Source organism: Bacillus sp. SIMBA_074, from assembly GCF_046534555.1.
GTDB classification, from domain to species: domain Bacteria; phylum Bacillota; class Bacilli; order Bacillales; family Bacillaceae_G; genus Bacillus_A; species Bacillus_A mycoides.
Genome location: NZ_JAWRYM010000014.1, coordinates 57,672 through 115,342 on the forward strand (window position 1 = coordinate 57,672; position 57,671 = coordinate 115,342).

Here is a 57,671-nt window from a genome sequence, read left to right on the forward strand (position 1 = left end):
ATCTAAAGTGCTTTCTGCAACAGATGTAGTCCAAACTGATTTCATTGTATTTTGAAAATCCTCTAAGTTAAGTAATTCTTTAGCCTTCTTACGGCTCATAATGCGCCCCGCTCCATGCGGTCCAGAAAAGTTCCAATCTGGATTTCCTTTACCAAATGCAATGATTGAACCGTCTCTCATATTAATTGGAATGATTACTCGTTCATCTTTCTGAGCTGAAATAGCCCCTTTTCGTAAAATCATGTTTTCCATATCGATGTAGTTATGAATTGTAGTGAATTGATCTTTTACTTCCCAATCCATTCTAGTGATGATTTCATCCATCATTGCTTTACGATTTAACTCCGCATATTTTTGAGCGATTTTCATATCATTCATGTAATCTTTAAAACCTTGACCTTCTAAATAAGCTAACTCTTTGCGAATCGTCGGTTTCTTAATCCCACGTATAGCTTCATGTATTTCTTGTTGTCTACCTTCTCTTGTTAAACGCTCAATAATCTCCTCTTTAATAGATTTAACGTTTATAAGTTGCTCATAAGCAAGGTTTTGATAATACTCTGCTATTTGTTTACCTAAATTACGAGAACCACTATGAATGACAATGAATACATTCCCTTTATCATCCTCATTCAGTTCGACAAAATGATTTCCACCACCAAGCGTACCAATACTCTTTTGAGCACGTTGTAATGTGAATAGAGCTCTTACACTAGCAAAATCAATCATTTTTGAAAATCGATGTTCCTTATCTCGAATACTAAAACCACTTGGGACAAATTTACGTATCGTTTCATCTAAGTGATCGAAGTTGATTTCTTCTTTCTTCTTATTAATCATAACAACTTCCATGCCACAACCAATATCGTACTTACCTCCCAGTTTCCTGAAAGAGTGGACTATACCTTCTCTACGGTCATCGAAATATGCAGTCTCTACCGTAGGCTCACCGTATTAATTATTCCTCTTCAATCCAAAATGGATGAGGAATAATTCTGTATCTTAGTCTGCTAACCTGATACAAGTCTCTGAACCATTCGATTATGTCACCATAACCACTGGCTGCTGATTGCCCTCGTCTTTTATCGTTAGGGTTCCCAGTCAATTGAGTGAGTAGTTTAAAGTCTGAGCCGATTAGTTAACCCCGACTAAATTAGGAACAATTTTATCTTGAATTGTCATTGTTGTCCCAATAGTACAACCTGCGCCCGCATGTGTATCTGGCATAATACGAATCTTACTATCCTTTACGAACTCTTGATTACAAAGATCAATAATTTGACCTGCTGCAGTTTCTTCTACATTAGTAGTAAACACTTTCGCTTCATTGTATTTCCCTTGTAATTTCAACATCTTCTAATTCCCCTTCCTTTATTTTCTAGAAAACAGTGCTTAATATATAATTGAATTATTGGAGCTTTAAGTGGTGATACAAATGACTAATACATTTAGATGAAATATAGATTTAAACCATGTAGCAATATACACACATCATTATACTTTCCATCACTACATCTGATTCCCTTGTTTTTCATAAAAAAAGAGACACAGAGATTTCTCCCCATGCCCACTAATTCTCTACTTCTTCACCGCATGAACATAATGCACCGTCTCAAAAGCTTCTAAATAATCGTTTCGTCCCTCAAAATATAATTTATGAATGTCCTCTGGTGATAAGTGCTCATAAATGAGTAAACCGGACTTCTCTAACAGTGCTTCCATTTCCGTATAAGAAAAACATGATTTCATCGGTTCTCCGCCTACCGCAGCCATTTTTACCATATTTTCAACTCGATTGGATAATCCTTTTTCAGTAAATAAGTTTTCATCAGGATAATCGAAAACGATAGAACTTCCTGCTGGAACCATTTCGAATACACATTCTATTAAACTGGAAAGTTCCTCTTTCGTTAAATAGTACGTAACACCTAAAAGGCTAAAGAAAGTCTTTTTATTTTCAAATCCTTCATTGCGTAACTGTTCATAGGAAAAGTCTTTCGTAAAATCCATGGAAACAAAATGAAGGTTATTTGGAATTTCAAGTTCTGCTTCTTTTACTCTTATCTTCTTAAACTGTTGCGTAGAAGGATGATCAACTTCAAATATTTCTATTTTATTTTCTAATTTTCGGTTTCTAAAACTAAACGTGTCTAAGCCTGCACCGAGTATGACGTATTGTTTTGCGCCTAGTGTAATTTCATGTAGTAATACTCTTTCACAATATGCCGCACGTGCTAAAGGTGTTGGTGATAACTGAACTTGCGTAATCCATTTTAATATTTCTTTTGGATTATCTTGAAACTGCACTGCAATATCTTTATTAAAAAAATGTATCCCTTGAACCATGTTCATTTCAATATTGTTACGCTCTTTTTGTGAAATTAAATCTTTAGCTACATAATCATCAAAGATTTTAGGACTATCAAACTCACTATGATACGCCCTCCCGAAAGCTGATACTAACGACGTTACACTTGCTTCACCTTGTTTCACGCACATACACTCCTTCATTTTCACAACAAAAATAGGGTTCCCCTGGCCAGGAGAACCCTATTATACAACTTATTTTTTAATTGGTAAATTATAGCACAAATAAGTTTTTTTGTCAAGTTATACGTCTTTCTAATCGCTCAAAATCGAAACTACTCGTTCTTGCAAACGCCATTCTTGCAAACTGGATCGGCTTCGGCTGAAGTAGTATTCAGCACGGCCAGTGACTGTGATTCGGCCCATGTTTTCTCAAGCGCTTCGAGAAATACATTCGCCGGCTGCGCGCCGGAAACAACATATTTGCGATCGATGACGTAAAATGGTACGCCACTTACACCCAAACGAACGCCCTCGAGATGATCCGCCCGCACTTCATCGGTGAACTGATCACTTGCCAGCATCTCCTCTGTAGCTTTCGGATCAATCCCTGCTTCAGCGGCAATCGCAATCAACGTTTCATGACGGCCAACATGCTTACATTCGGTAAAATAAACTTTGAACAACAGCTCGGCTACCTTATTGTTTTTGCCATGCTGCGCCGCAAAGTGAAGCAGGCGGTGAGCATCTAACGTATTTGTCAGCTGAAGCGTATCAAATCTTAGGTCCAATCCATCTACTTCAGCCTGTTTGGCAAGATTCTCGTGTATCTCCTTTGCCGCTTCCCGGCTCATTCCGGATCTGGCGGAAAGCACATCGTAAGCATCATACTCCGTATCTTTCTTCGCGTTTTCATTCAATTGAAAGCTTTTGTAAACAATTTGCACTTGATCTTTATGAGCAAATTTCTCAAGCCCTGCTTCGATGCGACGTTTCCCAATATAACAGAATGGACAAGCAATGTCTGACCACACTTCTACTTTCATTTAAAAACCCCCTTTATACTGCAACCACGTCTCAACTTGGTTGACTATATTATGCATAGTACAATAACCTCTTAAATAAAGTCAATTTAGTTGACTTTATTTAAGAGGTTATTGGGTTCTGGTGCAAATAATTAAAAAAGATATAAAAAGACGTAGATTTTTCGTTTCGCTATATTTTACATTTTTATCACTCGAACATTAGCTCTGCAATTGAATATAGGGCTGCTTTTTCATAAAAAACCTCCACATGTAGTATGTAAGGAGATTATCTCATGGTGTATTTACAAATTGTAGGTGGGGAATATTTGACGCTTACCTTTTAAACGATTTATATCGATACATTCCCTGTCATTTCAACAATTTGTTTGTTTTCTAGAAGGAAGATTTCACTTCACACAGAATATTCCTATTTAAAAATGGTAATGGAGGCTTCCCTCATGAAAAGATTAGTCATTATTACAGTAGGAAAAACGCACAGCGGAAAAACTATATTTGCAAGAACGCTAGAAAAAGAGTTACCTAACTCTTTTATTATGGATCAAGACAACCACGCTGAATTTATTAACACGTATTATGAAAAATTGCAGCCGACAGAAGGACGGAATACACTGAAGCATGGCCTTTCAAAATTCATTGTCGATTACGCTACAGAATACACAAATCTACACCTTATCATTTGCAACTCAAATAGAAGCCGAAATGGACGAATGTATTTGCTGAATGAATTGTTTAAGAAAGAGGAATATGTACGTGTATTAGTCCATTTTAACATTCCAGATCATGTTCTTTATGAAAGAGTGGCTCATAGTAAACGCAGTACAAATATATTTAGAGGTGACTATTCCAATTTTGAGGAAGTACTCGTTCGGCAACAAGCTGAATCACTGCATGAAGATGTAGTAGATCCTGTAGAAAATGAAGCTGATTATTTGTTTGTTATTCACGATAGTAAGGATGTGAACTCTACTATAGAAGCTATTGTTCATCTTGCTGAAGATTTGTCCCCTATCAAAAAATAAGAATTACATAATCATAGATTATTATGCAAATACTTCCTCTAAGCGCCGAACATGGTATATAATAATAAAATAATCTACTTCTATATGCTCAAGACTACACAAAACAGCTCATGCATATGAAAGAAAAGAGGTACAAAAATATGAAAACAAAACAAACAATCGCTGCGTCTACACTAGCTTTAGCAATGATTGCTGGTGCAAATTCGGCCCAAGCAGAAGTAAATGAGGCTACTTCCCAGCAAAGTACAGGAGATCGATTAGCTGAAATTAAGCAACATAAACAAGAGTTAGATGCGAAGTTGCAGCAGCACAAAGAAAATGTGGATCAAAAGTTGAATGAACTTAACCAAGTTAAGCAAACTGTCGATGAGAAAGCAAATGAAATTCAACAGCATAAACAAGTTGCTGATGAAAAAATCGCTGAAATTAAACAACATAAACAAGAGTTAGATGCAAAACTTCAGCAAGACAAACAAATCGCCGAAGAGAAAATCGCTGAAATTAAAGAGCATAAAAAACAAGTAGATGAGAAAGTTGCTGAAATTAAAGAGCATAAGAAAACTGTTGATGAAAAGGTTAATGAGATTAAAGATCATAAACAAACTGTCGATGAAAAAGTGAATGAAATTAAGCAGCATAAAGAAAACATCGATGCAAAGGTTAATGAACTTAAGGAAGTTAAAAAACAAGTAGATGAAAAATTAGCTGAGTTAAAGAAAGCGAAACAAACTGCTGAGGACAAACTTGCTGAAATTAAAGAAAATAAGCCTAATACTGGTAACACGTTAGAGGAACTTAAGAAAATTAAACAAAATTTAGATAGTCTTTCCTCTAACTTAGAACTAGCTAAACAAGATGTGAAAAACAAACTTGCTGAGTTACAAGAAGCTAGACAGGACTTAATAAATAAATTGAACGAAATCAAACAAGCGAAACAAACTGTTTCAGACGATTTAACAAAGAAAAAACAAGACTTAGATATTAAAATAAACGATTTTAAACATACTGAGAAAAAAATTGACGACAAATTAGCTGAGTTGCATACAACGAAGCAAAATGTAGATAACAAAATCAATGAAGTATCACAACCTAAACAAACGACAGTGGATAATAACAATACTACTGTTCCAGCGAAAAACAATGCCAGAGAACTTCCTAACGCTGGTAGTGAGCAGTCAAGTAACGTGCCACTCGGAATGTTATCAATTATAGGTGGACTTTTATTATTATCGCGCAACAAAATTAAAATGCTTTTCTCAAAATAATGCTATTATAACTATCTTAATATATTCTATAAAAAGGACAACCGCACATATATGTACGGTTGTCTTTTTTCTTTATATTAACTTCCCATCTCTAAGCGTCAATATACGATCACATACATCAAGCATTCTTTCATCATGTGTAATCATAATTGCTGCTTTTTGACTTTCTTTCACTTCACGTTTCATCATTTCAACGACTTCACGAGCACGCTTTGAGTCCAAGCTTGCAGTTGGTTCATCAGCTAATATTAAATCTGGGTTGTTCATGAAAGCACGCGTGATTGCCACCCTTTGTTTTTCCCCACCAGATAGTTGATTTGGATAATGATTTTTTCTTTCTCCTAATCCAAATGCTGCTAATAAGTGATCCGCACGCTTTTCAGATTCTTGTTTGTTTTCTTTTTTTAGCTTTGCAATGTAAAGCAATTGTTCTTTTACATTTAAGTATGGAACAAGATTTGCGAATTGGAAAATGAAACCGATTTTTTTCAAACGAATGTCTGTCATTTCCTTTTCTGATAACTTCGTAATATTTTGTTCACGAATGTAAATATCCCCTTTTGACGGTGATAGTAAAGCACCCGCGATTGATAATAACGTACTTTTCCCTGATCCAGAAGGACCAACGATTCCAATAAATTCTCCGGCTTTCACATCAAGCGACATCGGATGAAGGGCTGTTACTTCTGTATTCCCTTCTCCGTACACTTTACTTACTTTGTCTAATTTTAATAATGAAGTCATTACATCCCGCCTCCAATTGCTTCTAATGCATCAACTTTTAATACTTGATATAACGAAATAAGTGTTCCTAAAATACTAATTACGATAAAGATTGCGGCATATTGTGCAATCATCGGTGTAGTTAATAAGAACGGCATACCCGCTGGTAAAATCTGTTCTAATCCTTGTACAAGAACAATACTGATTATCATCGCCACGACTGATAAGAATAACGCCTGCACGACTAAGCTATTTGCTAAATAAGAATTTTTCGTACCGATTGCTTTTAATACACCTAATTGCTGTGTTTTTTGTAATGTAATTACGTAGAAGAATACACCGATTAGTAACGCAGCGATAACAAGTAAGAACGCAATGATCATCGTTAATGTTCCTTGCTCTTCTTTAAATCCTGGAATACTTTGTAATACTTCTTTTTTGTCGATAACATGTGCATTTTTAATTTCTTTATCTGTATTAAGTGCAATTGCACTATAATCTTTTTGGTTTGGTTGTGAAATAGCGCCCCATACGTCTTCATTTACATAAACGACTGGTGTATGGCTAAACATTTGGTCTTTCGTAAATCCAACGATTTTAAATTCTTTCTTTGAAACAGGATCGATAATTGTATCCCCAATATCGACTCCTTTTTCTTTAATTGATTCGTCAGCAACCATTTCATTGTTTGCTGTACCTAATTTCTCACCTTCTACAATTTTCGGTTCTAAAAATGAATCACGTTCACTTGAGAAAATAGCGATATCAACTTTTTTCGAACTATCTTTCTTTTCATAAGTTGAAATTTTCACACGAAACGGAACGGCCTCTTTCTCGCCTGCTTGATTTACTACGTTATCTGCATCTTCTTTCTTAATTTGTGAACGAAGTAATTTATTTTCCGCATCATCGGCTAAAACGAACTTATTTGCCTCCATATTTTGAATCGATGAAGCATTATCATATGATAATCCATTTGCTAATCCTGAAATGACAAGGACTAAAAATGATAATAACACCATAATAAGTCCGATTAATCCGTATCTTAATTTTGATTGTTTTAATTCACGCAGAGCTAAAAACATTTCGCTCGCTCCTTCCTCTTTCTTTCTATGCACTTATCATAAAAAAGAAATATGAACGGAATATGAACAGAAGATTACAGAAGAAAAATTAAATTTTCAGAAAGTATTGAAAATAATTAAAATCCTTGATACAATTCAGTCAAATATTCTTGACCGAGTAATTTCATTTAAGGAGTTGATTATCTTGAAGCCCATGTTAACACTCACTACTTATAGCCAATTAAAAGCAATAAGCGATCCACTACGTGTCGAAATGATGATGCGTCTATGCGAACGTCCTTATACAGGACAACTACTATCTGAGAAATTCGGCATTCCAAGGGCTAAAATTCATTATCATTTAAAAGAATTAGAAAAGAATGGTTTTATAGAAATTGTTTATACAGAAGAAAAGAATGGCATCATTCAAAAGTTTTATCAATCTGTCGCTAAAGGCTTCACCCCTGCCGCAGATCTATTACCTCATTTAGAAATATTAAGCGAATCAGGTCGCCAAATATTTTTACAAATGACGGAAAGAACGAAAAGCCATATTCTCGCTGCACCAGAAGAAGCTTTTACATTACGAAAAGTAAGCGAAAACCCAGCTGAGTGGAATTACGTTTCATCTTGCTGGGAGTTTGATGCTACGCCAGAACAATTTCAAGTGTGGGTGAAAAAGTTTCATGAATTAATGGCTGAATTAAATGATATCGCAAAAGATGCGGATAAAGATCCAAATAGTAAATCTTATTACATTTCTACTACTGCACTACAAATCGACGAGCGAGCAATGCAGCGCTTTGTTAAAGACGAGCGAGCAATGCAGCGCTTTGTTAAAGACGAGCGAGCAATGCAGCGCTTTGTTAAAAAAGAAAAAAAATCGTAATTCGATTTTTTTTACATAAAGTGAAACTTTAATCAGTGGGGGGGTTTTGTTCATCCCCCACTGATTATTAGTTGAACCAATCGGGCTTTTACGGGCAGTTGATCCCCCACCTAACTTCTTTGCTTCCGCTGAATTTTGAGATGGGGGTCTTACTGCCCGTTAATGCGGGATAAACGGGCAAATTTATTTTACCGAATAAATTTATTATAAAGGAGTAGATTAAATGGACATATTAAAAAACCGGAATTTCCTCTTATTATTTTTAGGGAGAATTTTTACAAACATAGGAGATAGTTTGTATTATGTAGCAGCGATGTGGCTCGTATATGAACTTAGTGGTAATCCTTTTTATTCTGGATTGGCTGGTTTCCTTACATTATTACCTTCTGCATTACAATTTCTTACTGGTCCATTCGTGGATAGATGGTCAATCAAAAACACCCTCGTCATTACACAAATTTTGCAATGCATTCTTATTTTAATCATTCCCATTACACACTACTTCGACCTACTAACAGTCCAACTACTACTCATCATCATGCCCATCGTAGCCTTTATCGAACAATTCGCCTATCCCGCACAATCGAAAGCTTTACCACTTCTACTGAATAAAACACAATTATTAAAAGGAAACTCACTCTTCTCAGTTGCGTATCAAGGCATCGATTTAATTTGTACGACTCTTTCTGGCATATTAGTAGCACTACTTGGCGCAATCACTTTATATGTAATCGACTCCTTTACATTCGCGATTACTGCCCTTTTGTTCTTTTCATTGAAAATGCCACAGCAAGCAGAAACCAATACATCACTTTCAACTAAACAATATTTCTCTGATTTAAAAGAAGGTTTTTCCATCGTCTTTCGTTCATTAATGGGCGTATTCTTAATCGGTTCAGTTGTCGCTAATTTTTCTATCGGTATGACGATGGCAATACTCCCTTCTTTCGCTGATTCTTTAGGAGGGGTGAAATTATATGGCTTCTTTTTAGCCGCTATATCAGCCGGTAGTTTAATTGGAGCATTATTCAGTTCATGGGTTGGTAAACGTAATGTTGGCCGTGTCTCCATTATTAGCTTTGCGGCTGGCGCTTTCTTTTGGTTTCTTTCTACGATTGTACCGTTTCAATGGCTATCTATTTTCTTATTCGGCCTAGCTTGGATTCCAATTGGTGCCACCAACATATTATTTGCGACAATTAGTCAAATTGTAATTCCAAATCAATATATTGGACGCATCAATTCAGTCATGCGAAGTATGGGCACAATTGCTATGCCGTTCGGTTCTTTAATTGGTGGATACACCGCAAATGTATTTAGTAGCCAACTCATTTTCGCGCTCGCTAGCATCGGTATTTTATTTATTTCTCTCGTATGGCTACTTCATCCGAAATTACGGGCTTTGCCGAAAGCTGATGAAATTACAGCGGATACTTTTGAAGTTCGGTTTAAAGTAGAGCGCGGGAAAGGTGCGACTTTATAGCAGGAACAAATTTAACCCCGTTCTAAATTTGGGACGGGGTTATAATTATAGTTATTTAATTTTGAATGTAAAATACCTCACTAAAAATATAACAATAGCACCAACTAAAACGTTCAATTATCGATTTGATGGCCATGCCCCCTGCATTTTCCTTAATTGAATAATTTGACCTGTATGATAAGCATCATGAAGCATAATGTCTAGTAATTTACCCTCAAGTGAACTTTGCTCAAGTTCTTTTTCGGAAATTGCACTCAATACCTGTCTTAAATTACGTTGAGCATTTTCAGAACGTTCAACGACCTCCTTCCATTCCTTATCACCATTTGATTGCTCGGTAAGATAAAAGGTTTCATCACCGTCGAGATTATGTATCCATTCACGGTCTTCCAAGTTTGCAGCAAGTCTCTCTTTGTAATAAATGAGATGATTAACGTTCTCCCAAATGGTTTTAGTTGCCTCTCCATATGGTTTCCAGATAGCCTGTTCGGCTGTAAGTCCTTCTATAGCATGTTTAAACGGTGCATACCAACTCTCTTTATCGAATGTTGAATCTAGTACGTTTAATAACAAGTCAATTCGTTTCAAAGTAAATTCCTCCCTACACGGTTCAAGTTTTAATACAATCCTTATAACTCTGTAGAGATTCTACATTTTCAAATAAACTCCCTGCTAATCTTATGCCACAAATTGGTCCCATTATGGCATAGTAGGACTCACATTTTTTAAATAATTTTTTCATTTACGAAACATCGAGGTTTTATTCAGTTCTCTCGAATGAATACTTCACCCGAAATTACGGTCATTATCGAAAGCTGATGAAATTACAGCGGATACTTTTGGAGCTCGGTTTAAAGTAGAGCGCGGGAAAGGTGCGGCTTTATAGCAGAAAGAAAACATTATCTAATCCTTAATGTTTAAAGATAATAAAGTTATTTGATTTTATAAGTTCAAACAAGTATAACCCCGTTCTAAATATAGGACGGGGTTAAAAATATAGTTATTTCATTTTGTATGTAAGATACTTCACTTCACTAAAAAATATAACAATAAAGTTGTTTGAAAATCTAAGTTTTATTCAACAATAGCGCCCAATTGTGGAAAATCAAGATGATGATTTTGACTGTTTCCTTTTCTTTTTGACTAACGTACTAGTTTGAAAACAAAACCATTTAAAGAAGATTGACACTTGAGTAACTCTGTTTTATTTTGAATATAGGTAAAGTCCAAAATCTTGCATAACGGAGGTTTGCCCCATTTGCCGCAACATGGTAGCTATATTGCCACGGTGATAAGAACCATGGGTGACAACGTGAAGTACTGATTCAGAAATAGAAGTTTCAAGCACCCCAGCATATGGGTTATTCACCACTATCACCTTATCAATATCTTCTTGACTGTTTAAAAGGGCTTTGTTTCGTTCGGATAAGTCTTGAAATATTTTTTTCATTTCCTCAATATTTTTCGTTTCCACCTGTTCTCTCAATTGGTTTGTAGACACCATTGCTTCATTCATACTTTTACCTAAGATAATGTCAAACCATGCGTAATCTGTAAGATAAATGTGCGACAACACCTTTGATACCGAAGAAAAACCACTCTGAATTTCCTTATGATAAATGTCCTGTGGTAGTTCTTTTAAACGATCAATTATCACTCCATTTGCCCATACGTGGTATTTGTACATTATTAATGCGGGGTGTGTCATCTTAAAGTCCCTCATTTCTAATAGTTTTTTCGTATTGAAACAATTGATGCCTAGATAAATAATTTATCTATAAATTCTGTTGTTCAATTTATTTATTATTCCATTTTATTTATAATATTCCTTCCTAAACTAATCTGACTTGTTACCATAAGTACATTCCTTCACAACCCCTATTTATTCACATGGATATCCAAATTAATCACAAATTGTTATTCAAGAATATGGCCCAATTGTGGAATAGAATGACTCGCATTTTTTCAAACAACTTTTTGTCACTTTACACATGAGCGAAAATATATCAGCGATCTCCCGAAACAAAATGACAAAAAAGAAGAGGCAGTTTCAAAAACAACCTCTTCCATCTATTTCGGAAGCTCCACCTGAACAGTAGTCCCTTCCCCTTTCGTACTATACACTGAAACGTTTCCTTTATGCAGTTCCACAATCTTTTGCACAATCGATAATCCTAAACCGCTACCTTCTACGTTTCTTGCCCTTGCCGTATCTACTTTGTAGAAACGATCAAATATACGATCCATTTCTTCTTTTTCCATACCAATTCCATTGTCTGATATAGAGATCATAATGCTCGACTCTAATTCTTCTACAACAAATTCAATCGTTCCAGCATCGTTTGAAAACTTAATACTATTCGTAAAAATATTGCTCCATACTTGATGAAGTAAGTTTTCATCACCTTGTATTGTAATGTCCGGCACATCAAATTCAACGGCGATATCTTTTTCACGCCATTTCCATTCGAGCATAAAAATGACGTCTTTAATTTGCTTCTGCAGATTAAATTCTTTTATTTGCAACACTTTCTCTTCTTTATCTAATGAAGCGAGCGTTAGTAACTGTTTACATAAACTAGACATTCGCTTACTTTCGCCCTCAATAATTTTCAAGTAACGTTTTCTTTCCTCTTCGCTCATATTCTCCGATTGTAATGTTTTCGAAAACCCTTGTATCGAAGAAAGTGGCGATTGAAATTCATGAGAAACGTTAGAAACGAACTCTTGTCTCATTTGGTCTAATTCTTTAATGCTCTTTGTCATCTTTTGAAAATTAGTCGCTAGTGTACCGATTTCATCTTTTCGATTTTCATCTAATTCGATATCATATTCACCACTTGCAATTTTTTGAGTCGCTTTCGTAAATGTTCGAATAGGACGAACGATATAACCTGCTGCAATCGCTATAAAAATAATACTTAATACAACGATGAAACCAAGTAACACCGCTAGAAAAATCCTCATCTCACCAAATTGTTGCTGAATGTCAGGACGAATAAATAAAGCGTATTGTGTATCACCATGTTTTAACGGGACACCTACACTATTAATTAATTCATTATCGAAAAATCCTGTAATAAACAGGCGGGTTGGATATGTGGAAACACCATTATACGTTTCACCTTGCAGTACTTTATGAACTGTAGCATCACTAATTGTTATCTTACGAAACGCATTCCCGATACGCTTTCCATTCTTTTGGTCATCTACAATATAAATTTCATATCCTAATTTTGCAATAGACTGTAAGTATGCCTCTTTATTCTCTTCACTTTGCTTTTCATATAATGATTTTACTTCCTCAGCATACATCAAAATCTTTTCACTATTGTACGGTTTTAACTTCACCTGGTAGTACACATTCGTTAATAAAAAACCGATAATACTACTCAGTAGCATAATACCAATCGTCATAAAAACAAATCTAGAATACAATGATTTCATCTTACTTCAACTCCAACTTATAACCGAGTCCGCGCACTGTTGTAATTTGAAAATCATCTGTTCGTTTTGAGAAACGATCTCTAAGTCGCTTCACATGAACGTCAACTGTTCGTTCATCCCCTTCAAAGTCCATTCCCCACACTAACTCAATTAATTCTTCTCTTGAAAATGTTCTTCCAGGATAACTAGCAAGTTGTGATAATAATTCAAATTCCTTTAATGGAAGCAAAATCGTCTGACCGTTACACTTTACTTCAACGCCTTTACGATCAATTGTTGTTCCGTGTAGCGTAATTATGTCAGCGCTAAGCATTTGATAACGGCGCAATAAAGCTTTCATACGGAATATCACTTCAGCTGGCTCAAACGGTTTTACAATATAATCGTCCGTACCAGAAATAAATCCTTTTTCTTTATCCACTAACTGATCTTTTGCAGTTAATAAAATAACAGGTATATCATGATACTTCCGAATTTCTTCACATAACGTATAGCCATCAACAAACGGCATCATAATATCCACTATCGCAAGGTGAATATTTTCTTTCTCTAATATGCCTTGAGCTACTTTTCCATCTTCAGCCTCAAAAACTTTAAACCCCTCTTTTTGTAAATGGTAATGTAATAACTCTCTAATATGCTTATCATCATCAGCTAATAAAATATGTATCATCTTCATTAAACCCTCTCTTGTTCATCCTTCTACATCCTTACATTAAGAAACAATTGGATTTTTTGCAAGAAAAAGAAAAAGAATCTATTTTGAAAAAAGACTATTCAAAATAGATTCTTACGTTTTAGTATTTAGATTATTTTAATGAAAAACAATTTTTAAGCCTTAGAAATATCAACAAATCCTTCTCCGAACACATCACGAACATCGTGTATAGCGATGAACGCAGCCGGATCTGTAGTTTGAACAATCCTCTTTAGCTTCACTACTTCTTGCTTATTAATAACAACATAAAGAATTTCCTTCGGCGTTTTCGTGTAATAACCATGACCTGAGTACACCGTAACCCCTCTGCCCATTAAGGTAGTCACCTTCCCAGCAATTTCATTCGGGTTATCAGAAATAATCGTAATAGCCTTCTTCGGATTTAAACCTTCAATTACAAATTCCATCACTTTCGTTGCTACATATAGCATAATAATTGTTATCATCAGTTTTTCTGCACCAATGATGAAATAAGATGAAAACGCAACGATTAAATCGAAGAACAGTAGACCATAGCTAATGCTCCAGCCTAAATATTTATGCGTCATCCTTGCTAAGATGGTAGTACCTGCTGTTGTTCCGCCAACGCGAATAATAAGACCAATCCCGCATCCAATAAATATTCCTCCGAAAATGGCATTTACGAGCATTTCATCCGAAGCGATCGTCCAGCCTTCTGTCAAATGAAGAAATAGTGAGTTTGTAACTACAGCAATGATTGTATAAATTGTTGTAATCTTATTTAAAAATTTATAACCGGCTATTAACAAAATCGCATTTAAAATTAAGTTAACTAAGCCCGGTGACCACTCAAATAAATAGTACGTAATAATCGTGATACCCGTTACCCCACCCTCACCAAACTCGTTCGGGATAACAAACAAATTGACACCTAACGCAAAAAGAAATGCACCAATAATAATAAAAATAATGTCTGTCGTTCTTTTTTTCATACAGTACCTCACTTCTTATGTAAATATTTATTCTGCCATAAACTCTCACCATTATATCGTGGAATATTCAAATCGAACAGTGGTTTATTTTTATTTTAATATAGGGTAATAAATCAACTTCATCCTATATCCACATGTAATTTAAAAAGGGTAACAACTTTATTTATCCTTTTCGGCAAGAAGACTCCATCTGAATTGTGTTAGGGGTGAAACCCAACAATTCAGGTGGGGATGAATTGCCGTCAGAAGGTAGACTGAACTCTTTTGTTTCGTTCATAACAATTTTTGGTTACGAACATTTGTTTTTTGTTTTACGATATAATCTGCCCTTAGATAAGGAGGGAATATATCGTAAGACAACGAAATTGGATAATAATCATTCGGTCACTTGAGCCAAAAGGAATTACTGTAGAAGAATGGAATTACGATGAAGAACATGTTCATATTTTGTTCCGTTTCGTTCCAAATATTGATTTGTCAAAAATAATTTTAATGAACTCTCTAAGAAAGGTGGTGAAAACGATGGTTAAAAAGAAAGCAGTGAAAGTATTACGTAAACAAAAGAAAAGAGAAAACATGCAACGATTCACGCAGAAACAGAATATCGGACGAGCTTGCCTTACGGCTAAAGAATTCCGCTTACTGCAACGCATGTCACATAGTTCAAAAGCGTTGCGAAATGTTGGATTGTACACGATTAAACAAAGTTATTTGAACCATAATAAAATGGCTACTGTAAAAGAAGTGGACACTGCCATGCAAACCGATAGGAACTACTGGGGCATTCAATCCAACTCTGTTCAAGCGATTCGTAGAGCCTTATTTACAGAAGTGAAGAGCTTTTTTAAAGCATTGGAACAGTGGAAGAAAAAACCTGACACCTTCACAGGTCGTCCAAAGTTTCCGAATTATTCTCGTTCAACTGACAAACGAATTATTGAAATCTATCAAGTTCCAAAAGTGGATGATAACGGGTATTGGATCATTCCGATGAACGTTGCATTCAGAAAAAAATTCGGTTCCATAAAAATACGTATGCCTAAAAATTTAATAAATAAACAAATCTCCTACATTGAAATTGTACCGAAGCAAAAAGGTCGGTTCTTTGAGGTGCATTACACATATGAAATGCACCTTTCTCAAATGAAGAAACAATCCACGACTACTAGTAACGCTTTGAGTTGCGATTTAGGGGTAGACAGATTATTAAGTTGCGTAACAAATACAGGTGATGCATTTTTAATTGATGGAAAAAAACTAAAATCCATTAACCAGTACTTCAACAAAATGATAGGTAATCTGAAGCAAAAAAATGTGGAAAACGGACTTTCAAAACGTGTTGTAACGAACAAAATGGCCGCACTTTGGCATAAACGAGAACGACAAATAAATGGTTGCCAGTACCAACCAAAAACATACTTGGGGTGTTACCATAAGGTGGCATGAGTGCTAGAGCGTCAAACTATCTAGCGATAGATGAAAAGACCTAGTGTTCTAACTCAAGCCCCCACTGAAACGCTTCATCTCAGTGGGGGTAGTTGACTATGTACTACAAATAAAGTTTTGATTTCACATGCAATTGACGCTTAAAAATGAATATGAATACTCCCTCGCACAAACTTCGAATACAAAGCAAATAGGCGAAGCTATAGAATAAACTTCGCATCAAGCATGTGATCACAGAGATTTATATGTCATTTTATCCCCGCTTATACCTCGGCATTGATTACTATTTCAATTTGTAGATTTCTATTACTATCATCACTAATTCCAACTGATATCCTCCTAAGTGGATTCTACCTTCCGTCTCCCCACACTTATTAATGTAGCTTCGAAAGAAAGTTTCATCAAAATGGATTCTTCTCCAGCAAATTTAAGTTTAGTTTTTATAAACATGCTATGTTCTAAAAGATACTTGCTATTGTATTTTATATTCATACATTGCAGAAAAAGATTTACTTATCTTTCTCCATATATTCTTTAATCTTTCGTTCTTCCCACTCTTTTCCGAATATCCCAAATGGAAAAGTTGTCAAACCGTGTATAACGATACCGATTCCCCAACCTCCAAGTGGATATAAAAACCATAATTTACTTGAATCAGAGCTTACATTTATAAAAAAAAGCATCAAATTAACTAGTATATAGACCGTTAAATGAATGTAAAACGCTTTTAAATTCTCCATCCTTTTTTTAGCTCGTAAATAAACCTCATCTCGCTCCACCCTTAAACACCTCTTTCATTATTGTATTTTTTAAACTCGCTCCGATTTAAACATCATATTCTAATCGAAAATCCCTTATTCTCAAAAATTTACAAAATAAAAAATACCCATCAAATTTTCATACACATGATAATTTGATGGGTACTGCGTGATACATTTAGTTTTTACATTTATTGTTTTGAGTAAATTGCAAATAACGACTTATACTCGCCTAATTAAGACCAGATCCATACATCATCATTATTTTGAGTATTGCTCTTTACTTCATGAACTTTTTCGATATGATCCGTTGTGTTGTAGTTAATAGAAATTCCGCCCCAGCCTACATACTTCATATCAATTTTTACTTTCTCACCTGTATTAAATACTTGTCCCTTCGTTAAGAAAACATCAATAATATCTTTTTTCCCGTTTAGCGATGGATACTCAACTACGACATATTTAGTAGAACTATCTCCCTCATCTTCCATCGTTCCTATTTTTGATACTTCCCCAATTACATAATCAGGAGAACCGTCTTCTTTCATGTGCATACCTAATTTATTTGACGTATTTTCAACTGTATTTGCAATCATATATTCCGTAAAATTACGCATCATAGATCCAGTAGCTGTTACTTCATCCCCTACTTTCACATTTGAAAATGAATCAATATACACACTAACAGGTTCCTCATATTGCTTAGATTTTACAACAATTACACCGTTATCCACTTCTACTACTCGCCCTTCTAACGTCGAGAAATTTGATTCAATAGAAGCGGCACTCGCTTTTGATAGTTCTAATCCTGGTAAATTCGTTCCTGATAATACTGCGATCCCTAAAGCACCTGCTAAAATTAATTTTTTCATACCCATATGTAACCTCTCCATTCATGATGATTATATTTTTTGATTGGATACGACCGACCTGTAACCATTATAGTTACAGGTTATAAAAAATAGCAACCATCTTTCTCATGCAATGTTGCATACTGTAATTTTCAAATATAAATCGATTATTCCTATATTCAACACGAGTGCTAAATTCTTGAATACCAGCAGGTAAACGGATTGATAACGAAGAAATTAATGTGATGCATCATATTTTTTCAATGCTACAGTTTGTATAATCGTAGTCCATTACATTATGTAGGAGCGGAGTTAAAATGTTAATAAAACCAAAGAGATTACAGGCAGGAGATATTGTGGCAACAGTAAGTCCTTCATGGGGAGGCGCAGGTGATTCTGACATAAGATGGCGATATGAGCAAGGAGTAAAGAGATTAGAAGAAGTTTTCGGTCTTACGGTTATCCCAATGCCAAATAGTTTAAAAGGTAGCGAATTCATTTATAACAACCCACAGGCTCGTGCGGAAGATTTAATGACAGCTTTTAAAGATACGCGCGTGAAAGCAATTATTGCAAATATTGGCGGTGAAGATAGCATTCGCTTACTTCCCTATATAGATTTTAATGTGATACGTGAAAACCCGAAAATTTTTATGGGATACTCTGACGTTACTATTTCACATTTATTTTGCCATAAAGCAGGGCTTTCCTCTTTATACGGTCCAGCAATTTTGACCGACTTTGCCGAAAATGTAGAGATGGATCGATATACAGTTGAAATGGTAAATCGAACTCTCTTTTCCAATGAAACGATTGGCGAGATTCAACCAGCTCATGAATGGACGAGTGAGCGTTTAGAATGGATAGAGGTAAATAAAGATACAAGGCGTACGATGCAACAAAACAATGGCTATGAACTACTTCAAGGCTCTACTACCGTACAAGGACGCTTAATTGGTGGTTGTATAGAAGTATTGGAATTTGCAAAAGGAACGGAGCTTTGGCCTGAGAAAAAATATTGGGAGAATCGTATCCTTTTCTTTGAAACTTCTGAAGACCATCCAGAACCAAGCTATATAAAGTATTGGTTACGAAATTATGCAGCACAAGGCATTCTGCAAAAAGCAAGGGGCATCATTTTTGGTAAACCAAAAGACGAAATGTATTATGAAGAATATAAACACGAAATACTGCAAGTAATGAAAGAACATAATTTAGAAGATTTACCGATTCTTTATAATTTAAATTTTGGCCATACCGAGCCTAAGTTTATTTTACCTTACGGTGCGATGGCAGAAATTGATTGTGAAAATGGGTCTTTCTCTATTTTAGAGAGTGGCGTGGAATAAAGGAAAACTTTAAATAAGTATAGCCATTTTCCTGATCCTACAGAAAAAATAGCGTGTTTTTTCATTTTAGAGAGTATTTTATTTTGGTTAGCTTGATAGCGACATGAAAGGACCCCAATAAATAAAATCACTCTTATGAGATATGACTGTGAATTGATACTTTTTAAATGATATGGAGATTACTTATCTAATGATAAAGGGGGATTACGTTTATGGAAGTAACATTAACAGTAAGTAAATGGGATGAAAAACTAATCGATGATACTAGAAAAGATTTCCCTATTAATATTGCCCATGTTGAATATGATATTGATGGTGAATTAAAAGGAAAAGCTTTTGTTGAATACTTATTATATTATTTAGACTCAAATATAAATGATGGTCACTTGGCTACTGCTAAAATTTCTAGATTTTTACACTTTGAAGGAATTTATAAGGGGCAACAAGGGACATTTACAGCTATAGAGCAAGGAATATTTGATAAAGGAAATTTAGATTCCCCAGGAACAATTATTAAAGCTACCGGTAACTTAGAAAATCTGAGAGGGTCCTATAATTATCAGTTTACAGGTCAAACTAGTAAACTGATTTTAGAGTTTGAATTTTAGCAAAGTATCCTATAAATTAGTGGAAAGGACATTTCTTGTAATACTGGGAATGTCCTTTTTGTTGACGAGCTTATTCAACTATTCTTTTATTAGTTAAGAAAAGAACAGAGTATGTTACATAACGTCTTATTATCAGTATTCAGCAATGCATAAAATTTTCGTTATGGTGGAATTAAAAATCTAAGCCCGAGAGGCATGTGCCCCCCACCTATTCATTACTTTTCCTACTAACTAAAGAATAATCCCCGAAAAACTCCCCTTCATAACTTCTTTTTCAAGTTGATTTCTACATATAAACATCGCAATAATTTTTGTGCGATGTTTTTCATCGGGTTCAAATTGTTCAATAGTTACATCACAACGAATGGTATCACCGCTAAAGACAGGACGTACAAATTCAAAATCCATTTTGCGAGCTAGTACGTTATAGTCACCGCCAATTTTTGTAGGCAGCGTTGATGTTAACAGCCCTTGTACAACAAATCTCCCCTGCTCATCTGGTGTAACATGATGAACACCTTCATCTTTAGATACTTCTGTAAATAAAACAACATCTTCTTTTGTAAACGTTCGTTCAAAGGTGATTTTTTCGCCTACTTGCAATTTCATCGATACCCCTCCTCAAAAACACTTTTAACATAAGAAAAACCGAAACTATAATCATTTCGGTTTTTCAATCTAAAGAAGTCTATATTTATTTTAACGAATGAACAAACAACCCACTGCGCAGTTTTGGTTCAAACCACGTTGATTTTGGTGGCATAATTTCTCCAGCGTCTGCGATTGATAATAAAGCTTCCATTGATGTCGGATATAATGAAAACGCTGCTTTATATTCACCGCTATTTACAAGGCGTTCTAGTTCTTCTAATCCGCGGATTCCTCCGACAAAATCAATGCATGAATCAGATCGTGGATCATGTATTTCAAGTACTTGGCTTAATAAATGATCTTGCAGAATAGATACATCTAAACCTTTAACGAGATCATTCGCATCAAACGTTTCCTCTTTCACAGTGAGCTTATACCACTTCTCGTTTACATACATGCCAAATGATTTTGGTTCATTTGGTTTATACGGAGAACCATTTGCTTCTTCTACATAAAAGTACTGCGTAATTTGCTTTAAAAACTGCTCGACTGATAAACCATTTAAATCTTTCACAACCCGGTTATAGTCCCAAATTGATAATTCATCATGAGGGAATAAAACAGATAGGAAGAAATTGAATTCCTCTTCTCCTGTGTAATTCGGATATTGCTCTCTTCGCATTAGTCCTACTTTTGCAGCTGATGCAGAGCGGTGATGTCCATCTGCAATGTAAAGACTAGGAATATCTTCAAATGCGTTTACTAAATTTGCAATTACTTCTTCATCTGCAATCTTCCACGCAACATGCTCCACACCATCTTCTGCTGTAAATGTATAGATTGGCGTATGTTCTTCTTTCCAGCTTGCAATTAAACGTTTCACTTCTTCTTTTGTACGATACGTTAAAAAGATAGGACCCGTATTTGCATCGCACACATCAACGTGGCGAATGCGATCAAGTTCTTTTTCATGACGCGTTCTTTCATGTTTTTTAATTATATCATCCTCATACTCGTCAATCGATGTACAAACGACAAGCCCAGACTGCGTTCTACCTTGCATCGTCAGCTGATAAATGTAAAGCGCTGGCTCTTCATCTTGAACGAACACTTCTTCTTGTATAAATTGCTTTAAATTTTCACCCGCTTTTTCATATACGCGATCATCGTACGGTGAAAGTGCCGGGTCTAAATCAATTTCTGCTTTATCAACGTGTAAGAAAGAATATGGATTCCCTTTTACAACTTCTCTTGCCTCTTCACTATTTAATACGTCATACGGTAAAGCTGCTACTTGTGCTGCTTTTCCCTCTACTGGACGAATGGCACGAAACGGTCGGATTTTTGCCAAGTTTCTCTCTCCTTTACACAATCATTCGAACGGCTACAACACCTGTGATTTTGCTTATATTTTCCACAATATTCTCTTTCATTATATCATCAATTCCGTTATCAATATCAATCATTGTGTACGCCCAAGAATGTTTACTACGATTAATCATATCCGCAATATTAATATGATGTTCTGCTAAGCATCCTGTAATTTGTCCTACCATGTTTGGTACATTTTGATGCATAATTGTAATTCGTTTTTTTCCAATGTACGGAAGCTCTACGTTTGGATAGTTTACTGAATTACGAATATTACCTGTCTCTAAATATTCACGTAATTGACGTGCAGCCATTACTGCACAATTTTCTTCAGATTCAGACGTAGATGCACCGAGATGAGGAGTTGCTGTTACATTTTTCATCTTTATCACATTTTCATTCGGGAAATCAGTTACGTAATGTGTAATAATATCTTCTTCTAACGCTTTTTGAAGAGCTCTTTCATCTACAAGTTCTCCTCTAGAGAAATTGAATAGACGCATTCCTTTTTTCATCGTCTCTATAGCGTGTTCACCAATAATCCCCTTCGTTTGGTTCGTAAGAGGAATATGAAGTGTAATATAATCACACGTTGCAAAGATTTCATCTAGGCTAAACGCTCTTTGTACTTGCGTAGAAAGACGCCATGCTGTTTCAACTGATATATACGGATCATATCCAACAACGTCCATCCCTAAAGATAACGCATCGTTCGCAACTAAAGCACCAATTGCACCAAGACCGATAACACCTAAACGTTTCCCTGCAATCTCTGATCCAACGAATTGCTTCTTCCCAGCTTCAACAAGCTGTGGTACTTCTTCTCCATCCAACTCTTTCGTCCAGCTCACTCCGTTTATAATATTACGGGAAGACATAATAAGGCTTGCGATAATAAGTTCCTTCACTGCATTCGCATTAGCCCCTGGCGTATTAAATACTACAATACCCTTTTCCGTACAACGCTCAACAGGAATATTATTTACACCGGCACCAGCTCTTGCAATTGCCTTTAAATCTTCTGAAAACCCTTCTTGATGTAAAGAATAGCTGCGAAGTAAAATACCATCTGGATGACCTACTTTGTCTCCAATTTCATAGCGATTCCCATCAAAAATTTGCAAACCCTTTTCGGCAATTTGATTTAACGTCTGAACACGAAACATATCCCCATCTCCCTATCTATTTTCAAGCTCAAATTCCTTCATATAGTCTACTAATTCTTGTACACCTTGGGTTGGCATCGCATTGTAAACACTAGCGCGCATACCGCCGACTGAACGATGTCCCTTTAGCGTAACGAAACCGCGCTCTTTCGATTTTTGTAAAAACTGATTGTTAAGCTCTTCTGACGGTGTTGTAAACGGAATATTCATAAGTGACCGATACGTGGGATCAACTGGTGAAGTAAACAATTTAGATTCATCTAAAAAATTGTAAAGAAGTGAAGATTTCATTCTATTTTGTTCTTCAATCGCAGATACCCCGCCTTGTTCTTTCAACCACTCTAGTACAAGTTTTGCTACATAAATACTAAAGGATGGCGGTGTATTATATAGGGAGTTATTTTTACTGTAAGTTTCATAGTTTAACATCGTAGGACAAGCACTATTTGCACTGCCAATTAAATCTCTTTTTATAATTACAATCGTTAAACCCGCTGGCCCTAAATTCTTTTGCGCACCCGCATATATGAGACCAAACTTCGTAACATCATATTGTTCTGATAAAATATTTGAGGACATATCCGCAACGAGCGGCACTCTTTCTAAATGTGGAATATCCACATATTTTGTCCCCTCAATTGTATTGTTCGTTGTAATATGTACATAATCTAGTTCTTCATCATTTGGTAAATCATCCATTTTAGGAATCGTAGTAAACTTCTCTTTTTCAGAAGAAGCAATCACTTGTACTTCTCCTACTTTTCCGGCTTCTTGCAGCGCCTTTTTAGACCATGAACCTGTCAGTACGTACCCGGCTTTTTTATACGTATCCATTAAATTTAACGGTATCATAGAAAATTGTAATGACGCACCGCCCTGTAAAAATAAAACTTCATACTCATCAGGAATGTTCATTAATTCACGAAGTAAGCTACTTGCTTCATCAATAATATTTTGGAAATAAGAAGATCTATGGCTCATTTCCATAACAGACATGCCTGTCCCGTTATAATTTACAAGCTCCTTTTGCACTTTCTCTAAAACTGGCAAAGGGAGTATAGATGGTCCTGCTGAAAAATTATACACTCTCTCCATCACCCAGATAACCTCCCTATTTCTCATTTTTATTATTTTTTAAACTTTCTGAATTATAACCTATATACAATACACGGTCAATTTGTTTTCCATTATTACGGTGCAAGACGCAATGGAATCGCTTGCATGTGCACCCTGCTTTTTATAAACATACAAAAAAGTGTTAAGTACATAATCGTACTTAACACTCTAGTAATTAAGTATAATAGCTACTTACTCGTAAAGAACCGATCGAAAATTTGATAAATAGCTGAAAGACCAAAGAGCCAATAAATAGTATCCACAAGCGCCGGCATAGAACCAAACCATTTCTCAACTACATTATAATCTAACGCCACAAACAACCAATTCAAACCGCCAAGAATCACCAAAATTACTGTAAGGTATGACAAAAATTTCATTATGATTGCCCCCTAGGTGATAAGATGGTGAAAGGCCTTTCACTAAAATATATGTAATGGATTCTAAAACTTACCTATTTTATAAAATTTATTTTCGATACCAGCCATTAATAACTGTCTCTGCTTCTTTACTATGTATTTGATATGAATGATTACTATCATTAGATCCGATAAACCAAATTGAAAAACCTTTAAAATATGGCTTCGCTTCTAATACATCTCGGTAAGCACGCCACCCGTTAAGTTGTACATCTTTTGAAAACACATTCGTAACATCTGGGTTCCACGGGCTTTGTAGTCCAAGCTCACGTGCTGGCACATTAAATCCACCAAAATAAACTGGCTTTCCAGTTGTTTTATGTAATGTCTCAAGTTGCTGAACGACATTTTGGCCACGATTGTATACTGTCGTCGCAAATAAGCTTTGTTTTACTTCTTCGTATGATGGATTTCTTTTTCCTGAAACTTCAAACCAACTATCAATACTTACAATGTCCACCTTTTTTAAATACGGGCGATTTATTTTCTCTTTAAATTTCGCCTCAAAAGAAGGATCCCAACTTGCAGTTAACCACCAATTCATTTGATACAAAACATTTCCTTTATACTGCTGGCGAACAAAATTAATCGTATCATTCCAATATCCTTCTGCATATTCCATATTCACGAAATTAGAAGCGATTTTCAGCCCATAAATATTGTACTTACTTGTAATGGAATTAAAAATATCTTGTAAAACAACCGTTTTCCAATTCCAGAAGAAATCGTTAATATTACTCGGGTTCCATTCCGTCTCTCCAATATTTCCTTGCTGAATAAACGGGAACGGTTCCACTATAACTTGAATATTACGCTTTAATAATTCTTGAATTAAAATAATAGCTTGTTGCTTTTGCGCCTGATTAATTACCATATTAGTCGAATTCACATTCGGAATATCCACTTGAATCGGTACATTCACCGTATTTAAATTCAAGCGCTCTACATCTGCTAACACTTTCGCTACATTGCCTACTTCCCATACCGTTACGTTTCCTGATTTTATTTTTCCAGATTGAACAGTATTTACATCCGCCTGTATATTTCCCTGGAAACAAAAAGAAAACAACATGATACACACTCCTAAAATACTTACTAAACTCTTACTTTTCTTCACAAGTTTCCCCCTATATTTTTTGGCATTCTTGCTTATTCTATACAATGTTTCACATATATTCCACAAGAAAAATAATTCAAAAAAAGAGCGGTTCTCCCGCTCCTTTACAAACCATTCCATCTCAAAATATCTACACATTATTTAGGGACTAAATTTAACACTTTCCCTTCTATCCCATCTGTATTAAGTGTAGTCGTATGATAATCACCGTTCACCCAATCATCTATTTGATCATGATACCAATCGCTTCTAAAGTTTCCTGATTGTCCTGGCCCTACGATATGATAACCGTTTGACATATCTTTCGTATCAATAACAAATCTCCAAGATGCCCCATGATTTACAATACCGTTATCTCGGTAACTCGCTGCTTGAACGGTAACTTGACTTCCGCCTATTGGAACTGGTTTCTCACGATTAAATGCGAGTAATGCTAATATACTAGATGATCTCGAAATTGGATGTGTAAAAGCAAGTTGATGGTAATCGCCCCACTTCCACTCCGCAACATCTGGTCCATATTCCTTCTGTAATTTCTTCATTACTTTCTCGTACGATGTATGCACAACTTTCGTGAAGCCTCCGTACTTCGTAAACCAAGCGCTATTTTCTCCTTCTACTTCTTTTCGAATCAATTCATCAACTACTTGTGACTTCCCTTCAAATAACTCCATCACATCTTTCGGTATTTCTTTTGAAAATAGCGTATTCGAAATCTCTTTCATTAACAAATGGAATATTAATGGTGCCGCTTCATCTTTACTATCGTAAAAATTCCACTTTGTTAATTGTTTTACGCCTTCTTTCTCTACTTCATTTAAAGATGCTTTATTTAACTCTTTTAACAATATAGGAGTAAACTCTTTCCCATATAAATTTTTTTGATCCATCTGTAAATCTTCTAAATCTTTCACCGTATACTTTTCCTTCTCTTGTAAAAACTCTTGAATACGCATTTGCCTATATGGCTGCGCCCACGTATTACTAATATGGTACGGGTAATTATCATCAACGATTTTATTATTTGCAGTTGAAATAAACCCTTGTTTTGGATTTATTACTTTTGGAAGTTGATCAAACGGAATATACCCTTCCCATTCATATTCATCTGTCCATCCTGGCACAGGCAAACTACCATCACCTTTTTTACGCACTGGTATATTTCCATTCGCTTTATAAGCAATTGTGCCATCGTTTGATGCAAACACAAAGTTTTGAGTTGGTGTATGAAAATCTTGAAGAGCCGTTTCAAACTCATTCCAATCTTTCGCCTTATTCATATTTAATACAGCCTTTAATTCAGCGGAAGGCTCCAAAGCAGTCCATTTCAAAGCGAATACTGTTTTCGTTTTCTCTTTCCCCTTATCCGCAAACTCTGAAATGACTGGACCATGCCTCGTAACCGTAACGTTATACGGAATTGTTTTCCCGCCTTTTACTTTAATAGATTCATCAACAACCGTAGCCTTTTCCCATTTATCGTTATACAAAAATTCATTTTCATTATTAGGATTTCGCTTCTCAATATATAAATCTTGCACATCAGGACCTGTATTCGTAACGCCCCATGCTATTTTGTCATTGTGTCCTAATATAACGCCTGGTACTCCTGCGAAAATAACGCCACTCACATGTAAATCTTTCATTTCAAGTTGCGATTGATACCAAATAGAAGGTGTCGCAAGAGATAAATGAGGATCATCCGCTAAAATCGGCTTACCAGATACACTCTTTTCACCACTCACAACCCAGTTATTACTACCGTTAAACTCTGGTGGAATAACTGTCTTTGAAAAACTTTGTGCTACATCCACATTTGTATTTTTCAATTCAGCTAGCAATCTAGGCGCATCTTTCGGATATGTAGGAAATAGCTCATTTGCTTGCTCTTTCGGTAAATTTTTCAGCGCCCAATATCGAAATGCTTGTCCGTGCCAATGTCCTCCTAAATCAAACGCCATATACTTTCCAATCGTTAAAGAATCCACGATTGACCATTCAGCAGGCTCATAGCCTAATATAGTAAACTCAACCGGCAATTTTTTTTCCTCTTTTGCCTCACGTATAAAAGTATTCACCCCATCAGCAAATGACTGCAGGGCATATTTCGCTTCCCCATCATATTGACTAACAGACGCTTCGGCTGCTCGCCGTAAACCGAGCGTTCGAAACAACTTATCTCGATCAACAGCTGCTTCCCCTACAACTTCACTTAACATACCAGAAGCTTGCCTTCTACTTAAATCCATTTGAAACAAACGATCTTGCGCTTGTACATACCCTTGCGAGAAATATAAATCATGCGCATTTTCCGCTTTAATATGTGGTACACCTTTACTATCTCGTTTCACCGCAACAGCATGTTGTAAATCCTCAAGTTTTATCGTTCCATCTATCTTTGGCACAGAACTAAGCGTATATATGTTCAAAAAAATCATAGCGCAAATAAACAAAAAAAGAACGATACTACTAGACCAAATAAAAATTCTTTTTCCCCTATTTCGTTTCTTTTTTATGACGACTTCCATACAATCCCTCCTCTCTCAATCTATTCGCTTCTATTGTGAAAGAACCTTTTAGAAAAGAAGAAATCATTACTTGCTCATGCTATGGATCATACAAACTGAATACTTCTCTCTTACGCACTATTTCCTTTCCTTTATTGAAGCTTACTCGTCCTTTCTTACACCAATTCCTCAAAATCCCCTTCACATAAGCGAGCGTTCGCTTATTATGTTCAAACGCAATTTTAAGTGCCTCTAGTACTTTATCTCCTGAAACTCTTTGCATCCATTCCTTTAATTCCTTCGCGATATATGGAGATAGACTACTAATGTTTTGTTCGTAAAATTTATAAACTTCACTATGCGGAGTGGCATCCTCTACTCTTTCTACCTCTTCCTTCTCTTGAATAATTACTTGTTGTGAATTACTATCAATCTCTTCCTCTGGCATACCAAAATACTGAAGTAATAATGGAATCTTGCATTCTTCTTCAAGACATTTACGCAAAAACTTATGTAGGAACTCTTTACTTTTCACCATTTTCAGCTCACGTAATACACATTTCTCTATGTTCGTATTAAAAATAGGATTATAGTGTAACCAATTTATAATGAATAACTCTTTCGTTTCCGCATCATATAAAATCTTCCCGTATTCCACAAACCGGTTCAATAACTTCTCAACAGTCTCCATACTGTAACCAGTTTCAAGCTCTGCCAAACGCTTCGGTAATATGTAAATACCACATTGCTTCGTTTTCGTACCAGTTAACAAATATATGTAAAAATAACGCTCTTCTGGCGTTAAATCTAATATGAATTCATCTTGCCAAAAGTTCACCTGCACATTACGGTACACCGCCATATGTTTCCCACCTCCTTTTATTCATAAAAAGGCAAATTTCAAGCCTTCAATATACATATAGGAATGAGGGCTTTATTTTTGCATTTGAATTCCAAATTTTTTTAACTACTACAACGCCGGTTTTATTTTTTCGCGCTTGTTTTGTTCTTGTAGTTGTTTTTGTTTTTGTTTTTGTTTTTTCTTAGTGATTTATTACTTGGTAGGTGCTTATAAGGGGCTTTGAAGGGGCTTATATAGTGTTTTCATTCCTCTCCTATCCGATTCCTAATTACAAATGTCTCCAACAATCTTCATATATTGCAGACAACCATTATGATTCACCTGCTCATATTTACACGAAAATAAAAAGCACTTGTTGCCTTCGTAGACAATTCAGTGCTTAAAGTTAAAAGCTTATAAATAAAAGTGTCTATAATCGACATAGTTGATTGAAATACAATTCTGTTACATTTATTTTAGTAACGATAATATGATACATACCGAATTATCTACAACTGAACGTTCTGGGCGAGATTTCATTAACACCGTTAATCCAATTAATGAAGTGACTAGCGTTTGTGCCAATGATTTAGCATTCACATCACTTTGCAGTTCTCCAGACTGAATTCCTTTAGTAATTAATTCTTGAAATATAACTGAAAGATACATTTGATGTTCTCTAGTCAGCACTTCAAATTTTTCATTATGAGGAGCAAGTTCCACCATTGTATTAATACAAAAACAGCCTTTATTTGATTCTTTTTTATATTCCTCTTCCACCATATTTTCAAAAAATATACGAATGGCCTCTTTTACAGATTGTTCTTTTTGAAGTTTTGTTCGAATGCTAGCTGCGTGTAAATTCGTGTATCTCCGTAATGCAGCTTCAAATAGCCCTTCTTTATCACCAAATGCCGCATATAAACTCGGTCTTTGTATTTCCATTTTAGCAGTTAGATCACTTAATGAAGTAGCAGCGTATCCTTTCTCCCAAAAAAGTTGCATAGCAGCATCCAAAGCTTTTTCTTTATCAAATTCACGTAGTCGAGCCATTTAATCCCTCCTCTTTTTTCACCTGTTTTCTAAATTATAAATCACGTTTTTATGTACTAATCAGTATATTATATATCGTATTAAATTATAAATGATATGTCAAAAGAAACTGAATTTAATTTACAATTCACTTGACATAGTAACTTATCCCTGATTATATTTGACTTACGAAATAACATACCGTTCGGTACATTATTTTAAAAACAAAAGGAGATGATATTATGGATGCTAAAGAAAAAATGACAACTGCTCTTACACAGAATAATGATCAGTTCCAATCACCTATCAATACAATCATGCCCCGCTATATAACTCTATTATTTTCAATAGCTTGCGGGATGGCTGTGGCGAATATATACTTCGCCCATCCTCTACTTGATTCTTTATCAAATGCGTTTAAGATCAACCATTCAACTATTGGTGTCGTTATTACGATTACTCAAGTTTGTTATGCACTCGGATTACTTTTATTAGTTCCACTTGGTGATTTGTTAAACCAAAAAAGACTTATCATTGTTCAAATGCTTTTATCCGTTTTCGCTTTAATTGTGGTCGGAGTCGCTCCTTCAAGTACCGTACTTTTTATAGGTATGGCCTTAGTCGGAATTCTTGCGACCGTTACGCAGACACTCGTCGCATATGCATCCATTTTAGCTAACCCAAAAGACCGTGGGCGAATAGTAGGTTTCGTCACGAGTGGTGTCGTAATAGGAATTCTACTTGCACGTACATTTGCCGGAACATTAACAGATCTAGCGGGATGGCGTTCCGTTTATCTCACCTCTGCTGTACTTATGCTCTTCTTAATTGGTTTGTTATATCGTAATTTACCTAGTCTTGAACATAAAAAAACAGCTATGACCTATCGTAAATTATTACGTTCTGTTCTCTTATTATTTGTAGAAGAAAGGATCTTACGTATTCGCGGAATATTAGCATTGCTTATTTTTACTTCATTCAGTATTTTATGGACTTCATTAGTTTTACCTCTAAGTGTTGCACCATATAATCTATCACATACAGCTATTGGAGCATTTGGTCTTGCCGGAGTTGCCGGCGCATTAGCTGCTACTAAAGCGGGACAACTGGCTGATCGCGGATTCGGAGAGAGAACTACTGGCATAGCCTTATCCTTATTATTACTTTCATGGCTCCTCATTAAATTAATGAACCATTCTCTATTCCTACTAGTTATCGGTGTTATCCTTTTAGATTTAGCTGTGCAAGCTGTACATGTCACCAATCAAAGTATACTTTTCACAGTGCGTCCAGAAGCGAGAAGTCGCCTCACTGCCAGTTACATGATTTTTTATTCTATCGGCAGTGCAACAGGTGCAATTCTTTCCACAAACATTTATGCAAGCTACGGATGGAACGGAGTTTGTATATTAGGTGCATCCGTTAGTGCTTGTGCTCTTTTATTTTGGGCAATGACCTTACGGAGATCGTCACAACTAAAAGAAAAATAATTCATTTGTATATTTTCTAATATGTATTTTTCTACAAGACTATAGAATACCATTCACTTTTTAAAATAAATCAACGGCATTTTCATATTAAAAATGCCGTTGATTCCAAACTTTTATGTATGCGATTCGCCATGTCATGATAATAGATCATATACTAGCGAAATACATCTATTACAAACTACCTTTAACTTGTCCAACAATCTCATTTATCGTATTTCGATCAAACTTATCACTAATTTCGTATGGCTTACGATCTCCTACTAATTGTACCCCTACGATGTCTTTGCGGTCCTTACCATATTGCACTTCAATAATAGATCCGCGCTCTATTTGTTTCCAAATGTGGCTTGCTTCATCTTTATTATCTAAAATAATACAGTCCTCAATAGTTTCATCGATTCCAATTAACTTGTTATCATCCATATATCCAACCTCGTAGTGTAGACGTTCTTTCGCTTTTCCGCTTACTAATATACCTTTGCTACCGTATGAGTAATCCGTATAATCCTTTTTCTCCGCTTGTACCGCTTTCGGCTCTTTTGCTTCAGTTTTTTCAGCAGTTCCACACCCCGCAATAAGACCGATTGGTATAACCACCGTTAATACTACTCTAGTAAATTTCTTTATCACTTACAACCAACCTCACATGCTTAAGTTTAAATTTCATTTATTACCTTATTAAACAATAACATGATACTAAGTAGACAGAACCAAAGATAACCTATTATTTACATACTCACACTTTAATTAAAGACTATGCCATTTAAACCTAGTCCCTACATAACTTTAACTTTGCTTCACATACTTAATTGTATTGAATGACGTCTCATTAAATAATCGCAAGTTTTTCCCATCATAATCTTGAACTTTATATGTTATTTTCTTTTTTTGAATTGTATCTTCTACACTGTCTACTAAACGTTTATTGAGATGTAAATAGATTGCAAAAGCTTCCTTATCATACTCCCAAGTTCCTTCAATATAATTCTTTTTATTTGGATACTCACCTTTACCATATGTTTCAAATGTCTTATCACCTTTTAGAATGAGTGACATATTGAAACCGTCTGTTCCTTGGAATCCCCAGTTACCGATTAACTCCGTACCATCTTTCACATTCTTCATAACGTTATCCGTGTTAATTCCAGCTTTCTTATCTAACTCTTTCAAATCTTTCATAGATACTGTACCGTCACCGACTTTAATATCCCCTTCAAGATCTTTGAATGCTTTAAGCCAGTAAATATCTCCTTCTTTCACTAACTTTTCGGATTTCTCGATTAACTCTTTATCAGTCTTATCGCCTTTTTCTCTTTTTTCTTTTCGGGTGAATACTTCATTTATTAAAGAAAAAGACTCTCTAAAATAACTAATTGCTTTTTCAAAATCCTTTTGTTGATTTACATACTCTGCAGGGGGATCTATCGACTCAAATTTATCTATCATTTTATTTAATTCTTTCACACTATCTACTATATCTGATTTCTTTTTCTTACCGTCAAAAACCTCTCTTGTAATATTGTTATGCTCCGCAAACAACTTATCAAACTCTACCCCTAATTTATACACTTTATTAGGATAATCTTCCTTTGAAACTTTTTCTTTCTTACTATTAGACTTCGATTCTTTTACTTTAGACTCTTCCGTTTTCTCCTGTTTAGAAGTGTTCGTTTTCTCAGAAACTCCACAACCAAATAACAACATGACCGGAACTGCTACCCCTAGTAGTTTCTTTGCATTCATGACTGATTTCTCCTTCTACTTGAATAGATTACTCTTACTATACCCATCCTCTTTTTTTATCTTGTAATTAAAGTTACAATCGCAATAACTCCTAAAATCGGTCCCCAATATTCCATTTTTATAAAAAATAGTGAGTGCTTTTTGTTAAACATAACTTTTTCACCAGTTTCGGCATCTATATAAACTTTCCCATTTGGCTTATTAATATACTTTCCTAAATACCAAGACATAACCCCTGATATAATAAACATTACCGCCATTGGCCAACTATGGTCTTGAAAATATGTAGCGTCCCCCGTTATAGATTCAAAGATAACCTTACCCAAAAGAGTATTAATAATTACGATAATTGCGACTAAAAAACCCCAACCTGACCAAATAATCATCTATTTCTCCTCCTAAAGCGTACAACTTTGTACCTTATGTTAATTTGAAATGCACACGAAAACATCTAATTTTCCGAATATACAGACTCCGTAAATTACACTTAGCCTATATTCATCAATTAGATTCTAACTTTAATGTTCTAAATGCAAATGAACCAGACATAATTTGTAATATTGTTGGAATAAGTAAAAAGAATAATGACATAAATAACATAACTATAGGAATCACAATCATACAAACTCCATAAACTTTATTATTAACCTTGTTTACTAAAAACGATAAAATAAGCAACCCTATTTGAACCGTTAAAACAATAGAATAATAAGCCAAAAGTTTGTAATCAAAACCTTCCATAACATTAATGGCTACAATTATTAAAATAATAGAAATTATAATTCCCAAAATACCACCAATTAAACCTAATACGAATTCAGGTGTTCTTTTCAATACAATCCCCCCTTCTATTAACCATTAACAATCTGTATATTTTTCCCATTCATCATCATACCAAATATTTATTGGAAAAACTATACATATTCATTTTTTATTCTTCCTTACCTTACTATGATTTTCTCACAACTATAGATAGCTTGTAGCAGTTACAAAATCAAAGCCTTCAAAATCACTAACTGAATTGTCATACTGAAAATTATAAATTAAAACGATAGAATTATAGGATTTCTTTAATTTAACTTCTTCCTTAATTCGAGAAAGTATTTTATCATCATATGAACATCCCGTTAATAACACAGAAATATCATCACTCGCCTCTTCTAACACTTCCTTTTCAATAAAATCCTCATCTACATCAATCATATCAATATTAAAATCAACAAAAAACTTTGCTGGTATAGAGTCTCCTTCTCCATCATACGTAGCATCCGTATATACATCTAACTGATCTTGCGTTTGCATATTACCTAAACATATTGAAACCATTCCATGTACTTCCATCAATAGTGTCCTCCATTATGAAAATATATTATACTTTCTCGTTCAACTTATACTTTAAATATTCAGCAATTTTCATCTCTCCTCTTTCAATAGCAAACGTATAAGCGTCCATATCTTTCATATTATTACCAGAATATTTTATCGTTATATCTATACCATTCATAACTAGCAATTTAACGATTTCAAAATGACTGCTATATATTGCAGCAAACAGAGGATTTCGATCCGGCTCACTAGTGTCTATTTCAACTTGGTGTTTAATGAGATACTCTGCAATATGTAGATATCCTTTCGTAGCAGCTCTTTCAAGGGCATTTGTAGAAAAAGTCCCACCCTTTGCATGAATATTAATTCCTGAATTGATTAAGTACTCTATTATTTCTAACTGTCCATGCGCTGTCGCTACATGTAACCACGTACCAAATGGCGTCACATATTCCAACATCTTAGGCTCTTTCTCAAGTAAATCTCTTAACGTGTCCAATTGACCACTCTTTATGGAATCTCTCATTCTTTTCGCAATTTGAATCTTATCCATTCTACTTCCCCTTTAATTCTTATCTTGTAGAAATAGCTTTGTAACTTATCGACTAATTTAAAACTCATGATTTTTATAAAAAAGCATTTCTTCTTTCCATTCAGTTAAACGGGATTATTCAGAAATTCACTATCATACTTCTTGATTAAGACTTTATCATTTTCATCAATTGGTAATTCTCCTAAGTATTTATATTTCCAAATAATCATCTGATCACTAAAACTATATTCTGTATCGAACCAATTTGTATAATCGAAATGCATGTTAAATTTCCCACTATGTTCAAGCGACATCGTAAAGGCGTACCAAAGTTCTTGCTGATTATCTTTGAAAACATTTCTTAATTCTTTACTCAATCTATATAAAGAATCTTCTTTTCTTTCAAATTCAATTTCATCAATTTCATATTTAAAAGGAATTTCCACACTATATGTATAATTTTTTTCACTTCTGATGGTGTTATAGAAAAAGTAAGTTCCCCCTCCCGTTTCTGATATTTGAGCATAAAAATAAAATTCCTCCCACTCTTCCGGAATCATGTCATTAACCGTTTCAGCCATCTCTCTATATAACCTATTCAGTTCTTTTTCCAATCGACTTCCCCCTATTTGATTTTTACCATCCACTTTTTTCTATATTATACCATCCTCTCGATTAGCTCTGTTTTTATTTGCAATAAAATGTAATTTATTTCATTCAAAAATCAGACCAAGTTTCGATGAACTTTAGAAAGTAGACATACCTCCTGAATACAATTAGTATTAACATTGAGAAATATGAAAGACTTGTAAACTAGATAATTACACTTAAAAAGGTTTTTATATTAAGGAAAGACGTGCACAGCTATGGACTTTAAAACAGTTATGCAAGAGCTTGAAGCCCTCGGTAAGGAACGAACAAAAAAAATATACATATCTAACGGTGCACATGAGCCAGTTTTCGGCGCGGCTACAGGCGCTATGAAACCAATTGCTAAGAAAATAAAAGTAAATCAAGATTTAGCTGAGGAACTTTACTCCACAGGTAACTACGATGCTATGTACTTTGCAGGTATTATTGCAGATCCAAAAGCTATGAATGAGTCTGATTTTAATCGTTGGATAGACGGGGCGTATTTTTATATGCTGTCTGATTATGTGGTGGCAGTGACTTTATCAGAGTCCGATATTGCACAAGATGTTGCCGATACATGGATTAAAAGTGGGGACGAGCTAAGAATGTCAGCAGGATGGAGTTGCTACTGCTGGCTTTTAGGAAATCGCAAAGACAATGAGTTTTCCGAAAGCAAGATTTCCGATATGCTTGAAATTGTGAAAAATACGATTCATGATTCACCAGAACGAACAAAATCCGCTATGAATAATTTTCTAAACACTGTGGCAATTTCATATGTACCACTACACGAAAAAGCAGTCGAGACTGCAAAAGAAGTTGGTATAGTTGAAGTAAAACGTGATAAGAAAAAAAGCAGTTTACTAAATGCTTCCGAAAGTATTCAGAAAGAACTTGATAGAGGAAGACTTGGTTTCAAACGTAAATATGTAAGGTGTTAAAAGTATGAAGGTGTCAATCTAGGAAAGATTGACACCTTTTTTGTGGACATTACTAGACTAACGGGACTGAAAGTTAAAGGGAACCAATCATTCATTTCCCTCTATACATCTCATACTTCTTCTATCAATTTATATACCCTATCTCTTTTCTCATCATTTTTGATAAAAGTAAGCTTTCCTTCTGTAACAAACCCTTCTAATATTAAGCATACTTGTCCAAAGGCTTTAGGCTTATTCGTTGTAAATCTTTCATCTGATATTTTACCAGATCGTATTAATTGTTCGCATAGCTCAAGTGCACTTATTTCTTCAGAATTAAATAATCCCAAAATATCTTTTTGCAAGGGCGATAAAGGTGCTGGGATCTCAGCTACCGCCACTTTTTCTTTTTCTTCTTCAAATAAATCTTCAAATGAAATTTGATTCATTACATCTTTTCCTTTCTAACAACTGATTTGTATAACATGAACTGAATCCTATAGGTACGAGAACTTTAAATATTAGTTATTGTTATGTAGTACTTACCTTATTACATGAATTTCAAACTCATGTACATCATTTCATATAGTATGTTTTGATTATACCAAATATACGTTCTGCCTTCTATTGTAGAATTTTTTATAACAGGAATAAAGGTAATAGTGAACATTTATCTCCTCGTTAGTTGTATATACTATGTGAAAAAAACGGAAATAGTTTACATAATAAAATTATAGTTCTCTGTTGGATTTCTACGCTAAAACGCAAAAAAAGCACTTGTTGCCTTTCATAGGCAATCAAGCGCTTTAAGTTCATATGTTTTTAAGTATCGTTAATTTTGTAAGTTTTGTACGAGTTCTTTAGTTTCATGCCCATTCTACGTGTTTATATTCATCGCCCAATAAAATGTCATCTCGCCTAAGCTCGTACCTCGTTTTCTTATTCTATTATTGCACATAGTACTCCATGATGGTACAACCATCATGGAGTACATACTTTCAAAAAACCTTTTATTTTTTCTATCTACTTCACATATACTTTATTTTTTATTCATATATACTTATGCGTATTTAAATTTAGCACCACGAACTTTATCATATCCGTACATAAAATATAATTTAGTATAGTAAGCTTTATAAAATCACTATAACTAAACTCATTTATTTACTGTAATGAGTTTTTAATGTTTATTTATATTTTAGGAATATCAATTATATTTCCTGGCGACTCATTAATAAGAATATCTGAAATACTTGGGTTGCTTTTTTTTAACTTGAATATTTGAATTTTTGTTAATTCAGGGCTAAATGATATATTTTGTGTTTTAAACTCCAAATTCATAATTTTATTTTGAAGTTTTAATATAAAAACCTTCCATTCTTGTAATGGAGAATTCGAAACTTCCTCCTGACTTTCTAATAGTCGATATCCGTCCGCATAATGAAACATTAGTAATCCCGTTCCTAAGTCACAATCTTTGTTTTCAAGAATTGCATTTGGTATATCAAATCCACTATTCCAATTATAATTTGCTGCAAAATAATGAAGGATTATTGGATTATCTATATTCTTTATTCGGCTAATTGTATCCTCTTTATTTGTATTATAAAGTAATTCTTCGAGCAAACTAATATCTTTATTTTCCATTACACCTTACCACCTTACTGATATTTACTTATTTTGTATTTCCAATTGTTTTAGCTTTCTTTCCCAAAGTTCCACTGTTGCACCTTGGCTTGGGTACAATGGTAAACCATTCCCCTGTAATTTCCTTAAATTTTTTTGCAAATCATATACCTGCTTTTGTAAACTATCAATACTTTGGTTAATGTCCATTTTATTTAATGCTCTTGCAACTACTTCATTGTAAACAGAATGATATCCTCTGTGTCTAGCCATTGTACTTATATTATCATCTGGTACTCTTAGAAAAATACCGTTTGATGAGTCATCAAAGTTCATACCTATCTTTTTAATTACAGGATTATCTGCCATTTCAGAAGGAATAATATGCTGTGCTTGATATCCACTCCATTTAGTTGAACGTTTAAGCCCCATTTCTGTCATCATATTTTTTCCTAATTTAGTAGAATTCCCTCCTGTTACAATACCCGGAGTACCAGGAATAATTCTACTACCTTCACCCGTACCCTTATGTAGCCGTATGTGACCACCTTTAGTATAACTAGCTTTGTCATTCTCGCATTCGAATATCAGATTATTTTTCAACCATAAAATTTTTCGAGTCAAAAAAACCTTGAAAGGCACGAGCCAATCAAGGTCAGAAATAGTGATTTGTAATCTTCAATTTCTTTACCAATTCCAGTACTAAATATCCAGATTCATTTGCTATTATCTCATAACTTTAAACAGTTAGCCAGATTCTATGTACTCCGCCAAAAGCTTACGGCGGGTTGTACATTTAACTAAGTGCTACAGAGAAAGCAGATTCAAGCATTGTATCAAAATCGCAAAAAGTTTCCATATGCTCACCTGAAGGCTTATCTAGTTCAACAAAAATTTTTTTAGAAACATTATAACAATACCAAGCTATATCTGAATCTCCAAAAAAAACCAGCTCATCCTCATCTTTAATCGACTCCCATGTTTCATTGGAATCAAAAAAACTATCCACCTGATTTATTGGCTTAGAATCCAAAAATTTTTGGTCAATCCCATAAATTTTAAGTCCATTAAATTCAATTCCATTAACTGTTTGTAAAAATTCATAGTATTGCTGTGGCAGTACATCTTCACCAAATTTTTCTAGTACAGATTTACGAAATCTTGATAACTCGTTTTCATTGGTAGGTAAATTGAGTTTTCGATTTCGTTTCTCTCTTATTTTGGATATCTGACTAACTTGCTCTCTCCACATATAATCACCTTCTAAAAAATATTTATTCCTTATTAGGAGGATAAATCTCTCCTTTTGGAATAGGAAAATCCACTATTTTACTGTCCCCAGGTTTCATACCCTTTGTTAATGAATTTTGTTCATTTGTAATAACCTTGTGATAGGGATGGTTTTTTATTAGAACTAAGTTTTCCACATTATTGGTACCACCTTGATCCAAAGGGATTTTATGATGGACTTGCCAACCATCAGGAACTAGTCCGTATTCCATCATATCCTCAATATCATTATCTGAAATGCCTGCTTTTTTTAGTTCCTTTATTTTTTCAGGATTATCAGCCATAGATTTCATCAAATCTTTCCTGATCTTATTAAAATCCTTTCGCAATTGAGCTGTGTCATTTGGGTTTCTTTTATTAAACGTAACCTTTTCTGTTTTAACATTAGGAAGTTTGACTTCCTCACCTTTTAATTTACCAACAAAATCAAGACGACTATCCGTCGTACCAACTTCACCCGTACCCTATGTTGTAATCTTAAACCCTCACAATAAAAAAACAAACCATGTAAACCTTATTAAACTACTTCTTTTTCTTCCACTACCGGCAACTCATAAGCTATTTTATATTTCATCATGCCATATACAATGTTTACAAGCCTTCTCATAATACATACCAATGCTTGTCCTTTTGTTTTTCCCTCTTTAAGTTTCTTTTGATAATATACATGAAACACTGGGTTTCTAGGTAACTTACTTCCTTTCGCTACTTGCACTTGCTGTACAGCTAAATTATAAAATAAAGCGTGTAACGCCCTGTTTCCTTGTTTGCTTTTATGTGTCTTACCTTTCCCACCAGAACCAAAGTAAACAGGCGCAATCCCCGCAAATCGTGCTAATTTGTTGGCATTTGGAAATCGCCTTACATCCCCAATTTCTGCAATTAATGCTGATGCCGTCACAAGTTCTATTCCCGGCATCGTTTCTAATTGATAATCTAGTAGTTTTACTAGCTGTTTTAATTCTCTCTCGATGTATTTCATTTCTGTCTTTTTAAACTCAATGTCCCGTACAATACTTCTTACTAAAAAGTCTCGTGTTTCTTGATATTCCTTCATTGTATGTCCATCTTCTTTTACAAGTTTTAATATGTCGCTTGCTTTCTTTACTGAACATGTATTGTTGCTAACATCTAATAAAAAAGCTGTTAATTGCTTTATATTTGCCCCCTCTAAACAAGAGGGTGACGGATATTGCTGCCAAAACGCTAACGCTGTTTTTCCATCTAACTCTGAGAAAAACTTTTTATAACTTGGATAATGGTGGTTTAATTGAATATGTAATTGGTTCTTTAATGCACTTTGTGCTTTTACTAATGCATTCCTTCTTGAAACCAATTGTTGTATCGACCAAAATAAATCGTTTGGCTTTGCATCTGGCAATTGATTAAATTTGTTTACCAATATGCGTGCCACACATTCCGCATCCCAACTATCATTTTTTTGTATCATCACTTGGCTCTTTCGTTCTAAAAATGATAAAGCTGGATTTACTTCTTTCACTACTTGTTCATGATCTACTAAATATTTCGCTAACGCTCTTCCGTAACCACCCACATCTTCTAAACCAAATACAACAGTTATCCCATCACACACATATGTCTCTACTTCTAATAAGAACTTCGAAAATGCAGATGGTTTATTCTCAAATTGTATTTCTCCTAGTTTCTCTTGCCAACAATTAATAATAACAGCCGTATGATGCTCCTTATGTAAATCTACTCCTACATACAAATAGTTCTGTCTATTATGCATAACTCATCCCTCTATCCAATGATTTAGTCATATATAAAAATGTCGGCAACCTTAGTTCGAGCGTTCATCTTCCGATGCGCATAGGTACGCAAGCCTATCCATTTTCATAATTTCATAAGTACATATAGTAAAATGAGCGATTTTTTTAAGTAAGACTGTTATATAATTGCTGCATGTTGTCCTTTTGTTTGTATTTTCCCGTATTTATACATGCCACGATAAAAATTCTCTCTATCTAACATGCGTTTCACTTGTACTTTCGTAAATTGTTTACCTTTCGCTGTGCAGTATCCTTCTACATTCAATTGTTTCGCCAATTGAGTAAATGACCAATTGGCGAAAATGTATCTTAACTCAAATAGTCTACGTACAACTACCGCTTTCCCAGCATCTACTTCTAACACCTTTTGTCCTTTTTTGGCCTTGTAACCAAACAGTACACCGCCACCTGCATACCCACCTCGTTCAGCCTTCTTTTTTCTACCTCTGCTTAACTTCAACGCAATTTCAAGTCTTTGATATTGGTCTAATAGTTCTAACATGCCATTCACCAAAAAGTCATTTGGATCATGTGTGTAAATACTATAGCTTGATTGTTCAATTGCCTTCACATCTACTTCATGTTTCTTTAGTTCTCGTTGTATCAATACTTTCGCCATATCAGAGCGCCACAATCGTGATGTATTCAACACAACAACATAGCTTACTTGTTTATACGCCATATCGGACAATAGCCCTTGTAGTCCATCACGTTCAACTGTTAATCCCTCTTCATCAACAGTCGCTCCGCTTAATCCTCTATCTTCATACACACGAAGTAGTTCTAAATTATTTTCGTTACAGTAACGTTCAATCTCTTCTACTTGATACGCTAAACTATACCCATCACGTACTTGTCCTTCCGTTGAAACTCGTATGTAACCAACTACTTTCTTTCCCATTATAAATTCCCTCCCGTTACAGTAATTTTAGTCCCTGTAACGTTTACCCGTTTTTTGCGGATAACGTGTTCATAACGTAAATCCGTTAAAACGTACTTTACGATGACTTCAAAACATAATACAACCCTTTATTTTTTCCTCTACTATCGTCATACACTGTTCACAGCCATTGCAATCTATAAAAATTTAACACTTAGCGCACTTATAAAATTATAGTGCTCTTTTAATTTTTCACGTTAAAACACAAAAAAGCACTTGTTGCCTTTCGTAGACAATCAAGCGCTTTAAGTTCATATGTATTTAAGTAACATAAAATTTGTAAGTTTTATTGTAACAGTATGACACCTTTTATATATCGTGACAAGTATTACATTAAAACTTACGAGCTTGTACGAGTTCGTTAGTTTAATATACATTCCATGTGTTTATATTCATCGCCATGTAAAATGTCATCTCACCTAAGAGCGAACTTCGTTTTCTGTTCTATCATTGCACATAATACTCTATAATGGTACAACCATCATGAGGTCTTTACTTTTAAATAGCTTATTCTTTTTCTTTCCAATTCAAAAACAAGTTCTTCTTCATTTTCAAATATAATTTAAAAAGTCATGTTAGTAACACTTATAAAGTTACTACATGCACTCTTGTCCTTCTGCAATACACCATAGACTAAAAAAACCATAACCTATTTTAAATAAAATGCCATAGTTATTCATACAAATTCTCAATCTCAGTAACCCAAAAACATTCCTCTTCCATACACTTGGCGTCAATTCTTTTTAATTCTTCTTTTAACCAATTAATCACAGATTCTGGTATATCATTATCAATAAAGGCATCCTCACCATTTACCTCTATTGCCTTATCAATCATTTTTGAATACACTAATAAACATTCTGCAAATTGGTTTATAGAAGAATTAATAAATACTTCTTTATAATTATCACTATTATTAAGAAACACTATATTTTCTTGTTTCTCAATTATACATACCGGATCGCCAGAACTAGTTGATCCCAAAAACCAATATTTTTGAAACTCTTCTGGCATATTAAATACATTTGTAATAGATCTTATTAAAGATTGTGACGAGGTAAACTCTAAATATGGTGGCGGAGTTTCTGGTAAACCTCCTATAGACAAAAACTTCTTCACATCATCCGAAAAATTTGTGCTCATTAAATCTTTGGAATTAAATTTAATTAGTGGACCATCTTTGTTAACATCCCATTTATCATTAAATTCCTCTGGTAATATCATCTTTTCACCTTCTTAAATTATTTATAAAAGTTTCTAATCTAGTTGCAATTTCATTATCTATTCCAGTAATTCTCCATTCCTTCTCTACATTATGAATACCACCATATCCAGGATGCAAAGTTTTTGGTAAAGCTACAGCTTGACCACCTTCTCCTATATGATGATGCCTCATTGGGTCTTTTATATACTCCTTATACTGCGGAAAATGTTTTATAAATTGTTCATCAACAATTGGAACTCGACCTCGCTTTATCAACGCCGTATTTTCTACACTCCAAAACTCCGGATTACTTTTAAGTAATGTGTTGAAAAACTTTTTTGCATTTCTCTCCCATCCTGCAGCATTAGTTCCTGAATTAGTTTTCCCTTTAAAGTTCATTTCAACTACAAGTCTAGGGTCAACTAAATACTCTTCATCATACTTTGTCAGGTCTCTACCTCTATATCCTCTAACCTTATCATATTTGCCGTCATTACTCCATTTAGGAACAGTAAAGGTTTCCTCCTTATTACCCGTACCCTTAGCCACACTACCTTCCTTACTAACTCCTGAGCCACCACTACCATTAGCAAGTTGATAAGCGTCATCCTTTGCTGCCGTACTTGCCTTTGAAAACTTTCCAGTTACTTCTCCAACAGTTGAATATTCTATATAAGGAAGCTTCACTCCCATTCCAGTATCTGCTACCCTAACTGCTACTGGAATGTTTGTATTTTTCATAGCATCTAGTGCATTCTTTAAAGTCTTATTTTCCTTAAGCGATTGTACCACATTTTTACCCAAATTTGGATTAAAACCAGGCATTCCTTCTTTGAATTTTAATAATTTCGCTAAATCTGCTAATTCACTCGTGCCTTTGAATGCTTTTACTCCTTTTCCTACTGCTCCAACAACTGGGATTGCGTCTAATCCGCCAAAAATGATGTTTCCTACCCGCTCTTCTTGGCTCAATTTCCTGTGTGTTCCCCAGTCTTCTCCGTCGATACCACTTTTGATTTGTACAGCGCCGTATACAACTGCGGCAGCGGCCCCGAGTGGTGGGCAAAGGATTGTTGTGATGATGATTCCTACGCCTATTCCTATGTCTCGCACCATTTCTAGTTTTTTCTGTTCATCTTCTATCGATTTGTATTCAAATCCTCGTGTGGATGGGACTACTTTCTTATATTCTTCATAATTTAGTTTTGCATCCGGATTTTGTTTTTTTAGTTCTTTGTATTCCCCTCTCAGTACGTTATCAAATGCAGGTGAATCTTTAAAAATATCTTCTACTGTTATTTTATCTTTTTTCGTCTGTATTGTTTGTGGTATACTTCCGTACCCTGCGTGCGCATCTGGTAATACTGTCGTTGTTGTAGAGCCAATTCGGTTATTTGTTTCGAAACTGAGAATAGATGTATCTCTCATTTTTTGAGCGAATTTATCCATTTCTACTAAAAAAGGTTTATCTATATGTTCAGAGACTACTCGCCCTGCTTCTCCGCAATATTTTTGTAATGTCGAATAGCTATCAAGTAATTCTCCGATTTTTTGCGATTGATCTTTTGGGTTAAAATGTATACTGCCATCTGAATCTAAATCTCGTATTCTTCCATCAATTCTTTTTAATAATTCATTTGCCTCCCGTAATTTCATGAGTGCATCTTTTGTAATTCGATTCATACCATCTCCCATGTCTTGCCATGGTTCTGGTCTATATTTCACATCCATTTCGTTTTCATCCCCCAGCCGTATGGTGATTTCTACAACTTACTTAATCTTTCACGTAATTGTTCGTCCTTTTTAAGCATTTCTACACATACGTTCCCTACAACTGTCGCCGACCTGGAATAGTGTTCAGCCAATTCAAGTGTTTTGTGTAATATATCAGGATATTTTTCAATTACTCTCATCGCTTCACCTTTTTGATAAAAATCACTGCTTAATAAACTCTCAATATTCGTTCCAATGACGTCTACATGGATTTTATATATATCTTCTAATTTCATTACTATATCAAGTAGTTCTTGAAAATTAACTAATACTTCTTCTCCACCACTAGAACCGCCATCTCCCATTGATACTTGCATTATTCAATACCTCCTAACGAGAATTGTCTCGGGTCAATTAATTTTTTATACGGCATTTTTAACACGTCATACAATTTCTTATTAACCGCATAGAGGCTCACCCAGTCATATCGATTACGATCTACATCTATTTGAACGAAATCTTCTCCTTCAGTGAAATATAAGAAACATTCCCATTTTCCTCCTCTATTACTCCGAGGCCTCGTATACGTTTCCATCGCTATAACGTCTTTATTTGATAAATCTTTTTCCTCAAATGTTTGTTGTTCTGTTTCTGTCATTCTCTTTGAGAAAAATGTATCTTCTATTTCCCTCGGTTCTCTCAACAAGAAAGGGATGCGTGTTAATAATGAAAAATATACGTCTGGCTTTGGTATGTAGTCGATCTCGTATTTTTTATTTGGCTCTACTTCTGTTAATACAGCCACTCGATCTTTATCATGTTTCAAAAAACCAATTAATACATTATTAATTCTCGTGTATTCATGACAATTTTCATATTCCTTTAATAGCTCAATAATTTGAAAAGCTGCAGGGGTAATTCCATTTTCACTTGTAAGTAAGCCTTTTTCTTTTAAACTCGTAGTCGCTTTCGTGACACATTCTTCATCAAGTAAAATAATTACGTCACGGTTTGGCAATCCAAATATATCCGTAACCCCAGCTGCACCTGCGAGAACATATAATTCAGCAGGTGCAAAATTCATTTCTTTCTCCATTTTTTTATCCCTCATTTCTCCATCACAACTGTTTTATCGCCCTTACTTCCGGCCTATCTCCGTACGTTTGAATACTTTTATCTAACTCTTTCAAAGCTTTCGTATGTCCTTCAAATGCCTCTACCATTTCTGAGTTATATTGAATGATTAAATCTAGATAACTTAAAAAGGCATCTCTCGTTTTTCCATTCCAGTTCGCACATGTAACATATGCTTTTAAGTTTTTCGCTTCGTTTAAAGAATCCTTCATACCATTTTCAATATTTTGCGCGTAAGAAATGGCACTTGCAGTGTTACTTCCTATAATTTCAACCTCTTTACCACTCATGTGGGTTCCCCCATTCTTTATATGTTTAATGGATAAGATTTTCAATTTCCTTTTTCTTTTCTTCAAAAGCCTTGGTCGCTGCATTGTATGCGGACGCTTTCTCCGCTTCTGCTTTCGCTTTATATTCCAAATACTTTGCATAAGCTGTACCTATCGCAGATCCAACATCGCTTAATGCACTCTTAAAATAGGATAGTACTGTATTTAATTCTTCATCCTTTTCATGACGTTTTTGTTCAAATTCAACTGCCGGAATTTTATTAGCTTCTAAGCCATTACTTTTACTCTCATAATCTCTCTTCGCTGATTCAGCATCTTGAATGAATCGTTTTAACTCTCTTTCTTGATCTTTTAAATAATCATGTAATTTATCATACTGATCTCGTTTCCTCGCGCTTTCTGTAAAACCCGATGCATTTAAAAAAGCATTGTACAATTCATCTAACATCTTTCTCCCCCTTTATTACAATAACTATGTAGTTAAATTCGTATATTTAAACATGAATATTCATTACATTAAGAATTAACAAATAATTATTTTTGCATATTGCTATTTTATCAAAGGGGTTTTAACATTTCCATATTTTATAAAAAGGTTTCGCATTTTTCCTCAATTAAATAGCAATGAATATTTATTATCTAAAAATTATAGTTTTATATAGATTATTGGAATTTTATCCACATTAAGTGAATTACTGACAAATGATCATCATTTACATGTTATAATTACGATGTGTACATTTAGCTGTATTAGAATGTATATGTGTAATACGTATATTTAATAAAGTTAAATTAAACTGGGGAGGCTTTCTCAAATGGGCAAGAAAACAAGCAAAGCTAAAAAAATTTTGGGATTCGTAATCACCACAGCACTAGCAACTACAATGATGGTAGGCACAGCAAACGCACAAACAACTACGAATAACTATAAAGTAGCTGGCAATGCGAACACTGTATTTACAGATGTACCAAAGGACCACTGGTCAAAAACTGCTATTGATTACTTAGCAGCAGCAGGGATTTATAAGGGATATGGAAATGGAAAATTTGGTTTTGGGGACAACATTACTAGAGGACAGGTTGCTTCTTTAGTCAATCGACATTTAGGTTTAATAGCAGATGATAAACAGGGAAATATGTTTAATGATATTACAAATCATATGTTTGAAAAGGATATCAAAGCCATTGCGCAAGCTGGAATTATGACAGGTGATGGAACAGGTGCATTTCGTCCAGATGACGCATTAAATCGGTATGAGATGGCAGTAGTATTGCAAAAGGCATTTCAATTAAACTCAAAAGGACAAGAGAACTTTAAAGATGTACCAAAAGGTCATTGGGCCTATGAATCTGTCAATACGCTACGTAGTAACCGGATATCCCAAGGTGACGAGTCTGGTAATTTTAATGGCAACATGCTTGTGAAACGTGAGCAGTATGCACAATTTTTCTATAATGCAATAGCAAAAAACAGAGATTATAATTTCAACATCAATACAAAAGAAGAAATGAAACAAATGTTAACAACAGCTTTACAGGATGGGACGTTTGGTCCATTTAAATTAGATGTATTGGGTAAAGATATATCTGAGGTAAAAAAAGAATTTGGAGTGCCTGATGTTTGGAAGCAAGCACCATGTACAGAATGTGATGCACCTACTACAGCGGTATATGGAGATTATAATATTGATATGTACCCTTCGGACGCTAGATATATATGGGTAAAAATGGATATCACTATCAATGAATTAAAAGAGTGGTTTGGTGAGCCAGATGGAATTGGAGAGGATATGACTAGTGAAGGCTTTATATATAATCGAGGAAGCTATTCTCTTTATTTCAGCTTCTCTGATGGTTATATTCAACGCGCTGAAATATCTAAAAGTGAACATCATTAATACGTTACAAGCAATATAAAATATATAAAGCATAAAAAAATCCTTCAAGAACGTGCCTTTTCTTGAGGGATTTTATTTTGTTTCTATCTATTTAACATAATACAAAGCTGTAAAACTACTACTGATTAAAGTTCCACTTTATTTTTCTTAGTGCTCCGCATTCCATTCACTTAAATACGTTGCATATTCTAGTTCATCTGGATCATTATATAACATAGAAATAAACTCTAATTTATTTCCATCACAATCTAGAAAATATACGCTTGCAGCTGGCATCCACCTTTGGACAATTGGTTCTCGATTTCCTTTCCCTTGACTCCCTACTACCTCTATTCCACGCTTCTCTAACCATAATTTTGAAGCATTTAAAAACTCTAAATCTACACGAAAAGCGAAGTGTTTCGTCTCAAATTCTTCATTTATATGTACTTCCCATAATCCGAGCATTTGTTTTTTATTTTCTCCTACCCAAAAGAACGCAACTCGTCTTTTCGATATTCTTTTTGCTAATGCTAAACCTAACTTATTTTGATAGAAATCTATTGCCTTTTCTAAATTTCTGACATGTAAATGAGTTTCATATATGCTTTGTATCATTATATATTTCTCCCTCCTTTCTAATTTTTTAAAAATATGTTTTGTTTTTATCATACAAATTAATATATTTTTAAACATCCTACTTTTGTATAATTGTTCTTTCCTTCAAATGTATAGGTGTCCAGCTCTATAACTGATGTCCCAATCCTAAAATTCAATACATTAAGCATCCTTAAATTTACATTTTTATGTAGTTAGTTTCTCTCTATACTACCTTCACTAACAAAGATCTCTAGCTAAGCCTTTCATTGTTCAGTAAAAAAACAAGCCATCCAACTCAAATGAATTGGATGGCTATTTGTTATGAAATTACTTCAATTTCCCCTCAAAAACAATTTTTCTACCGCATGGTTCAACTTCTGTTTTGCCGTTTTTCTTCACTTCATGAAAGATTGGTTCTTCCATGCGACGAGACGGTGCATAGCCTTCTTGTTCCATACGTGCTAAGCAGTCTGTAATTGTTTCGTTTTCGAGTACTTCAAATTTCTTTTTATTAGGTTGTTTTGTCATGCCCTAACCTACTTTCTATTTTTCTTGATGCGAATTGATTCTTCATGTAGACCATATATACCATTGCGAGAATTCCCATTATAATCATAACCGCAATAAAAAAGCTTGTATACTGTATTTTTTCTATAAATACGCCCCCTAATACAGGTCCCATAATACTTCCTAAACTAAAGGCGATTCCGGATAATATATTACCTGCTGGTAGTAAGTGTCTCGGTAATAAATCTGTCATAAATCCAAGCCCTAATGAGAAGCACGAGCCAATGACCATACCTGCTATAAGCATACATGCAAAGACGATCCAGTAATATTGATCAAATACTGCTGCAAGTAGGAAAATGCCCGTACTTACACTGAACGTCCACGTTAAAATACGGTCTCTTCCGTATTTATCACTTAATATACCGAGCGGGATTTGTGTAATAATACCTCCAACTGCGAATGCTGGTAATAAGAAGGAAACTTCCGATACAGACCATCCTTTACGAAGCGCGTATACTGGTAAGTTACTATTTAACATTGCTTCCAGTACGCCGTATGCGAGCGGACCAATTAGCGCAATCCAAGCTAATCCAACGACTTGTTTATAACGAGAAAAGGATGATTCACTTTCAGTTTTTGCCTCATCTTGTGCTGGAAATGCATTTTTCGTTGGTAGTAGTAAAAGCCATCCTATTAAGCAAAGTATAGTAGATACGATAAATGGTGTTGCAAGACCGTACTGAACAGTGCTTGCTAAATACGGGCCAACTGCGAAACCAATTCCGAAGAATACACCGTATATCGATACTTGTCTACCTATTTTACTCGGGTCTGATGTTGTCGTAATCCATGTTTGTGTTCCGACATGAAGCATATGATCTCCGACTCCAACTAGAAATCTAAGAACGAACCATACCCAAAATGAAAAAGTTTGTGTAAAAAAGAATAATGAAATAATAACGAGAAACCCACCAATAACGATAATTGGCTTCATTCCAAACTTTTGCATCGGTTTTTCAAGAAACGGTGAAATAACTAATATCCCAATATATAATGCCGTCGCATGAATACCGTTAATACTTGAACTAACCCCTTCTTGTTCAAAAATCATTGCAATGGCAGGTAAGAGCATCCCTTGTGACAAACCTGAGATTGCTACAATTCCAACCATAATCCAAAAAGTAAAACGCATCGACATCCCTTTCCCTCTCCTTCTCACGCTTTCCACTTTTCATTATAAACTGTTTCTTCAAATGCGTGTACGAATATTCATAATAAAAAAGAAGCTAAAAGAATGAACCTTTTAGCTTCTTATCCTTCCCATACTTGCGCTTTCACATTGTAATGAAAATGCTTAAAATATGGATTTTCATAAAATGAAGGCCCAAATAAAATCGGATGTGTATGGACCATTGATTGCTGCACTTGCAAAGGAACTACAGCTGGTGAAACTTGCATATACATCGGATTTATAATCATTTATATATATTGATGATCATTATATGGAGAATGATATATTAAAAATGGATTATGCATTGACTCTCTCCCCTTATACATACAAATGCTATAGTATATGCAAGTTTTATATTTCGGGAATTATTTATTGTCTAACCAATCCTCTACATGTTTTATAAATACATCTAAACAATCTATAAACGGTGAGTGTCCGCAATCTTCTAATATCTTCAACTCTGCATTTGGCAAATGTTTTGCTAATTCCTCACCGACTACTTGCGGTACGACGTAATCTCTGTCACCTTGTATGACGAGTGTTGGAGCTTTAATATGATGAATTTGCTTATTTCCCTCTACAACCCCGTTATGTTCATCCGAAATATTAAATGTAATGAGCGCATAATTCACATCTACGAAATTACGTTGCGTTAACATATCATCTAAATACTTTTCATAACGATCCGGTTCAGGTTGATTATGTGTATATATTAATAGATTCCATACTGTACGGTAATATAATTTATTCATATTTTTTATCGCATCTAACACTGGAGCAATTTGTACGGGATCTTGTGCGATTTCTTCTTTCGTCTTTACTAAACTTGATACGATCGGTTGCCCGTTAATATCTTTTTTAAAAATTGGATATCCCTTCATTCCCACTGATTCTACTAAAATCAACTTTTCGACAAATGTTGGATGATTCGCTGTAAATTGCATCGCAACACCACCGCCCATTGACCAGCCCATTAATGAAAATTTTTCTAGTTTTAATTGATCGATAAATAGTTTTACATCTCTTGCAAAGTCTTGTAATGAATCTATCGATTGATTATATGTTGATTGGCCAAATCCTCTTAAATCAAGAGCGTAAATATGGTATTGATCTTGCAACTTTTCAATAACTAAATCCCAGTGTTGTGACGATGTCATGTTCCCGTGAATGAGTACAAGAATTTCTGTATTTTGCCTTCCAACTTCCTGATACGCAATCGTTTCTCCGTTCGATAGTGAAACAAACTCCATTGTTGCAGGCTTAATCATCACAAGTTCCCCCATTCTATTTAATAGAAAGAAAATTCTTTACTTACTTAAAGAATAACATGCAGAATGTACGTTCTCAACATAAAGCCTATACGAAATTTTTACATAACTCAACATGTCTATTACTAGACAATTATTATAAAAAAGTATATAGTTAGCTAGGTAACTAATTTGAAAGGATCAAAATACATGGACGAAAAACAACATTTTTTCCACATTGTCAGTCAAACTTCTCGTAAGTTTACGAAGAAATTTAATGAACGTGTATCTCCAACAGGATTATTTAGTGCGCAATGGGCTGTTATTTTCCGCATTAATCAAACTGGATCTTGTACCCAAACAGAATTATGTCAATATTTAAATGTTGAATCACCAACGATGACTCGTACGTTAACACGTATGGAAACGATGGGCTGGATTATTCGTACTGAAGGAAAAGATCGCCGTGAAAAGTTGATTTCATTATCTGATACTGCACTAAAAATGATTCCAGTATGGCAAGAAGAAGTTGATTCCTTTGAAGAAAAGACGCTAGAAGGTATTAAAGAAGAAGACTTACATGAAGCTTTTCAATTGTTACAACAAATTATCAAAAATTTAGATCATTAATATGGAGGGATGACGATGCAAAGTGAAAAACTTTGGACGAAGGATTTCCTCGGAACTTGTTTTAGTAGTCTGTTTCTCTTTTTAACATTTTACATGCTTATGACTACTCTGCCTGTCTATGTTATAGACAGCCTAAAAGGAAAACCTGAGGAAATTGGTTTAGTTGCAACTGTTTTTCTTATTTCATCTGTTTTATGTAGACCATTCACAGGAAAATGGCTCGATGATTTAGGAAGAAAGAAAATATTATTTATTTCACTTTCACTATTTTTAGCCGCTACTGTTATGTATTTCGGTACGCAAAGTTTATTTTTATTACTTGCCCTTCGCTTCTTACATGGTATTGGATTCGGAATGGCAACGACAGCAACTGGAACAATTGTAACTGATGTAGCACCAGCTCATAAACGCGGTGAAGCACTTGCTTATTACGGCGTATTTATGAGTCTACCGATGGTAATTGGTCCTTTTTTAGGTTTAACAATTATTTCTCATTTTTCATTTACTGTACTATTTATCGTTTGTTCAGTATTTTCATTACTCGCATTTTTATTAGGATTACTAGTCAATATTCCGCATGAAGCACCAGTAAACAAACAAAAACGAGAAAAAATGAAATGGAAAGACTTAATTGAACCATCTTCTATTCCAATCGCTCTAACAGGATTTGTTTTAGCCTTTTCTTATAGTGGCATTTTATCCTTTATTCCTATTTATGCGAAAGAACTCGGTTTAAGCGAAATTGCAAGTTACTTCTTTATTTTATACGCACTTGTTGTGGTCATTTCTCGTCCATTTACAGGGAAAATATTTGATCGTTTCGGTGAAAATGTACTTATTTATCCCGCTATTATTATTTTCACAATTGGGATGTTCATTTTAAGCCAAGCGCAAACTTCATTTTGGTTCCTTGGCGCAGGTATGTTAATCGGTTTAGGATACGGAACATTAATTCCAAGTTTCCAAACGATTGCAATTTCTGCCGCTCCAAACCATCGACGTGGTTCTGCGACAGCTACTTACTACTCGTTCTTTGATAGTGGCATTGGCTTCGGTTCTTTCATTTTAGGTATAGTCGCTGCCAAATCAAGTTATCATAATATGTATTTTATCGCAGCTATTATCGTTGCGTTCACTTTACTTCTATATTATGGATTACACGGACGAAAACAAAAATTCAAGAAACAAAGTACAGACGGACAAATATCTGCTTAACGTTCATAAGGAAAGTAAACTTACCCGTTTACTTTCCTTATTTTGTATTTATTTTAAGACGAGCGTATACTTATAATAGAAACTAAAGGAGGTACCTATATGAATGTAAAGAAATCTCCCCTGCTATTACTGTTACTAGTATTACTATTCGTAGTTACAGGGCTTGGGTTTACTTTTTTTAAAAATAATAAAACGCCCCCCACTAAAGCTAATGTCACAAAAGAAAACTGGTTAGACGATCCTTACTTACGCTGGTCGTATACACATATGAAAGAATTCACTTTAATAAATGAAGTAAAAAACAATCCTGAACAAATTGCTCCCTTCCCTACCGCGTTACAAAACTTAGACGATTTTGCTGTGGAGCGTAGATTTGGAAATACGACTCCTCTAAAAAAACTTTTAGACGAAAACAAAACAGATGCTTTTGTCGTTGTACATAATGGTCAACTTGTTTATGAACGATATTTCAATGGATATAACGAGAGTGAACCTCATGGAATGGCATCATTAGCAAAGGTGTTTACTGGTGCAATCATACAATCTCTCGCTGAAGGAAATCTTATTGATGTAGAGAAAACAGCTGACACTTACATAAAAGAATTAAAAAATACACCGTTTGGAAAAGCAACACTTCAGCAATTACTGGACATGCAAGTTTCCGCTGAATACCCTACTCACGGATATATGCAGCTAGGACTAGAAAATCAAGATGCACAACTATATTTAGCTAGTAATATTTTACCCCGAGGAAAAAACTACGAGGGCCCTATGAAAATTTATGATATGTTACTAGAAGCAGAAGAAACTGCACCACCTGGTTCAGCTTTTTCTTACAATAACGGATCAACTGAAACACTCGCTTGGATTATCCGAACGATTACAGGGAAATCGTTAGCTGAAAATGTAAGCGAACGAATTTGGTCTCAAATTGGTATGGAAGAAAACGCGTATTATGTTACAGATGAAACGAAAGTAGAACAAGCAAGCGCTGGCTTAAATGCAACTGCTAGAGATATGGCGAGGTTCGGACAATTACTATTAAATAATGGTCAATATAGCGGAAAACAAATCGTCCCTTCTTCTATTACAGAAAGTGTGAAAAATGTACAAGAAGGTGAGCTCGCAATTGGTCATGGTGCTTCCATTTCTTATCATAATCAATGGTGGATTCCGCACAATGAACAAGGTGCTTTCGAAGTGTTAGGCAGTTACGGACAAACTCTTTACATCGATCCGAAAGCAAGTATGGTAATCGTCCACTTCTCTTCTAACGCTGCGCCTAGTAATGAAATCCATTCGGTTTATTCCGATATGTATATTGATATTGCACATCATTTGGAGAAGCTTCCACAGTAGTGGAGGCTTTTTTTATTTACCCAAATCCTATTCCAGTTAGTACTTGGTTAGTATGAGTTGCCGAAAGAATTACTATTTAAGCCACGCCTAAACCCCATTTATATTGATAATATTTTAGTAATTTGAAAACACTAGTGCTTAGGAAAGGAGGGATTACGAATGTCTGTGAAAAAGCTATTAACTGGATTAATCATTTCACTTGCGATGATTGTAGTTATGACTACTTTAGGTTCGCTCCGTGTATTTGCCGAATCCGACGCTGTGAGACAGCCTATTGAGGTTGAATTGAATGATGATTACTTTAATCCGAGTACCATCACTGTTCCGGTTGGAAAAACGACAACGTTGCTATTGAAAAACAAAGGAAATAGAGAACATACCTTTACGGTGAAAAAACTCGGAATTGACGCCGAAGTCCCGTCAGGAAAAGAAATAACAATTACCGTAAAACCTGAAACTCCCGGTACATATGAACTAATATGTCGGTTCCACTACTTGAAAGGAATGGATGGGAAAGTAATAGTCAAATAACAAGCGGTACCGGCCCTTACTTTTTTATAAAGTGAAACTTAAATTCGCGGGGGTTTCCCTCCCCCGCAGATTATGAGCTCTCACTAATCAGTTTTTTACGGGCAGCATAAAATCGTTACGCTGTCGTAGCGTACGAAATTTGTGTTTTGTTGGTGCTATCCCATACCCATCAACTTAAGAATTTTATAACACCGCAAAAAGAGAGAATGTACATTTTCTCATGAAGATGCATATCCTCTCTTTTTTGGATATATTTGTATTTCTTAACTTGATAGCCATATGTGTACTAGGGGTCACACGAATAGAACGGTACCTTTTATATATTTTCTGTCGTAATATTAACTCCATATTCTCTATAAAAGTCTAAAATTGCACATGCATTCACACCCAAATCTAATAGATTTTCTGGAAAGTAAATTTTAGAATCCAGAACCACAATATCAGATGTTTGTAGAATATTCTCTGCTTGGACAGCTGCTCCTAAAGCAGTAAGATGTGTCTGTCCTAACGGATCTGATATGTTCACACATCGTCTATGCAATACACCAGTAGCATCATAACCTTTAAGGTGAATAACTATGTTATGTGCACTTCCCCTTCCAGGTTTATAGAGAATATTTTTACGTAAATCGGTAAATTTTTCTCCGCTAATCATTTTCCAAATCCCTGTATTCACCAGAGAAACCAGTCCATATGTAGAGATTTTACTATCAAAAGCAATACGAAAGTTAGTCGAAACAGCATGAATTGATTCTGGCAGGGTTACGTGATCGGGAGTATCCAAACGATAACATTTGGTTATATAACCGTTGGGAAAGCGGACTTTGATTGGATTAGTCATTGGATAAGCCTGTCGCATTCCCTCTCGAGCTTTGACTTCAAACGGAATAGTTAACCGGTCCATATACGCTGTTGAATTTGGTCCTGCTTTGTCTTGAAGAGAATATAGTGCGTTGATATCAACCGTAACCTCTTGAAGATCTTTTGAATAAATTTTAGAAAAAAGGGCTGCTGTCCCCCCCATCCACCCTGAAGCTAATACAACAGGGGATTGCACCTCAACATTTTTTAATCGATCAATAGAACTCTTAAAGCGTTCAGTCCAACGAGTAATGTCAACCAATGGAATTTTTTTTCGAACTGCAGATAGGAGTAGTCTATCTTGAGGATCATTAACCGCATTAACAACTAATGTGAAATTATCATCCAAATTTCTTAAGGGATCATCTGTTGTGTTGTCTACCTTGACTATTTTTACTCTCTCTGATTCAAAAGGTAACGCTTTCCCTAAGGTTCTTCCTCCTAATCTAATTTCCAAATCAGGATGTCGATCATGTAAAATTCGAGCAATTTGACTACCAACAACTCCATACCCACCAACAATTAATACTGTTTTTTTATTCATCTGAAACCTCCATTTTAATTAGTATGAGATTATAAGTTTAAATGATTAAAAACTTAAACCTTTTAACATATTATCGCTAAAAAAAGGGACAAAAGGTGTCCCTAAACTATAAATGAGTACCTAGTTCTTACATTCATCTTCAACTAAAGAAACAAGTTCTTTTAAAAGATTTATTGTTTCATTAAATTCAAGACAATAATACATTTCAGTGCCTTTTTTCTGAACTTGAAGTAACCCTGATTGTTTCAATATTTTCAAATGATGAGATACAGTAGGTCTTGACATGGGAATATTCTCCGCAATTTGCGTCACATTCAAGCTATCTTTATCAATTAAAAGTGATACA

The 57,671-nt window shown here is 34.8% G+C and carries 60 protein-coding genes and 3 pseudogenes (2 of these 63 cut by a window edge); 15 read left to right on the forward strand and 48 right to left on the reverse strand.

Annotated elements, in window-relative coordinates; translation table 11 throughout:
- The 4 genes from SB773_RS16690 to SB773_RS16705 all read right to left on the reverse strand — a co-directional run.
- Window positions 1-852, reverse strand: the 5' portion of a protein-coding gene (locus SB773_RS16690; protein WP_410590963.1) for an RtcB family protein. Its footprint begins 108 nt before the window's first position; the window shows 852 of its 960 coding nt (coding positions 1-852); the start codon lies at window positions 850-852; its stop codon lies beyond the left edge, outside the window.
- 282 nt (window positions 853-1,134) lie between these two features.
- Window positions 1,135-1,353: an RtcB family protein gene (locus SB773_RS16695; RefSeq protein WP_002110694.1), complete on the reverse strand. Its 219-nt coding sequence runs from the start codon at window positions 1,351-1,353 to the stop codon at window positions 1,135-1,137.
- A gap of 225 nt (window positions 1,354-1,578) precedes the next feature.
- Window positions 1,579-2,499 carry a class I SAM-dependent methyltransferase gene (locus SB773_RS16700; protein ID WP_410591050.1) on the reverse strand — a complete coding sequence of 307 codons (921 nt, stop codon included), beginning with the start codon at window positions 2,497-2,499 and terminating at the stop codon, window positions 1,579-1,581.
- 143 nt (window positions 2,500-2,642) lie between these two features.
- Entirely contained in the window at window positions 2,643-3,353 is a 711-nt protein-coding gene (locus tag SB773_RS16705; protein WP_410590965.1) for a DsbA family oxidoreductase, read from the reverse strand.
- Window positions 3,354-3,790: 437 nt separating this feature from the next.
- On the opposite strand from SB773_RS16705, the gene SB773_RS16710 reads away from it, so the two are divergent.
- Both SB773_RS16710 and SB773_RS16715 read left to right on the forward strand, forming a co-directional pair.
- Complete coding sequence (locus tag SB773_RS16710; RefSeq protein WP_410590967.1) at window positions 3,791-4,372, forward strand: AAA family ATPase; 582 nt, start codon at window positions 3,791-3,793, stop codon at window positions 4,370-4,372.
- A 110-nt stretch (window positions 4,373-4,482) separates the two neighbouring features.
- The gene (locus SB773_RS16715; protein WP_410590969.1) at window positions 4,483-5,637 is read left to right on the forward strand and encodes an LPXTG cell wall anchor domain-containing protein; all 1,155 of its coding nucleotides are present in this window, start codon (window positions 4,483-4,485) and stop codon (window positions 5,635-5,637) included.
- A gap of 72 nt (window positions 5,638-5,709) precedes the next feature.
- Here SB773_RS16715 and SB773_RS16720 read toward each other — a convergent pair whose 3' ends face one another.
- Window positions 5,710-6,381 (reverse strand): ABC transporter ATP-binding protein, encoded by a 672-nt coding sequence (locus tag SB773_RS16720; RefSeq protein ID WP_410590971.1) that lies wholly within the window; start codon window positions 6,379-6,381, stop codon window positions 5,710-5,712.
- On the reverse strand, window positions 6,381-7,445 hold the full coding sequence (locus SB773_RS16725) for an ABC transporter permease (RefSeq protein WP_410590973.1): 1,065 nt from the start codon (window positions 7,443-7,445) through the stop codon (window positions 6,381-6,383). The genes SB773_RS16720 and SB773_RS16725 overlap by 1 nt, the downstream gene beginning before the upstream one ends.
- 184 nt (window positions 7,446-7,629) lie before the next feature.
- Between SB773_RS16725 and SB773_RS16730 the strand changes: the two are divergent.
- Both SB773_RS16730 and SB773_RS16735 read left to right on the forward strand, forming a co-directional pair.
- A pseudogene (locus SB773_RS16730) lies at window positions 7,630-8,241 on the forward strand (ArsR/SmtB family transcription factor); the annotation flags it as partial.
- Between the two features lie 295 nt (window positions 8,242-8,536).
- On the forward strand, window positions 8,537-9,796 hold the full coding sequence (locus tag SB773_RS16735) for an MFS transporter (protein ID WP_410590975.1): 1,260 nt from the start codon (window positions 8,537-8,539) through the stop codon (window positions 9,794-9,796).
- Between the two features lie 117 nt (window positions 9,797-9,913).
- Here SB773_RS16735 and SB773_RS16740 read toward each other — a convergent pair whose 3' ends face one another.
- Window positions 9,914-10,384, reverse strand: coding sequence for a DinB family protein (locus tag SB773_RS16740; protein ID WP_410590977.1), 471 nt, complete (start codon window positions 10,382-10,384; stop codon window positions 9,914-9,916).
- 163 nt (window positions 10,385-10,547) lie between these two features.
- Between SB773_RS16740 and SB773_RS16745 the strand changes: the two are divergent.
- Window positions 10,548-10,682 (forward strand): annotated as a pseudogene (locus tag SB773_RS16745) (MFS transporter); the annotation flags it as partial.
- A gap of 318 nt (window positions 10,683-11,000) precedes the next feature.
- On the opposite strand, the gene SB773_RS16750 reads toward SB773_RS16745, so the two are convergent.
- The 4 genes from SB773_RS16750 to SB773_RS16765 all read right to left on the reverse strand — a co-directional run bounded on the left by SB773_RS16750 (window position 11,001) and on the right by SB773_RS16765 (window position 14,914).
- The gene (locus SB773_RS16750; RefSeq protein ID WP_000149531.1) at window positions 11,001-11,504 is read right to left on the reverse strand and encodes a DinB family protein; all 504 of its coding nucleotides are present in this window, start codon (window positions 11,502-11,504) and stop codon (window positions 11,001-11,003) included.
- A 362-nt stretch (window positions 11,505-11,866) separates the two neighbouring features.
- Window positions 11,867-13,243 (reverse strand): sensor histidine kinase, encoded by a 1,377-nt coding sequence (locus SB773_RS16755; RefSeq protein WP_410590979.1) that lies wholly within the window; start codon window positions 13,241-13,243, stop codon window positions 11,867-11,869.
- A gap of 1 nt (window position 13,244) precedes the next feature.
- Window positions 13,245-13,922 (reverse strand): response regulator transcription factor, encoded by a 678-nt coding sequence (locus tag SB773_RS16760; RefSeq protein WP_201025605.1) that lies wholly within the window; start codon window positions 13,920-13,922, stop codon window positions 13,245-13,247.
- 152 nt (window positions 13,923-14,074) lie between these two features.
- A complete protein-coding gene (locus tag SB773_RS16765) occupies window positions 14,075-14,914 on the reverse strand; it encodes a YitT family protein (RefSeq protein WP_000747488.1) in 840 nt (279 codons plus the stop codon).
- 402 nt (window positions 14,915-15,316) lie between these two features.
- On the opposite strand from SB773_RS16765, the pseudogene SB773_RS16770 reads away from it, so the two are divergent.
- Window positions 15,317-16,309, forward strand: a pseudogene (locus SB773_RS16770) (RNA-guided endonuclease TnpB family protein); the annotation flags it as partial.
- Window positions 16,310-16,869: 560 nt separating this feature from the next.
- On the opposite strand, the gene SB773_RS16775 reads toward SB773_RS16770, so the two are convergent.
- Together SB773_RS16775 and SB773_RS16780 are read right to left on the reverse strand one after the other, a co-directional pair.
- Entirely contained in the window at window positions 16,870-17,139 is a 270-nt protein-coding gene (locus SB773_RS16775; protein WP_002084575.1) for a 2TM domain-containing protein, read from the reverse strand.
- Window positions 17,140-17,354: 215 nt separating this feature from the next.
- The gene (locus SB773_RS16780) at window positions 17,355-17,996 is read right to left on the reverse strand and encodes a hypothetical protein (protein WP_410590982.1); all 642 of its coding nucleotides are present in this window, start codon (window positions 17,994-17,996) and stop codon (window positions 17,355-17,357) included.
- Between the two features lie 290 nt (window positions 17,997-18,286).
- Here SB773_RS16780 and SB773_RS16785 point away from each other — a divergent pair, with 290 nt between their 5' ends.
- Window positions 18,287-19,318, forward strand: coding sequence for a S66 family peptidase (locus SB773_RS16785; protein WP_410590984.1), 1,032 nt, complete (start codon window positions 18,287-18,289; stop codon window positions 19,316-19,318).
- 212 nt (window positions 19,319-19,530) lie between these two features.
- The gene (locus SB773_RS16790) at window positions 19,531-19,926 is read left to right on the forward strand and encodes a DUF3224 domain-containing protein (protein ID WP_410590986.1); all 396 of its coding nucleotides are present in this window, start codon (window positions 19,531-19,533) and stop codon (window positions 19,924-19,926) included.
- A gap of 231 nt (window positions 19,927-20,157) precedes the next feature.
- On the opposite strand, the gene SB773_RS16795 is transcribed toward SB773_RS16790, so the two are convergent.
- The 9 genes from SB773_RS16795 to SB773_RS16835 all read right to left on the reverse strand — a co-directional run bounded on the left by SB773_RS16795 (window position 20,158) and on the right by SB773_RS16835 (window position 30,107).
- Window positions 20,158-20,535 carry a hotdog family protein gene (locus SB773_RS16795; protein ID WP_131245484.1) on the reverse strand — a complete coding sequence of 126 codons (378 nt, stop codon included), beginning with the start codon at window positions 20,533-20,535 and terminating at the stop codon, window positions 20,158-20,160.
- A gap of 85 nt (window positions 20,536-20,620) precedes the next feature.
- Window positions 20,621-21,868, reverse strand: coding sequence for a DUF1015 domain-containing protein (locus SB773_RS16800; RefSeq protein ID WP_410590988.1), 1,248 nt, complete (start codon window positions 21,866-21,868; stop codon window positions 20,621-20,623).
- Between the two features lie 13 nt (window positions 21,869-21,881).
- Window positions 21,882-23,054, reverse strand: a complete 1,173-nt coding sequence (locus SB773_RS16805) for a 3-phosphoglycerate dehydrogenase family protein (protein WP_410590990.1) — start codon at window positions 23,052-23,054, stop codon at window positions 21,882-21,884.
- Between the two features lie 12 nt (window positions 23,055-23,066).
- Complete coding sequence (gene serC, locus SB773_RS16810; protein WP_410590992.1) at window positions 23,067-24,149, reverse strand: 3-phosphoserine/phosphohydroxythreonine transaminase; 1,083 nt, start codon at window positions 24,147-24,149, stop codon at window positions 23,067-23,069.
- 209 nt (window positions 24,150-24,358) lie between these two features.
- Entirely contained in the window at window positions 24,359-24,550 is a 192-nt protein-coding gene (locus SB773_RS16815; protein WP_002084566.1) for a DUF378 domain-containing protein, read from the reverse strand.
- A gap of 88 nt (window positions 24,551-24,638) precedes the next feature.
- Entirely contained in the window at window positions 24,639-25,706 is a 1,068-nt protein-coding gene (locus SB773_RS16820) for a glycoside hydrolase family 113 (RefSeq protein ID WP_410590995.1), read from the reverse strand.
- 137 nt (window positions 25,707-25,843) lie between these two features.
- The gene (locus SB773_RS16825; RefSeq protein WP_410590997.1) at window positions 25,844-28,234 is read right to left on the reverse strand and encodes a penicillin acylase family protein; all 2,391 of its coding nucleotides are present in this window, start codon (window positions 28,232-28,234) and stop codon (window positions 25,844-25,846) included.
- 79 nt (window positions 28,235-28,313) lie between these two features.
- Window positions 28,314-29,075: a DnaD domain-containing protein gene (locus SB773_RS16830; RefSeq protein ID WP_410590999.1), complete on the reverse strand. Its 762-nt coding sequence runs from the start codon at window positions 29,073-29,075 to the stop codon at window positions 28,314-28,316.
- Between the two features lie 450 nt (window positions 29,076-29,525).
- Entirely contained in the window at window positions 29,526-30,107 is a 582-nt protein-coding gene (locus SB773_RS16835; protein ID WP_044443435.1) for a TetR/AcrR family transcriptional regulator, read from the reverse strand.
- 221 nt (window positions 30,108-30,328) lie between these two features.
- Here SB773_RS16835 and SB773_RS16840 point away from each other — a divergent pair, with 221 nt between their 5' ends.
- Window positions 30,329-31,576 (forward strand): MFS transporter, encoded by a 1,248-nt coding sequence (locus SB773_RS16840; RefSeq protein ID WP_410591002.1) that lies wholly within the window; start codon window positions 30,329-30,331, stop codon window positions 31,574-31,576.
- 171 nt (window positions 31,577-31,747) lie between these two features.
- Here SB773_RS16840 and SB773_RS16845 read toward each other — a convergent pair whose 3' ends face one another.
- The 7 genes from SB773_RS16845 to SB773_RS16875 form a co-directional block, all read right to left on the reverse strand.
- Window positions 31,748-32,206 carry a hypothetical protein gene (locus tag SB773_RS16845; RefSeq protein WP_289404250.1) on the reverse strand — a complete coding sequence of 153 codons (459 nt, stop codon included), beginning with the start codon at window positions 32,204-32,206 and terminating at the stop codon, window positions 31,748-31,750.
- Window positions 32,207-32,362: 156 nt separating this feature from the next.
- On the reverse strand, window positions 32,363-33,319 hold the full coding sequence (locus tag SB773_RS16850) for a DUF3994 domain-containing protein (protein ID WP_410591004.1): 957 nt from the start codon (window positions 33,317-33,319) through the stop codon (window positions 32,363-32,365).
- A 56-nt stretch (window positions 33,320-33,375) separates the two neighbouring features.
- On the reverse strand, window positions 33,376-33,705 hold the full coding sequence (locus SB773_RS16855; RefSeq protein WP_289404252.1) for a hypothetical protein: 330 nt from the start codon (window positions 33,703-33,705) through the stop codon (window positions 33,376-33,378).
- A 115-nt stretch (window positions 33,706-33,820) separates the two neighbouring features.
- Window positions 33,821-34,153 carry a DUF4064 domain-containing protein gene (locus SB773_RS16860; RefSeq protein ID WP_289404254.1) on the reverse strand — a complete coding sequence of 111 codons (333 nt, stop codon included), beginning with the start codon at window positions 34,151-34,153 and terminating at the stop codon, window positions 33,821-33,823.
- A 132-nt stretch (window positions 34,154-34,285) separates the two neighbouring features.
- Complete coding sequence (locus SB773_RS16865; protein ID WP_410591007.1) at window positions 34,286-34,660, reverse strand: immunity 22 family protein; 375 nt, start codon at window positions 34,658-34,660, stop codon at window positions 34,286-34,288.
- Window positions 34,661-34,688: 28 nt separating this feature from the next.
- Complete coding sequence (locus tag SB773_RS16870) at window positions 34,689-35,198, reverse strand: ankyrin repeat domain-containing protein (RefSeq protein WP_289404257.1); 510 nt, start codon at window positions 35,196-35,198, stop codon at window positions 34,689-34,691.
- 104 nt (window positions 35,199-35,302) lie between these two features.
- On the reverse strand, window positions 35,303-35,791 hold the full coding sequence (locus tag SB773_RS16875) for an antitoxin YezG family protein (protein WP_410591009.1): 489 nt from the start codon (window positions 35,789-35,791) through the stop codon (window positions 35,303-35,305).
- 252 nt (window positions 35,792-36,043) lie between these two features.
- On the opposite strand from SB773_RS16875, the gene SB773_RS16880 reads away from it, so the two are divergent.
- Window positions 36,044-36,751 carry a DNA alkylation repair protein gene (locus SB773_RS16880; protein WP_016091763.1) on the forward strand — a complete coding sequence of 236 codons (708 nt, stop codon included), beginning with the start codon at window positions 36,044-36,046 and terminating at the stop codon, window positions 36,749-36,751.
- 110 nt (window positions 36,752-36,861) lie between these two features.
- Here the strand turns inward: SB773_RS16880 and SB773_RS16885 are convergent, their stop codons facing one another.
- The 13 genes from SB773_RS16885 to SB773_RS16945 form a co-directional block, all read right to left on the reverse strand.
- Window positions 36,862-37,179 (reverse strand): DUF3895 domain-containing protein, encoded by a 318-nt coding sequence (locus SB773_RS16885; protein ID WP_410591011.1) that lies wholly within the window; start codon window positions 37,177-37,179, stop codon window positions 36,862-36,864.
- A gap of 742 nt (window positions 37,180-37,921) precedes the next feature.
- The gene (locus SB773_RS16890; protein WP_060749880.1) at window positions 37,922-38,377 is read right to left on the reverse strand and encodes a DUF4274 domain-containing protein; all 456 of its coding nucleotides are present in this window, start codon (window positions 38,375-38,377) and stop codon (window positions 37,922-37,924) included.
- A 24-nt stretch (window positions 38,378-38,401) separates the two neighbouring features.
- Window positions 38,402-38,980 (reverse strand): AHH domain-containing protein, encoded by a 579-nt coding sequence (locus SB773_RS16895; RefSeq protein WP_410591014.1) that lies wholly within the window; start codon window positions 38,978-38,980, stop codon window positions 38,402-38,404.
- A 172-nt stretch (window positions 38,981-39,152) separates the two neighbouring features.
- Window positions 39,153-39,608, reverse strand: coding sequence for a YrhA family protein (locus tag SB773_RS16900; protein ID WP_410591016.1), 456 nt, complete (start codon window positions 39,606-39,608; stop codon window positions 39,153-39,155).
- A gap of 22 nt (window positions 39,609-39,630) precedes the next feature.
- Window positions 39,631-39,939 carry an HNH endonuclease gene (locus SB773_RS16905; RefSeq protein WP_340803630.1) on the reverse strand — a complete coding sequence of 103 codons (309 nt, stop codon included), beginning with the start codon at window positions 39,937-39,939 and terminating at the stop codon, window positions 39,631-39,633.
- A 224-nt stretch (window positions 39,940-40,163) separates the two neighbouring features.
- Window positions 40,164-41,399 carry an IS110 family RNA-guided transposase gene (locus SB773_RS16910; RefSeq protein ID WP_410591018.1) on the reverse strand — a complete coding sequence of 412 codons (1,236 nt, stop codon included), beginning with the start codon at window positions 41,397-41,399 and terminating at the stop codon, window positions 40,164-40,166.
- Window positions 41,400-41,557: 158 nt separating this feature from the next.
- Window positions 41,558-42,340 carry a recombinase family protein gene (locus tag SB773_RS16915; protein ID WP_410591020.1) on the reverse strand — a complete coding sequence of 261 codons (783 nt, stop codon included), beginning with the start codon at window positions 42,338-42,340 and terminating at the stop codon, window positions 41,558-41,560.
- 711 nt (window positions 42,341-43,051) lie between these two features.
- Window positions 43,052-43,603: an SUKH-4 family immunity protein gene (locus SB773_RS16920; protein ID WP_000602771.1), complete on the reverse strand. Its 552-nt coding sequence runs from the start codon at window positions 43,601-43,603 to the stop codon at window positions 43,052-43,054.
- Window positions 43,604-43,607: 4 nt separating this feature from the next.
- Window positions 43,608-45,314, reverse strand: a complete 1,707-nt coding sequence (locus SB773_RS16925; protein ID WP_410591023.1) for a hypothetical protein — start codon at window positions 45,312-45,314, stop codon at window positions 43,608-43,610.
- 32 nt (window positions 45,315-45,346) lie between these two features.
- Window positions 45,347-45,673 (reverse strand): MFS transporter, encoded by a 327-nt coding sequence (locus SB773_RS16930; RefSeq protein WP_410591025.1) that lies wholly within the window; start codon window positions 45,671-45,673, stop codon window positions 45,347-45,349.
- Window positions 45,673-46,392 carry a DUF5081 family protein gene (locus tag SB773_RS16935; protein ID WP_410591026.1) on the reverse strand — a complete coding sequence of 240 codons (720 nt, stop codon included), beginning with the start codon at window positions 46,390-46,392 and terminating at the stop codon, window positions 45,673-45,675. Before SB773_RS16935 ends, SB773_RS16930 begins: the two co-directional genes overlap by 1 nt.
- A gap of 22 nt (window positions 46,393-46,414) precedes the next feature.
- Complete coding sequence (locus SB773_RS16940) at window positions 46,415-46,720, reverse strand: WXG100 family type VII secretion target (RefSeq protein WP_016091772.1); 306 nt, start codon at window positions 46,718-46,720, stop codon at window positions 46,415-46,417.
- A gap of 25 nt (window positions 46,721-46,745) precedes the next feature.
- Window positions 46,746-47,168, reverse strand: coding sequence for a hypothetical protein (locus SB773_RS16945; protein WP_088292953.1), 423 nt, complete (start codon window positions 47,166-47,168; stop codon window positions 46,746-46,748).
- Window positions 47,169-47,535: 367 nt separating this feature from the next.
- Between SB773_RS16945 and SB773_RS16950 the strand changes: the two genes are divergently transcribed.
- Window positions 47,536-48,618 (forward strand): S-layer homology domain-containing protein, encoded by a 1,083-nt coding sequence (locus SB773_RS16950; protein WP_215576481.1) that lies wholly within the window; start codon window positions 47,536-47,538, stop codon window positions 48,616-48,618.
- 147 nt (window positions 48,619-48,765) lie between these two features.
- Here SB773_RS16950 and SB773_RS16955 read toward each other — a convergent pair whose 3' ends face one another.
- The 4 genes from SB773_RS16955 to phaZ all read right to left on the reverse strand — a co-directional run bounded on the left by SB773_RS16955 (window position 48,766) and on the right by phaZ (window position 52,221).
- Window positions 48,766-49,215: a VOC family protein gene (locus SB773_RS16955; protein ID WP_410591029.1), complete on the reverse strand. Its 450-nt coding sequence runs from the start codon at window positions 49,213-49,215 to the stop codon at window positions 48,766-48,768.
- 309 nt (window positions 49,216-49,524) lie between these two features.
- The gene (locus SB773_RS16960) at window positions 49,525-49,725 is read right to left on the reverse strand and encodes an NETI motif-containing protein (RefSeq protein WP_000166305.1); all 201 of its coding nucleotides are present in this window, start codon (window positions 49,723-49,725) and stop codon (window positions 49,525-49,527) included.
- Window positions 49,709-50,905 (reverse strand): MFS transporter, encoded by a 1,197-nt coding sequence (locus tag SB773_RS16965; protein ID WP_328011420.1) that lies wholly within the window; start codon window positions 50,903-50,905, stop codon window positions 49,709-49,711. The genes SB773_RS16960 and SB773_RS16965 overlap by 17 nt, the downstream gene beginning before the upstream one ends.
- Before the next feature lie 398 nt (window positions 50,906-51,303).
- Window positions 51,304-52,221, reverse strand: coding sequence for an intracellular short-chain-length polyhydroxyalkanoate depolymerase (gene phaZ, locus SB773_RS16970; protein WP_002013809.1), 918 nt, complete (start codon window positions 52,219-52,221; stop codon window positions 51,304-51,306).
- A gap of 174 nt (window positions 52,222-52,395) precedes the next feature.
- Here phaZ and SB773_RS16975 point away from each other — a divergent pair, with 174 nt between their 5' ends.
- From SB773_RS16975 to SB773_RS16990, 4 genes are all read left to right on the forward strand, one after another.
- The gene (locus SB773_RS16975) at window positions 52,396-52,815 is read left to right on the forward strand and encodes a MarR family winged helix-turn-helix transcriptional regulator (protein WP_002033056.1); all 420 of its coding nucleotides are present in this window, start codon (window positions 52,396-52,398) and stop codon (window positions 52,813-52,815) included.
- A gap of 15 nt (window positions 52,816-52,830) precedes the next feature.
- A complete protein-coding gene (locus SB773_RS16980) occupies window positions 52,831-54,030 on the forward strand; it encodes an MFS transporter (RefSeq protein ID WP_215576484.1) in 1,200 nt (399 codons plus the stop codon).
- A gap of 99 nt (window positions 54,031-54,129) precedes the next feature.
- Window positions 54,130-55,389, forward strand: coding sequence for a serine hydrolase domain-containing protein (locus tag SB773_RS16985; RefSeq protein ID WP_410591033.1), 1,260 nt, complete (start codon window positions 54,130-54,132; stop codon window positions 55,387-55,389).
- Window positions 55,390-55,548: 159 nt separating this feature from the next.
- Window positions 55,549-55,920: a cupredoxin domain-containing protein gene (locus tag SB773_RS16990; RefSeq protein ID WP_410591035.1), complete on the forward strand. Its 372-nt coding sequence runs from the start codon at window positions 55,549-55,551 to the stop codon at window positions 55,918-55,920.
- A 316-nt stretch (window positions 55,921-56,236) separates the two neighbouring features.
- On the opposite strand, the gene SB773_RS16995 is transcribed toward SB773_RS16990, so the two are convergent.
- Both SB773_RS16995 and SB773_RS17000 read right to left on the reverse strand, forming a co-directional pair.
- Window positions 56,237-57,325 carry a saccharopine dehydrogenase NADP-binding domain-containing protein gene (locus SB773_RS16995; RefSeq protein WP_060749865.1) on the reverse strand — a complete coding sequence of 363 codons (1,089 nt, stop codon included), beginning with the start codon at window positions 57,323-57,325 and terminating at the stop codon, window positions 56,237-56,239.
- Between the two features lie 120 nt (window positions 57,326-57,445).
- Window positions 57,446-57,671 carry the 3' portion of an ArsR/SmtB family transcription factor gene (locus SB773_RS17000; RefSeq protein ID WP_002013825.1) on the reverse strand. It continues 86 nt past the right edge of the window, so 226 of the gene's 312 nt are visible here — the last part of the coding sequence; its start codon lies beyond the right edge, outside the window; its stop codon occupies window positions 57,446-57,448.

Coding starts and splice junctions, on each gene's coding strand:
- SB773_RS16920 (WP_000602771.1), bottom strand. CDS start 43,603: ATGATATTACCAGAGGAATTTAATGATAAATGGGATGTTAACAAAGAT.
- SB773_RS16850 (WP_410591004.1), bottom strand. CDS start 33,319: ATGAATGCAAAGAAACTACTAGGGGTAGCAGTTCCGGTCATGTTGTTA.
- SB773_RS16715 (WP_410590969.1), top strand. CDS start 4,483: ATGCATATGAAAGAAAAGAGGTACAAAAATATGAAAACAAAACAAACA.
- SB773_RS16915 (WP_410591020.1), bottom strand. CDS start 42,340: ATGGGAAAGAAAGTAGTTGGTTACATACGAGTTTCAACGGAAGGACAA.
- SB773_RS16980 (WP_215576484.1), top strand. CDS start 52,831: ATGCAAAGTGAAAAACTTTGGACGAAGGATTTCCTCGGAACTTGTTTT.
- SB773_RS16705 (WP_410590965.1), bottom strand. CDS start 3,353: ATGAAAGTAGAAGTGTGGTCAGACATTGCTTGTCCATTCTGTTATATT.
- SB773_RS16765 (WP_000747488.1), bottom strand. CDS start 14,914: ATGAAAAAAAGAACGACAGACATTATTTTTATTATTATTGGTGCATTT.
- SB773_RS16940 (WP_016091772.1), bottom strand. CDS start 46,720: ATGAGTGGTAAAGAGGTTGAAATTATAGGAAGTAACACTGCAAGTGCC.
- SB773_RS16755 (WP_410590979.1), bottom strand. CDS start 13,243: ATGAAATCATTGTATTCTAGATTTGTTTTTATGACGATTGGTATTATG.
- SB773_RS16930 (WP_410591025.1), bottom strand. CDS start 45,673: ATGCAAGTATCAATGGGAGATGGCGGTTCTAGTGGTGGAGAAGAAGTA.
- SB773_RS16955 (WP_410591029.1), bottom strand. CDS start 49,215: ATGATACAAAGCATATATGAAACTCATTTACATGTCAGAAATTTAGAA.
- SB773_RS16840 (WP_410591002.1), top strand. CDS start 30,329: ATGGATGCTAAAGAAAAAATGACAACTGCTCTTACACAGAATAATGAT.
- SB773_RS16805 (WP_410590990.1), bottom strand. CDS start 23,054: ATGTTTCGTGTTCAGACGTTAAATCAAATTGCCGAAAAGGGTTTGCAA.
- SB773_RS16700 (WP_410591050.1), bottom strand. CDS start 2,499: ATGTGCGTGAAACAAGGTGAAGCAAGTGTAACGTCGTTAGTATCAGCT.
- SB773_RS16905 (WP_340803630.1), bottom strand. CDS start 39,939: ATGAAATCTATGGCTGATAATCCTGAAAAAATAAAGGAACTAAAAAAA.
- SB773_RS16950 (WP_215576481.1), top strand. CDS start 47,536: ATGGGCAAGAAAACAAGCAAAGCTAAAAAAATTTTGGGATTCGTAATC.
- phaZ (WP_002013809.1), bottom strand. CDS start 52,221: ATGGGGGAACTTGTGATGATTAAGCCTGCAACAATGGAGTTTGTTTCA.
- SB773_RS16910 (WP_410591018.1), bottom strand. CDS start 41,399: ATGCATAATAGACAGAACTATTTGTATGTAGGAGTAGATTTACATAAG.
- SB773_RS16735 (WP_410590975.1), top strand. CDS start 8,537: ATGGACATATTAAAAAACCGGAATTTCCTCTTATTATTTTTAGGGAGA.
- SB773_RS16900 (WP_410591016.1), bottom strand. CDS start 39,608: ATGTGGAGAGAGCAAGTTAGTCAGATATCCAAAATAAGAGAGAAACGA.
- SB773_RS16990 (WP_410591035.1), top strand. CDS start 55,549: ATGTCTGTGAAAAAGCTATTAACTGGATTAATCATTTCACTTGCGATG.
- SB773_RS16870 (WP_289404257.1), bottom strand. CDS start 35,198: ATGGATAAGATTCAAATTGCGAAAAGAATGAGAGATTCCATAAAGAGT.
- SB773_RS16975 (WP_002033056.1), top strand. CDS start 52,396: ATGGACGAAAAACAACATTTTTTCCACATTGTCAGTCAAACTTCTCGT.
- SB773_RS16830 (WP_410590999.1), bottom strand. CDS start 29,075: ATGGCGGTGTACCGTAATGTGCAGGTGAACTTTTGGCAAGATGAATTC.
- SB773_RS16695 (WP_002110694.1), bottom strand. CDS start 1,353: ATGTTGAAATTACAAGGGAAATACAATGAAGCGAAAGTGTTTACTACT.
- SB773_RS16825 (WP_410590997.1), bottom strand. CDS start 28,234: ATGGAAGTCGTCATAAAAAAGAAACGAAATAGGGGAAAAAGAATTTTT.
- SB773_RS16985 (WP_410591033.1), top strand. CDS start 54,130: ATGAATGTAAAGAAATCTCCCCTGCTATTACTGTTACTAGTATTACTA.
- SB773_RS16880 (WP_016091763.1), top strand. CDS start 36,044: ATGGACTTTAAAACAGTTATGCAAGAGCTTGAAGCCCTCGGTAAGGAA.
- SB773_RS16960 (WP_000166305.1), bottom strand. CDS start 49,725: ATGACAAAACAACCTAATAAAAAGAAATTTGAAGTACTCGAAAACGAA.
- SB773_RS16965 (WP_328011420.1), bottom strand. CDS start 50,905: ATGTCGATGCGTTTTACTTTTTGGATTATGGTTGGAATTGTAGCAATC.
- SB773_RS16750 (WP_000149531.1), bottom strand. CDS start 11,504: ATGACACACCCCGCATTAATAATGTACAAATACCACGTATGGGCAAAT.
- SB773_RS16710 (WP_410590967.1), top strand. CDS start 3,791: ATGAAAAGATTAGTCATTATTACAGTAGGAAAAACGCACAGCGGAAAA.
- serC (WP_410590992.1), bottom strand. CDS start 24,149: ATGGAGAGAGTGTATAATTTTTCAGCAGGACCATCTATACTCCCTTTG.
- SB773_RS16795 (WP_131245484.1), bottom strand. CDS start 20,535: ATGAAATTGCAAGTAGGCGAAAAAATCACCTTTGAACGAACGTTTACA.
- SB773_RS16925 (WP_410591023.1), bottom strand. CDS start 45,314: ATGGATGTGAAATATAGACCAGAACCATGGCAAGACATGGGAGATGGT.
- SB773_RS16790 (WP_410590986.1), top strand. CDS start 19,531: ATGGAAGTAACATTAACAGTAAGTAAATGGGATGAAAAACTAATCGAT.
- SB773_RS16785 (WP_410590984.1), top strand. CDS start 18,287: ATGTTAATAAAACCAAAGAGATTACAGGCAGGAGATATTGTGGCAACA.
- SB773_RS16815 (WP_002084566.1), bottom strand. CDS start 24,550: ATGAAATTTTTGTCATACCTTACAGTAATTTTGGTGATTCTTGGCGGT.
- SB773_RS16835 (WP_044443435.1), bottom strand. CDS start 30,107: ATGGCTCGACTACGTGAATTTGATAAAGAAAAAGCTTTGGATGCTGCT.
- SB773_RS16725 (WP_410590973.1), bottom strand. CDS start 7,445: ATGTTTTTAGCTCTGCGTGAATTAAAACAATCAAAATTAAGATACGGA.
- SB773_RS16945 (WP_088292953.1), bottom strand. CDS start 47,168: ATGTTAGATGAATTGTACAATGCTTTTTTAAATGCATCGGGTTTTACA.
- SB773_RS16720 (WP_410590971.1), bottom strand. CDS start 6,381: ATGACTTCATTATTAAAATTAGACAAAGTAAGTAAAGTGTACGGAGAA.
- SB773_RS16855 (WP_289404252.1), bottom strand. CDS start 33,705: ATGATTATTTGGTCAGGTTGGGGTTTTTTAGTCGCAATTATCGTAATT.
- SB773_RS16995 (WP_060749865.1), bottom strand. CDS start 57,325: ATGAATAAAAAAACAGTATTAATTGTTGGTGGGTATGGAGTTGTTGGT.
- SB773_RS16935 (WP_410591026.1), bottom strand. CDS start 46,392: ATGGAGAAAGAAATGAATTTTGCACCTGCTGAATTATATGTTCTCGCA.
- SB773_RS16865 (WP_410591007.1), bottom strand. CDS start 34,660: ATGGAAGTACATGGAATGGTTTCAATATGTTTAGGTAATATGCAAACG.
- SB773_RS16890 (WP_060749880.1), bottom strand. CDS start 38,377: ATGGAAAATAAAGATATTAGTTTGCTCGAAGAATTACTTTATAATACA.
- SB773_RS16760 (WP_201025605.1), bottom strand. CDS start 13,922: ATGAAGATGATACATATTTTATTAGCTGATGATGATAAGCATATTAGA.
- SB773_RS16780 (WP_410590982.1), bottom strand. CDS start 17,996: ATGGGTATGAAAAAATTAATTTTAGCAGGTGCTTTAGGGATCGCAGTA.
- SB773_RS16885 (WP_410591011.1), bottom strand. CDS start 37,179: ATGAATCAAATTTCATTTGAAGATTTATTTGAAGAAGAAAAAGAAAAA.